Raw genomic sequence first — 53,887 nt, forward strand, 5'->3', positions numbered from 1 at the left:
CCGTCACGACGACGACCGGTTCGCCGCAGTTGGGACAGGCGGGCCGCGTACTCGATTCGTCGGCGCTCGTCTCGTCGGCATCGCTCATCGCGGTCTCCGGGCGGCGTCTTTGGACGACGGCGGGCTAGTGTGGTGGTTCATCGGTCGTTCGGGACGTTTATATCCCGACAGAATGTATGCAATCATGGCTTTGAACCTGTCCGGGGTTGGAGGCCGCGTCTCGGGTGCTGGTACCACCCGGGCATTTCCGTACCTGTCCCCTGTATTCTCGGAGTGTAGATTCCGTTCTAATTGTTGACTGTTGCTGACTTATATCTACTGTTACAGCTCGGGAACTGGGATGTCGGTGGTTTCATCGGTTAGCCACAGCAGCCGCCGCCGTCCACCTCGAACGAATCATGTCGAGAACCGCGTCCACGGGACGGGGAAACGTTCGCGTACAGTGACGATTTTGGCCGGACGACTCGCCGTCTCCGCTCACGAACACCTCGAGACGATCGATTACTACGAGGCCGAAACCGTCCCGATGAAGGGATGGTTTACAAAACGAGTCGTGGGCGTACGTCCGATCGAGACCCCCACAACAATGAGCGACGAACGAACGCGACCACCGGCGGCGGACGAATCGGTTCGTTCGATGGTGGTCGACCTCGAGCGAGAGGCCGGGCTGACGTTGTCACCGATCGAACGACTGTTTCTCTCGACGGACGGGACCGTCACCCACATGCTCGAGGCGCTGACGAGGCGCGACGTCTCGATCGACATCCTCGACCGCGAGGTGACCGGGAATCGACTGTATCGAACGGTCGCGCTCGAGTGCGACTCCGGGCGAACGCCGCTGGTCTGGGCTCGATCGACGATTCGCCTCTCACCGCTCGAAGAATCGATCGCCGACGAACTCGTCGACGGTGATATCGGAATCGGTCACGTTCTTCGCGAGGAGTGTGCGGAGACGAGACGGACCATCGCCGAGGTGAACGCGCGTTTCGACGGCGAGGGGTTCCCGTCGTTCGTCGAGAGCGACGCGGCGTGTCTTCTGGAACGCACGTATCGGATCCACGCGGCGAGCGCCCACATCATGACGATCACGGAATTCTTCCCGAAAGACGGGCTCAGCCGGTATCGTACTCGCTGAACGTGATTCGCCAGGAGTCGGGGTCGGATAACGATTTTTCGTCGACGATCCACCGGTCGCTACCGGGCTCCTCGTCCGCCGCCAGCACACAGACGCCGTGAACTGTCGGTGTCGCAACCGTCGAGAGCGGGAGCGTAAGATTGCTCTGAAACCCGTATTCGGAGAGTACCGACCGCGGGATCGCCGTCGACGGCGCGACGACGAGCGCCGCGTCGTCGTTCGCTTCGAGGATGGCCTCGAGAATGGGGACGAACGCCGCCGTTCTGGCGCGGTTCGAAACGAGCGGAACGACGTCGGTGAGACGCGTAACGGGCGCTCCGTTTTCGACCCTCGTTCCCGTGACGATCGCGGCGACCGGCGACCCGTCGTAGCGCCCGACGTACGTCGCGTACTCCCACTGCGGGTTGCCGAATCGCCAGTCGTAGAACGTCTCGTCGCGAACGACGTGAAACTCGTCGGGGACGTCCCGGCGATAGAGCGTCGCGAGCGTTTTTGCCGGGATTTCGTCGGTCCGAATCACGTCGACCTCGAGACGATCGGCGACCGACCGACGGCGGGACTTGGCCGCGAGATACCCGCGAGCGAGCAGCCGCGCACCGCCGTGTAGCAGCACCGAGACGGGACCGGTCGGCTGCCTCCCGATCATCGCGCCGGGCTGTTGGACGCGAAAGAGCGTCTCCTGTCGCCCGACGGGTCGCCACCCGTACTTTTCGAACGTCGCCTTGCTCAGTTCGTTCGGAAAGTCGAATGCGAGGTCGAAGCCGTTATCGTCGAATCGCTCGAGTCCGGCGCCGAGAATCTCGGTGAACAGTCCCTGCCGTCGGTGTGCCGGCCGAACCGCGGCATCACACGGCTGGACGACGCGCGTCGACCGCGACCCCGTGTGTAACTCGAGGACCCAGAAGCCGCCCGCACCGACGATCCGCCCGTCGAACTCGGCGACGTAAACCGGGACGTCGTCGGTGTACGGATTCGTTTCGTACTTCCACTCGAACCACGCTTCGGACAGTCCCGGATCGAGTATCGTCTGATACAGCGAGAGCAGTTCGTCGCGATCACCATCGCGGTACTGTCGGATCGTGTACTCGCGCTCGCCGCTGTCGTACTGCCGACAGGGCGGTTCCCCACGAGTCCGTTCGAACATACCCAGACCAGCGAGCGATCGACCATAGTAATAGGTCCGATATTTCGCGGTATGACGCCGCTGTTAGCGTCACGGCGTCGGTACGGGCGGCGATCGTTCAAAACGGATCCATAACAAAGCCAGTTCAGCCGGTACCGCCGGAGACTATGGCCGAGATGTGGAACCCGTTGCTCGAGACGATGCCGCGCGAGGAACTCGAACGTCGCCAGATACGAAAATTCAGAGCGCAAGCGGTGTACGTCTACGAAACCGTTCCCGTGTTCAGACAAAAGCTCGACCGCGCCGGAATCGTTCCCGAGGACATCGAGACGTTCGAAGATATCCGTGCGGTTCCGACGACCACGAAAGACGAACTCAGACGGGCACAGGAGACGGAGTCCGCAGCGACGCCGTACGGGGACCTCCTCGCCGTGGACCCGGCGGACGTACGGGAGTATCATCAGACCTCCGGTACCACCGGCACACCGCTCCGACAGGCGGATTCGGGACGGGACTGGGAGTGGTGGAGCGACTGCTGGGCGACGGTGCTGTGGGCGCACGGAATACGACCGGACGATCGAGTCTTCGTTCCGTTTTCGTACAACGTTTTCGTCGCCTTCTGGGCGGCCCACTACGCCTGCGAGCGGATCGGTGCGGAAGTCGTTCCCGGCGGCAACCTCTCCTCCGTCGAACGCGTCGAGCTGATGGCCGACCTCGAGGCCACCGCGTTCATGACCACGCCGACGTACGCGCTTCGACTCGGAGAGGTCGCCGAACGGGAAGGTATCGACCCCGCAGCGACCAGCGTCGATCGGATCATCTGTGCCGGCGAACCCGGCGCGAGCGTTCCGGGAACGAAAGCGAAGCTCGAAGCGCGCTGGGATGCGACGGTCCACGACCACGCCGGTGCGACCGAAACCGGCGCGTGGGGGTACAGCTGTGACGGCGACTCGCTCAGCCTCCACTTCAACGAGTCCCGGTTCCTCGTCGAGGTCGTAGACGACGACGGAACCCCGGTCGACCCGGGCGAAGAGGGAACGCTGATCGTGACGCCGCTCGACCGACGCGCCCAACCCTACCTCCGGTTCGAACAACGGGACCGTGTAAAACTCGAGGGGCCGAGCGCGTGCGACTGCGGGCGGACGTTTCGCATCGCCGACGGCGGCGTCCTCGGCAGGGACGACGATTTCACGATGGTCAACGGCGTCCTGCTCTCCCCGACGGCCGTCGAGGATATCGTCCGCCGGAGCGACGACGTCACCGACGAGTACAAAATCGTCATCGACGAACACGACGAGAAGGAATCGGACGTCGCCACGCTCGTCACCGAAACGGCCCCGCGGGCAGCGCGGGACCCCGAAGGGATCAAACGCGACCTCCGTCACCGACTCAAACAGGCCTGTGGCCTCTCGTTTCGCATCCGCCTGCGGGAGCGCGGCGTCCTCGAGCGCCCCGAACTCAAAGCCGATCGCGTCCACGATCAGCGGGTGAACGATGTCTGATAACGACCCTACCGCTCGACAGCGAGACGAGTCGGCCCAGGACCGAACGCGACCGGACGGCGACCGGACGGATCACGACCACTGCGCTACGGACCGCGATCTCGAGCACCTCGCGGAACTCGTCGACGACCTCGAGGAGACCTCGACGGCCCTGATCGAACACGGCGCAGCACGCGATATTCCGGCGATCGAGCACAACGCTCGTTGCATCCGCGATACCGTTCGGGTGTTGGCACAGAACGTTCCCCGGGACGGGCTCGAGTCCGAGTAACTGGCAGAGGGGTGAGGTCCCGTATGAGTGGAGAGCAGACGCTGGTAGCTGATTACAACGCAAACCGCGTTATTTGTTACCGTGAGAAGGGAGTAGCTGCTCCCGTTCGAATGAACGCATCCACCCCTGCAGAAATCACATCCGGCCAGTGGGCCGCCTAGCATTCGGACTCTACAGGAGTACCAGTCGAAGTCGTGTTAATAGGTCTGTAGCGACCCGCGCTCTCGATCCTTTCTGAGCGTAGCGATCGACGTGCGGACGATCGCACCACTGACCAAGACCGCGGTACCAAAGAGGAGGATTGCACTCACTGTCTCGAGCGTCTCGACCCCGTATACGCCACTCACCTGCTTACAGGCGGTGGCGACACCCCCGGCGAGCAGCATACCCGCAAAGTACCCCTTGATATCAGCCTCGTTTACCAGCTGCGTCGCACTCACACCGATACGAGCACCGAGCGCACTCCCGACGAGCAACGCGGCGACAACGGGGATCTCGACGGCATTCGACTGGGCGTAGACGAACGTCCCGAACGCACCCGAAACCATGATCTGGAGGATGCTGGTCCCAGCGGCGATTGCAGTGGGAACGCCGAACACGTAGACCATGATGGGGAGCAGAAGGAAACCGCCACCGACGCCGAGAAATCCAGAGAGAACGCCGATCCCCAGCCCGGCGAGAAGGATAACCCACACCGAAACGGTCGCACCGCCGGGTAGCGACACGAGTGGTGGAAACGCGATGGCCTGAACTCCGGTAGCGAGCTGTCCCGATCTCATATCGGAACCGCCAGTACGAGCGTCTCGGCGGACAAAGAGCCCGACCGCACCGAGAAGTCCGACGTACACCACGCCGATGACGACGTCAGCGCTGCCGAGATCCGTCAGCAGGAACACGATACTGGTGCCGACCTCGATACCGAACGTCATCCCGAGAATCATCAGCGCCGCCAGTACGTAGCTGACCTGGCCGTGATCGCGGTGTCGGAGCACACCGATGACACTGGTGCCGAAGACGAACGCGAGTCCGCTTCCGACGGCCACCGGTGCCGGATACCCGACCACCAACAGTGCTGGCGTCACGAGGAACGATCCCCCCATCCCGAAGAACCCGAAGAGGATGCCGATGAGTAGGCCGAATCCGACAAAGAAACCGATCATCACGATACCGAGACCAAGGAGTTCCATAATCAGGTGTTCACGAGTAGTTCACGGGCGGCCGGGCTAGTAACCCGCGTCAGTGCCCCGTATCCGACGTAGAGCACGAGCGCTTCCGCCAGGATGTAACCGACCGTGGCAGCGGCCTCCCCGGACTCACCGAAGACGGGAGCGATTAGCGGAACGCTCAGCGCTACCACCGTTGTACTCAACAGTACGACCAATACCGTCGCTAACTGCCGCCCGAACGCGGGGAGTTCGACGTTTCGATCATTCATAGCACGCCCCCGTCATCGGCTCGAGCGGTTCCGGACGGTGCGATGTTCTGGTTGCGGCTGAACAAATCCGTCGGATCGTACTCGTCCTTTAGCGCGACCAACCGCTCGTACGTCGGCCCGAACGTGGTCCGCATCATCTCGTCGCCTTCCTCGAAGAATCCCGGGAAGTTCAGGTACACCGAACCGTCCGAGAACTGGCGCATGTCCTCGAGACAGTCGCGCACCCACTCGACGTTCACATCGTCGGCCTCCGGACGCTCCCAGTTCGCTTCGACGCCCAGCAGGAAGGGAGCGTGCCGCCCCGCGAACGCACTGTCCTCGGTGTCGACTCGCGCGACCGCACCGCCCAGCTGCCAGACGTCGACCGTCGAGAGCGGTGACGGTGCCACACCGGACCAGTAGGCGATTCGATCGATGGCGGACTCCGACAGGCCGTCGAGGTACAGCGACTTCCAGTAGTAGCGCATCCCGTCGGGGTAGTCCTCGTCGAAGAGTTGCTGGAACTCGACGTACGGCATCGGTCCGCTGAAGTCGGCTACCGGCTCGTGGATCTCCCGCAAGGGTGCCAGCGCACGCTCACCAGCCGCGACCGACCCCGCGTAACAACCTGCGATCGCGATCTTGCGTTCGTCCACCGTGTCTGGCGCGAACAGTTCCTCGTCGGGCAGTACACCGGACAGGGTGAGCAAGCTGACTTCCGGGGGCGCATCCGCGACGTAGTCGCGGTAGGCTTCCAACACCTCGATCATCCGTTCACCCGAATAGAACACGAGACAAACCGCCACATCCGGACCGACCGGGTGGAGATCGAACTCGAAGCCGGTAACCACCCCGAAGTTGCCGCCGCCACCGCGAAGCCCCCAGAAGAGTTCCTCGTGTTCGTCGGCGCTGGCGGTCAGATAGTCGCCGTCTGCCGTGACCAGATCGATGGATGCGAGGTTGTCACAGGTCAGACCGTACTTGCAGCGGAGATGACCGATGCCGCCACCGAGGGTCAGACCCGCGAACCCCGTCTCCGAGACGGCCCCTCCCGGCGTTGCGAGACCGAAGGCCTGGGTCTCGCGATCGACGTCGGCCCACGTGGCACCGGCCCGTACCCACGCCGTCCGCTCATCGGGGCCGACCCACACGTCCCTCATCTCGGAGAGGTCGATGACGAGTCCATCGTCGCAGACGGCGGTCCCGGCGACGTTGTGCCCGCCGCCACGTACCGCCACCAACAGGTCGTGTTCGCGGGCGAAGTTCACCGCGCTGATCACGTCGCCGACGCCACGACACCGGGCAATCAGGGCTGGATGCCTGTCGATCATCCCGTTCCACACCGCGCGAGCCTCGTCGTAGTCAGCGCCCTCAGAACGGCTGTGTCGTTCCGATGGGGTCGAAAGAGTTCCGCTCTTTCGAACGTCGTCGGGGTGAATCACGTCGCCGTGGAATCCGGCTTCGAACCGTTCGATCCGGTCGGCGGGGATGGGATCTTGTGCCATACACTAGTGGACGACTGCACGGGTGTTGGCCTCACCCGTCGAGTAGCGTTCGGCCTCGAGAGTACCGTTTCACCCGATGAGACGAATTCCGGAGCGCGTACGGGATAGAGTTACTATCAGTGACGGCCTCCGTCTTAGTGAGTGACTCACATGAGTCCTGACCAAGACGACCGACTTGAGGGGGATGGTCATCCGCCACCGGGATCGCTGATTCTGGAGGCGATTCTGGAAAACGAACGGAACCGTCGCTACCTGGGCCAGCGTCTGGACGCCGCGGGCGACCGCGTCGATACGGACCTGCTCGGCGACATCGTCAGGCATGGCCCGATCCTCGAGGCCCTGTTGGAAGAACCGCTCGATCGCCGGGAGATCGAAGCGCGCCTCGACGTTTCACGGGCGACGAGTCACCGCTACACGCAGTGGCTCGCCGAGCAGGACTTCGTCGAGAAGATCGATGGTCGATTTCAACTGACCTGGCACGGCGCAGTCATCGCCGAGGAGGTCCTCCGGTTGGAGGCGAACGTGCGGACCGCACACAGAATAACGCCGCTTCTGGATGCGGTCTGTGAGGATCACCGAGACTTCATCCTCGAACCGTTCGTGGGCGCGACAGTTACCGTCGCCGAACCCGACAATCCGTACAAACCGGCCGAGCGGTTCGTCGCGCTCGTCGACGAATCCGACACGTTTCGTGGATTTAACACGACCCACATGGCTCCGCTGGTCCTCGGCGAGTTTCACCAGCAGGTGTTCGAGAAAACGGATACCGAGATCATCTACCTGCCACACATCGTCGAGAATTTCGTCGAGACGTGCCCTGAACGTGCCCGGGAAGCGATCGACAGCGGGCACTTGGCCCTCCGGACGCGTGACGACCTCCCGTACGGTCTCGCTCTCTTCGACGAACGCGTCGGAATCGGCGGCTACGAGGAGACCACCGGCTTCATGCAGGTGTTCGTCGATACGGATTCCCCGATCGCGTGTGAGTGGGGCGAGCGCGTCTACGCGTCAGTCAGAGCCGATTCCGATCCCCTCGATGCGATGGATTTGACTCAGTGATACGCTCGTCGCGCGAACTGACCATCGGGATCCACGCCGAACGAAGCGAGGTTCCCCGTCTCGTCTCGTTCAAATCCTTCGCGGTCCAGCGCTGACGCTCACGAGTTTGTTCGCGTCAGCAAGTGGGCGCTACAGGATTTGAACCCGTGGCAACTTGGTCCGAAGCCAAGCACTCTGTCCAGACTGAGCTAAGCGCCCGTACTACAATGGTTTCCGCCGTCGTGTATAAGTCACTCGATTTGGAACCATTTCGACAGCCGTCACCACACCTCGAGTCACCACGCCAACCCACTCTTCTCACGCGGTGAAAACCGCCGCCTGGGGTCTTTGTCGTGCGTGGTGAACGACCGGCTATCCAATGACGGTGAACGAGTCCCACGTACCCGACGATGGACCGTCCGCAGCCGCACCGCTCGAGTTACTCACCGACGACGAGAAAGTCTGGACCGCCGTCCCGGCCGATGCTACCGGTAACGAGCGAGTGAGTGAGTGGCTCTCGATCAACGCCGATTCGCTCCACACTCTCGAGGACTGGCGGTAGCGCCGCGTCGATCGCCACTCGGCTCGAACGCTCGCCCCGGTGGGTGGGCTCCACCCCGTAGCGACGCCCGCCGACGGCGGACCGCACCGTTTAACCAGCCCGACCGAGCAGTCCCGGTCATGACAGCGGGCGAGACGAGCCGTGGGTTGCTCGAGTTGATGCGGCCGGTGAACGTGATCGCGGCGAGCGTCTTGACGTTCATTGGCGCGTTCGTCGCCGGTGGCGTCGCCGGCTATCCGCTCGAGGTGGTAACTGCAGTCGCCGCGACCGGGTTGGCGGTCGGAGCCGGAAACGCGATCAACGATTACTTCGATCGGGAGATCGATCGGATCAACCAACCCGGCAGGGCGATCCCTCGCGGTGCCGTGAGTCCGCGCGGCGCGCTCGCGTTCAGCCTCGTGCTCTTTGCCGCGGCGGTCGTTCTCGCCGTGACGCTTCCCGCCCCAGCGATCGCCATCGCAGCGATAAACCTCGCCGCGCTGGTAGCATACACCGAGTTCTTCAAGGGATTGCCGGGGCTCGGAAACGCGCTGGTCGCCTACCTCGTCGGCAGCACGTTCCTCTTCGGGGCCGCGGCGGTCGGCGATATGGGTCCCGCCGTGATTCTGTTCGTCCTCTCGGCGATCGCGACGGTGACCCGAGAGATCATCAAAGACGTGGAGGATCTCGAGGGCGACCGCGAGGAGGGGCTGAACACGCTCCCGATCGCGATCGGCGCACGCCGCGCGCTGCAGGTCGCAGCCGCGTTGCTCGTCGCAGGCGTTCTCGCGAGCCCGATCCCGTATCTGCTCTACTTCGGTGTTCCCTACCTGCTCATTGTACTCCCGGCCGACGCGATCATGCTCTATGCGGCCTTCGAGAGCTTCGAAGACCCGACGGCCGGCCAATCACACCTCAAGTACGGGATGTTTCTCGCGGCGCTGGCGTTTATCGCCGGCCGCGCAGCGACCGCGGTTCCGGGGAGCATCTGAGGTGAATCGACGCCGCTTTCGAGCCGCCGTACCGGATACAACCATTCTAAATTAGCATCGGTTGTTGTACCGCAATCAAAAGGAATATAAGCTGGTTACCGTATTCTCATACTACACACCGGAGTAGCCAGCAGTCTCGGTAACAGACGCCACTACGGCTGCAGATGGATGTGAGTATCTGGTATGTATGACCTCGCAGACGTCCTACCGGACGCCGAAATCGATCCCGGGACGAACCTGCTCGTTGCAGGTCCACCGCTAACGGGGAAGCGAGAAATCGCCTTCGATATCCTCGCGAGCGGTGCCGAACACGGCGATGGATCGATCATCGTCACGACGAAGGACAGCGCCGACAAGGTGCTCGAGACGTTTACCGGCTCCGTCGATCCTGCCGTCGATCCCAGTGTTGGCGTCGTCGACTGCGTGACGAAACAACGCGGAATCGGAACCGTTAACGACGATCCGCGGGTCAAGTATGCTTCCTCGCCGGTCGACATGACCGGGATCGGTATCAAGCTCTCCGAGTTCCTCCAGGAGTTCTACGAGGACCGAGGGCTGACCCGGAACCGCGTCCTCCTGCATTCCGTCTCGACGCTACTCATGTACTCGAACCTTCAGACCGTGTTCCGATTTCTCCACGTCTTCACGGGCCGAATCCAGAGTGCAGACGCCATGGGAATCTACGTCATCGACTCGACGGCCCACGACGATCAGACGATGAACACGCTCAAACAACTGTTCGACGCCGTCATCGAACTCGAGGAGAACGACGGAGACGACGAGCCCCAGATTCGGACGGCCGGCCTCTCGAACTGATCGGACCACGGAACGTTTTACCGCTGAGCCCGTACGGTCGAGTAACATGCCAGTCGACTCCGCGGACGACATCAAGGCCGTTCTCGATTACGAGACGATCGCCGTCGTCGGCTGCTCGAGCACGCCCGGCAAGGCGGCCCACGACGTTCCGAACTACCTGCTCGAACAGGGCTACGACGTGATCCCGGTCAACCCGTTCGCGGACGAGATTTTCGGGAAACCGGTCCCCGACTCGCTTGCGGAGGTCGACGCCGAGATCGACGTCGTCTGCATCTTCCGCCCGAGCGACGAGGTCGGGGAGATCGTTGACGCAGCGCTCGAGCGCGACGACGTCGACGTCATCTGGACGCAGCTGGGGATTCGCGACGACGACGCGGCGGATCGCGCCGAAAACGCAGGCCGAACGGTCGTGCAAGATCGGTGCATGAGAGTCGAACACCGCCGACTCGTTGCCTGATCTCCTCCGTCTGTTATTCGCGCGGCGCTCACTACTCGAGCACAGCCGCCGGAACCCTGTGCTCAAGACGTCGTCGCTGTCGTCCGTCGTTCGAGCGCGTCGAGTGCGTCGGCAAGCGACGTGCTCATCACGCCGTCGGCGACGGTCGCGACGTGAACGAGCATGATGAGTACCTCCGCGAGCGGTTCGACGGGGAGTTCGTCGACGCGATTCTCGAGCGCCGCACGATCGCCGTCGGCGTCACAATCGGTCTCGGCGTCATCGAGACTGCTGGTAATTGGAAGCTCGTCTGTGACCGCTTCGACGACGCGGCGAGTTTCCAGTTCGTCGCTGGCCAGTTGCGCGCGAATCTCGCGCTGGCGGGCCGGCGGCACGGTCCGCTCGAGCGGGACCGAACAGACGGATTCGCAGTACCACGACAGTCCCCGGCGAACCGCCTCGAGAATCGCCTCGTCCGATCGGTCGAGCGATGCGGCGAACTCGCGAGCGCCGGCCTCGAGGTCGGCCCAACGGTCGGCGAGGAGCGCGTCGATCCGACGAGGCGCGTCCGACTCGAGGAACGACTCGGCGACGGCTGCCGCCGATTCGGTTTCGGTCGTCTCGCCGTCGTAGAGCGCGAGCGGCACGTTCACGACGCCGTTGTCGACGTCCTCCGGTAGATCTTCGACGTCGTCGACGACGGTGAGAACGAACATCCCGTTCGTCGTGATCGTCCGAAGACGCTCGAGTTGGGCCGCGGAGTAGCCGTCGATAGCGTCGATCAGCGAGACTGCGAGGTCGCCCCAGACGGCTCCGCGTTCGTCGACGCGAGCGATGGCGTCCTCGAGCGTCGCCGTCGTCGGCGCGAGCGCCTCCTCTCTCAACTGTCCCGTTCCGATTCGTCGTACCGTTCCGAGTACCGACTCGAGATCGACTCCCTCGGGGAGCGAGCCGGCGACCTCGACGACGTCGATGAAGACGAGATCGCCGAGCGTGATGTGCTCGTTCAGTCGCCGTTTTCGATCGTCATCCCATGCGTCCGCCTCGTCGATCGCGTCGTCGTGCAGACTGCTCGTGACGAAGAGAGCCGTCGGGACCGACGCTATCGCGGCATCGAGGTCGTCGTCGAACCGCGTGCCCTGAGCAGGCTGTTCTGCGCTGTCGGTCTCGAGGGCGACGAGCGCGTACGCGAACGCGCCGAGCAGTCCACCCTGATTCGTGTAGGCCTCGTGTTTGGCCCGCACGGCAGGTGAGAACTCGTGATCGGCGGGGAGGGCGAAAAGCGGCCGGGTCATATGCTCTCCTGTCAGAGACGAGTAATCAGTGTACTGGTCGCGGTTCGCGCCGCGAACTGAGGGCTCCGAATTAGCCCTCCCACTCCTCGAACGACCGGTAGATCCCCTTCGAGAGGTAGCGCTCGCTCGAGTCGGGAAACACCGTCACGACGGTATCGTGTGGCGCGTCCAGCGTCCCGTCCGAGATCTCCCGTGCAACGCGTTTCGTGGCGACGCTCGCGGCCCCGGCGCTCGAGGCGACGAGGTGACCCTCCTCGCGGGCGAGGCGACGGAGTTCGTCGTGAGCGTCCCGATCCGGGACGGCGTAGACGGCGTCGACGAGGTCGGGATCGAACAGTTCGTTGGTCTCGACGTTGTGGGTCCCGATCCCCTCGATTTTGTACTCGCCTTCCTCGCGCGCTTCGCCGAGGACTTCGCCGTACAGCGAGCCCTCGGGTTCGACGGCGGCGACGTACGTCTCGGGCCGTTGCTCGAGCGCGTATCTCGCGATGCCCATGAGCGTACCCGCGGTTCCACAGCCGGCGACGACCGCGCCGACCTCACCCTCGAGCGCCTCGTAGATTTCGGGGGCCGTGGTCTCGTAGTGGGCTTCCGTGTTCAACGGATTCGAGAACTGCTGGGGGACGACGGCATCGTCGAGTTCGTCGGCTAGTTCGTGTGCGCGCTCGATCGCGCCGCCCATACCCGCATCCGTCGGGGTGTTGATGATCTTGGCACCCAGCGCGGCCATCAGCTGCTGTTTTTCGACGCTAAAGCGCTCGGGAACGACGAAGATCGCCTCGATATCGAGCTGTCCGGCGGCGATCGCGAGTCCGATTCCCGTGTTTCCCGCGGTCGGTTCGATGATCGTCCCGCCCTCGGAGAGTTCGCCGCGCTCGAGCATCTTCTCGAGCATGTAGCGGCCGATGCGGTCTTTTACGCTTGCCCCGGGATTGAACGACTCGAGTTTCGCGTAACACCGGACGTCTTCGGGCCCGTCCTGGAGGCGAACGAGCGGCGTCCGACCGATCGTCTCGAGCACCGAATCCACCGACTGCTCGTGGGTCGTCATCGTTTTGGCAAAAGTTGCCCCTATTGTTAGGTCTTGTCTTCTACCGATCGCCGACCGTCGTCGATCGGAAGGGGCCGGGGAGAACGGGCGTTACTCGGCGGAGGCGTCGGCCGCCTGGTTTTCGTCCGCGGCGGCGTCGGCTGGTTCGCCGTCGGATTCGCCGTCTTCCGCCGCCTCGAGTTCGGCCTCGTCGATGGCCGCCTCCGCGAGGATCTGCTCGCCGTCGATGCCCTGTTCGTCGGCTATTGCGAGCAGGAGGGCGCGCTGTTCGCCCAGTTGGTGGTCGAGACGCTTGACCGTCTCGTGGGTGTCGTCCATCTCCTCTTCGAGGCCGATGATTCGCTGCTGGAGTTGCTGTACCTGCTTGTACATCGCTTCGGCGCGATCCGAGAGGCTCTGAATCTTCTTTGCGGTGCTGCCAAGTCCCATGAGTAATGGATGTGTCGGCTAGCTAATGGGCCTTTTCCTCTCTCGTTCCGCCGACGTCGACGCCGACTCCGGACCAGACGTCGGCGAGTTCGGTGCCGTCCTCGGGGGTGCCGGAGGCGAAGCGTAACGCGTCCCGAAGGCGACGCTTGCTGTTCGCGGTGAACCGTTCGTCGGTCCCGCGGAAGCGTTCGTGGCCGTTCGGGCATCGGGTACGCGTCTCGGGTGTGGGACCTTGCACAGGCCCCACCAAGAACGATGACCGCCTCGGGCGTAGGTCGCCACGATTGAATGCCTGACGACAGAACCGGTCCGGACGGCGTCGGAACCGCGTAATCGTGGCCCGACTCACCGCTCGCGTCGCGGGGTATCTCGGCTCGCTCCTGATCCTGACGAGCGCGTACGCCGCCGTCTACTACTGGGGGATGGCGGCGCTCGAGGGCGAACCGCGAACGTGGTACCAGGCGCTCGAGGTCGTTATCCACTCGATGACGACGACGGGCTACGGCCAGGACGCGCCGTGGGAAACCCTCGAGATGACGGCGCTGGTCGTGTTGATCCAACTGACCGGCATCACCTACATCTTCGTCGCCGTCCCGCTGTTCGTCGTGCCGTGGCTGCAGACGCTCGTCCGGCCGACGCCGCCGGAACACGTCAACGAACTCGAAGATCACGTTATCATCGCCGGCTACACGCCGCTCTGTGCGTCGCTCGTCGACGAACTCGAGTCCGGTGGCACCGAGTACGTCATCCTCGAACCGGACGGAGAACGGGCGCAGTCGCTTCACGAAGACGGCCTCGTCGTTCTCCATGGCGATCCGGCGACCGACGACAGCCTCGATGACGCACAGATCGGTGACGCGCTCGCGGTCGTCGTCGACGAGTCGGAGATCGACCACATCAGCACGGTCATCGAACTGGCTGATCGCGACGACAAGCCGCGAGTGCTCGCCCTCGTTGCGGATCCGTCGCGGGCCCGATACTTCCGCTACGCCGGGGCCGACGAGGTGATCTCACCCAAACACCGCCTCGGAAAGGCGCTCGGAGACAAGGTACGGCCGGTCGTCGGCGGCGACGTCGAGTCCGACGGCGAGATCGAACTCGACGGGGACCTTCACCTGGTCGAGTACCCGGTCGAAGCGGACAGTCGGCTGTACGACGAGTCACTCGCCACCTTCCGACGCGTCGAATCCGGCGGTGCGACGGTCCTCGGTGCCTGGGTGCGAGGGAATTTTCTCCGGACGCTCCCCACGAACGTCCACGCCGACGAGAACACGACGCTGCTCGCCGTCGGAACGTCGGACGACCTCGAGCGTGTCGCCGAGGTGACCGGCTCGGCCGGCTCCGACTACCGACCCATGCGCGAACCGGTCCTCGTCGTCGGCACCGGAACCGTCGGCTCGTCCGTGATCGGCAACCTTGAGCGCGCTGATATCGAGACGGTCGTCCTCGATCGGCAGGACGGCGATCTCGTCGACGTCACCGGCGACGTTACGACTGAAGAGGGCCTCGGTGCGGCGAACGTCACCGACGCCGGAACCCTCGTGCTCGCGCTCGACGACGACGAGAGCGCGCTCCTCGCGACCCTCGTCGCGCGAGAGCTCAATCCCGATCTCGAGATCCTCGCGGCCGCCGACATCGAGGAGAACGTTTCCCGACTTCAGGCCGCCGGCGCTGACTACGCCCTCGGACTCCCGAACGTCGCCGGACGACTGCTCGTGCTTCGGATCTTCGAGCACGAGGCCATGACGTTCGGCGATCGGATTCTGTTTCTACGGCTCGACGTACCCGAACCGTTCGACGACGGCCTCGACAGGGCGGCGATTCGAAACCGAACCGGCTGTTCGGTCGTGGCGCTCGAGCGGGGCGGGGACCTGCTCACGGATATCGACGGCCGAGCGCTCGAAGGGAGCGACCGTCTCGTCGTCGCCGGGACCGAATCGGAGCTGTCTCAGTTTCGGGCGGTGTACGGGCTCGAGTCGCGATAATTCGATCGAAGAACGACCTCGAGGCACGCGGCCTGCTCCGCCTGTAGAGCGTTGGGGGAGTTGCGAACCGAAGCGAAATCGGGTCGCAGGCAACGAACGGGTAAACACGTGTAGGGCCTGGCGCCGTACCGATCGGTATGAGCGACGGCGATACCGACTTCGATCCCGAAGATCCCGCGGAGAAAGAGATCGGACGCGAGATGGTCGATCAGAGCACGGGGCTCGGCTCCGTCACGGCGCACCTCTACCGAGGCGAGGTAGAACGCACCGTCGGATGGCGTGACCGGCTCGATACCACCACGAACTGGGCGGTGACGGTGATGTCCGCGATCGTCGCCTACGCCTTCTCGGGCGACGTCTCGCACGCGGTCATTCTCGCTGGCATCATCATGGGCACCGTCTTCCTGTTCATCGAGGCGCGTCGCTTTCGCGCCTACGACGTCTGGCGCTCGCGCGTCCGGGTGCTGCAGGAGAACCTCTTCGCCAACGCGCTCGACCCGTCGGAGGGCGTCGAACGCGACGCGTGGCGCGCGGAGCTGAGCGAGGATTACCGCAATCCGACGACGAACATCAGCTACCGCGGCGCGTTCAGTCACCGATTACGCCGGGTCTACCTCCCGCTAATATCCGGGATGCTCGTCGGGTGGCTCTTTCACCTCTGGGCGTTCACCCCGGACGAGGCGTTCCCCGCGAGCGCGTCGCTCCCCGGCATCAGCGGCTATCTCGTCACCGCGGTCGTCGCCATCTATTACGTCGTGTTACTCGTCCTGGCCATTCCGCTCTCGCGGAAGGAACGCGGCGAGGCCGGCGCGGCAGACCACGGCAACCTCGAGTGACACCGAACGACGGACGTCTCGAGACCGCTCTCACGTCGCTCCGGCCCGATAGCCCCGCCTGACACCCGTGACTGCTGGCGATTAGAGAGACGAAAGGTCCTTAAGTTCCACCGTCCTACGAACGAGTGGATAGGTCGGGCAGTTTGGCCCTGCTCGTTACCCGCGCTATGGTCATTAGCGGGGACCAAACACCGCGGGCGTCCGGTCAGACCGGCCGGGGCCCCGGGAGCCAACAGAGAAGCCTCGTCCGCCGGGGACAGCGGTCCACGATGGCCGTCCGCAGGGACGCCCCATCGTGGTTAGCCGGCGACAGCCCATCAGGCGCGGAAGCGAGCAGTGGACCGCCGGACACCTGTCGCTCGACGGGTCGCGGGGTGGAGAAGGCAACTGGGACTCCCCCGACCGGAACGCCGGGCAACCGCGATTTCCATCATTCATACCGGTTTGTACGCTACGTGAGCGACGGCGCTACGCACCGCCGCTCACGCGAAAGATGAACGACGATCGGGCGCGCTACCCCGTCGTTCGCATCGCCACTCGAAAACGGTCGAATCTCACTCCGCCGGCTCGACGACGCTCGAGGAGGTCCCGAGGTCGAGTCCGCCCTCGAGCGTTCGAACGGGGTAGGGGATGTCGATTCTTTCCGCGTCGAAGCGCTGCTTGACCGCGGTGACGTACTCGCCGCGGGTTCGCACGAAGTCGCCGCGGGAGGGGTTCTCGATCCAGATTCGAGATTGGAGACCGACGTCGGAGTCGCCGAGTTCCGTGAGTCGGACCGACGGGCCGGGGTCGTCCATGATGTCGGCGTGGCGTTCGGCCTCGTCGATGATGATCTCGGTCGCCTGTTCGATGTCGTCGTCGTAGCCGATTCCGAAGACGAACTTCAATCGGAGCTTATCGGCGTCGACGGGGTTTTTGAGAACGTTGTCGGTGAGCGCGGAGTTGGGCACGGTCAGCAGTTCGTTGTCGAACGTTCGCACTCGAGTCACGCGAAGACTGATGTCCTCGACGATGCCCGCGTAGGTGCCGTCGTCCCACTCGATCCAGTCGCCGATCTTGAACGGGCGATCGGTGTAGATGAAGACGCCGGCGACGAAGTTTCGAATCACGTTCTGCATCGCGAGCCCGACCGCGAGCGCCCCCGCCGCGGCGATGCCGGCCATCGAGACGAGGAAGTTGCCGTAATCGGCGGCCCCGAACGCGACCGCGACGGCCACGAACAGGAGCAGGAAGTTCGCGATCATCAGCAGTGGCTTCTGTGCGTGGCGGTCGAGTTTCCGCCGATCGAACGCGCGTTTGAGCAGCGGGAGAACGACGAGTTTTCCGATCAGGTAGACAACGGCGAACGCGAAAACGAACGAGATCACCTGTTCGACAGCCGCGGCTTGCGCGGCGGTGAGGTTGCCGAACTCTTCGAGGAGGTTCCCGATCACTCCGGTTTCGCTTGCGCCGTCACCGCTCGCCTGGAGGAGGATTTCGCTGGTTCCCATCGATTTACCGGTGGACGACCGCCGTGTGTCCGCGCGTGTCGATCACGTCGGCATTGACGCGGTCTGCGAGATCGGCCGCCTTTTCTTCGGTCGAACTGCCCGCGCGGGCGGCGCGGAGGAATTTTACCTTCACGAGCGTTCGCTCCGAGAGCTGATCGCCGAGTTCGTCGACGACCGATTCGACGCCGCTCTTGCCGACCCAGACGGTGACATCGAGATCGTGCGCCTCCTGCTTGAGTTCCTGTTTATCCATACTCTCGAGTAGCGATGCGAGGCGTTTCAATCTTCCCGATTCGGAATCTCACTACGTTCTGCAAGGAATCGTACGGATGCAACGTCGGGAACGCATCCGCTGTTCTCTCACCACCGCGGTCGCGCTCACCCCTCGTAAGGGTATCGCGCGTGGGCCCCGCAGTCACAGGAGATGACGACGTGGCCGTCCTGCAGCCTGACGCGGGCGTTCTGTCCCGGACGAAGATACGCGTCACAGCGATCGCAGGTGAATCGTCGAAACTCCCGCGGGAGCGTGAGCCGGTTTCGCTCCGCGACGCGGCGCGCCAGACGAACGTAGTAGCGCGCCCGATCGTCGTTCCGATCCGCTGCCGCCGCTCGAGCCAACTCGTGAAGGCGCTCGAGGCGTTCGGCGGCGATGTCCACACTTCGCCTTTCGGGCGGGCGGATATAAGTCAGTGAAGGTTTTCGATCGATGGACGGCGGAGCCGCTGTAAACCTCTCGGAAATATTTTACGTTGGGCGGTCACCGACCCCGGCGTCGGATCAGTTGGCATCGCACTGATCGTCCGATCTGGTCGAGTCTCGTGCTACCCCCTCTCGTAGATCTCGATATTTGGGGGATAAGAACCGGTTGTTAAAAGAGTTTCGACCCTCCCCTATAGTCGATCGTAGTGCGAAATATTGTTATATATCAACAGCAAAGTGGTATAACAGACTGAATGAATTGTGATACGACCGGTTCGGTTGACGGCGTCGATCGGCGTTCGGTCCTGGCTGCTGGTGCAGCGGGGCTCTCGCTCTCGCTGAGCGGCTGTATCGATACTGTTCGAAGCGTCGTCACCGACGACAGCGATGACCAACTGTCACTCTCCATCGTCACGGTCCCCGCGGACAGTAACCGGGAGAGCGTCCGAATCGCCCGCCACCTTGAGTCGAATCTCGAGGCGGTCGGCGTGGACGTGACCCTCTCGATGCGTTCGGCGACCGATTTCCTGGAGATGATCCTGATCGACCGCGATTTCGATCTGTACGTTGGTCGCCATCCCGCTGATTTCGACCCCGACTTCCTCTACGAGGCCCTCCACTCCACGTACGCCGACGAAGCCGGCTGGCAGAATCCGTTCGGATACTCCAACCCGTACTTCTTCGACCCCCTCCTCGAGGCCCAGCGTCGGGCGGATGGTGATGAACGGCTCGAGAAACTCGAACCAGTCCTGAACGGGCTCGCAGAGGAGAAGCCGTTCGACCCGATCTGTCGGCCGACGGAGTATCGGCTCGCCGGAGATCGCTTCGACGGCTGGGACGATGACCACCTCGCCACGCGGCGTGGCTATCTCGGTCTCGAACCGGACGACGACGTCGATCGGCTGAACGCGCTTGTAACCGACGCACGACCCTCGCGAAACGTCAACCCGCTCTCGGCGACGATTCGGGAACGGGGCACGATCGTTAATCTGCTGTACGACTCCCTCGGAACCATCGTCGCCAGCGAGGACGAGGACGGGTTCGAGGTCGAGAAGTGGCTCGCCGAGTCCTGGGAGTGGGACACGTCGTCGGACGACGAGAAGACGACCGCGACCATCAGACTCCGGGAGGACTGTACGTTCCACGGCGAGGACGAGGTGCCGGTCACCGCGGAGGACGTGAAGTTCACCTACCGGTTCCTCGAGGACACCGCGCTCACTCACTCCGATACTCCCTCCCCAGCGCCGCGCTATCGCGGTCACGCGAGCGCCATCGACAGAATCGAGACCGACGCCGACGACGAACAGTGGCTCCGGATCACCTTCAACGCCGGCGAGGCGGTCAGCAAACGGGCCTTGACGGCTCCGATCCTGCCGCGACACGTCTGGCTCGAGGAACTCGACGACCGAATCGATAATCGACAGGACTTCTCGGCTCCGCAGGGACGGTGGGGGCTCGTCGTTACCGACTCGGTGCCCCCCATCGGGAGCGGGCCCTACCAGTTCGGGAGCCAATCCGAACGGAGCCATCTGACCCTCGAGCGCTTCGACGACCACTTCACGCTCGACGAGGACGTCGACCTCCCCGGACCGACCGTCGACGAACTCCGATTCACCGTGGATCCGGGCAGTTCGTCCTCGATCGCACAGGTCGAAAGCGACAACGCCGACCTCACGTCGTCGATGCTCGGTGCCCACTCGCTCGGGGACATCTCCGACGACACCACTGCCGAACTGATCGATGATCCCTCGTGGACGTTCTATCACGTCGGGTTCAACACGCGCACCGCACCGTGTAACGATCCTCGCTTCCGGCGCGCGGTAACCCAGTTGATCGACAAGGAGTGGATCGTTCAGGAGATTTTCTTCGAGGACCACGCGACACCGCTTTCGACCCCGGTGGCTGACGAGTGGGTCCCCGACTCCCTCGAGTGGGACGGCGCAGATCCCGTCACACCGTTTGTCGGGACCGAAGGAACGCTCAACGTCGAAGCTGCACGGGCGGCGTTCGAAGCGGAGAACTTCCGATACGATGATAACGGTCGGCTCTTGAAGTAGTACTGATGCTGACTGAGGTACTGACTAACCTCGTAATCGTCGTCGCGGTCTTGCTGTTGCTCTCGATTGCGCTGTTCGTCGGCCGGGAGCGACTCGAAACAACGCGAACCGAGTGGCGCGCTCGGGTTCGGACCTCCGGTCCGACCATTCTCGTCTTGCTAGTCGTGCTGGTGTTCAACCGCATCATGCGGTGGGAGCAGCCGGAGCTCAGCCTCACGACCCACATGACCTCGACGATCCGCAGTATCGAGGGGGACTTCGTCCTCATCTTTCAGGAGATCGCGACGCCGGAGCTTACGGAATACTTCTCGTTCATCTACGTTTACGGCTACACGTTTTTGCTGATCTTCCCGGCCATCGCGTACTTCGCCCTCTCGGACACCAAGGCGTTCCGACGGCTGATGACGGCCTACGCGCTCAACTACGCGCTCGGCGTCGTCCTGTACATGCTCGTGATCGCGTACGGCCCGCGAAACGTGTTCGCCGGCGAACTGGCCACCGTCCTCTACGACCACAGTCCGGAGTACCAGTACGTCACTCGCGAAGTCAACCAGAACACCAACGTCTTCCCGTCGCTCCACACGTCGCTTTCGGCGACGGTCGGCGTCTTCGCGTTCATCACCCGCTCGAGCTATCCGAAGTGGTTCCCCGTCGCCCTCGTGCTCTCTACCAGCGTCATCATCTCGACGATGTATCTGGCGATTCACTGGGCGGTCGACGTCGTCGCTGGGCTCGCTCTCGCGGCCTTCTGCGTCTACGTCTCCTACCAGTTGGTCGGCCGCTGGTCGCTGTCGGACCTGTACGACCGGGTGACCGGAACCGACCGACGCTAACCCGCAACCGGGACGGGCTCGCGACTCGACGCCTCGCGGACCGGCAGCGTAATACTGTTATACCGCCGTCAGTGAACTGTGACAAACGATCGGAATGAGTGATGAACGGGGTACGGCTGGCGGAACCAGTGTCGGAGATAGCGCTGACAGCGACGCTACGGGCGGAATCAGCCGTCGGGCTGCGCTGGCCGGAGCCGTCGGGCTGACGGCCTCGACCAGCGGTTGCGTCCGCCAGCTTCGGAGCATCGTCAACCGGGACGATATCGAACAGCTCTCCCTGACGATCACGACCCTCCCCGCGGACGGTGACCGGGAGAGCATTCGGCTCGCTCGAGAGATCGCCGCGGTGCTCGAGGCCGTCGGCGTCGACACCTCGATCGAGATGCGGTCCAACGAGGAGTTTCTGCGGGCCGTCCTGATCAATCACGACTTCGACGTCTACGTCGGCCAGCATCCCGGCGGGACCGACCCGGACTTTCTGTACGAGGCGTTGCACTCGCTGTACGCCGACGAATCCGGCTGGCAGAATCCCTTCGGCTTTACGAACCTGCTGGTCGACGACTTACTCGAGACCCAGCGAGAGGCCGACGACGAGTCCCGTCGCGACGCCGTCGCGACGATGCTCGAGGCGGTGGCCATCGAACAGCCGTTCGTTCCCATCTGCAGCCCGATCGAGCACCGACTCGCCAGGACCGACCGATTCGACAACTGGTCGGAGGGCGATCTCACCACGCGACACGGCTACCTCGGACTCGAACCGCAAACGGAGGAGAGTAGCGACCTGCTTCGGGCCGTCAACTTAGATTCTCGCCCGTCACAGAACCTCAACCCGCTGAACGCCGAGTACCGCGACCGGGGGACGTTCGTCGATCTGCTGTACGACTCGCTCGCGACTATCGACGGCGACCGATCGCTCGAGCCGTGGCTCGCTGAGGAGTGGGAGTGGACGGATGAATCGACGCTCACCGTCGATCTCAGAGCCGACTGCGCGTTCCACGACGGTGAGCCCCTCACCGCCGACGACGTCGCCTTCACTTATCGCTTCATCGCCGACACCATGCGTGGCGACGGCCCGTCTCCAGCCCCGGCACCGCGCTATCGCGGCCGCGTCGACGCGATCGACGAGGTCACGGTACGCGACGAGTACCGCCTCGAATTTGCGCTCGAGACGGCCCGAACGGTCGGCGAACACGCGCTGACGGTTCCGGTCCTTCCCGAGCATATCTGGGCGGACCGCGCGGAGACGGCCGCCGTTCCGGGGGTTCGCGTCGCCCAGGGAACCACCGACGCGGTCGTGACGGACAACATCCCGCCGGTCGGCAGCGGTCCGTTTCAGTACGGCAGTCACACCGAGCGCGAACACGTCACCTTCGAGCGCTTCGACGACCACTTCACGCGTCGCGGAGGCGTCGACCTGTCCGAAGCGACGGTCGAAGAGCTTCGGGTTCAGATCGATCCGCGGAGCACGTCGGCGATTCAACTGATCGAGGACGGCAGCGCGGACGTCACGAGTTCGCGCCTCGAGAACTACGTCATCAACGACGTCGAGGAGACGGACGCCGTTCAGTTGCTCGAGTCGCCGTCGTGGACGTTCTATCACCTCGGGTTCAACGCGCGCAAGGCACCCTTCGGGAACCCGCGACTTCGGCAGGTCATCGCCCGGCTGATCGACAAGGCGTGGCTGGTCGAGGACGTGTTCCACGGCCGTGCGACGCCGATTGCGACGCCGGTGACGGGCGAGTGGGTTCCCGACTCCCTCAAGTGGGACGGCGAGGATCCGGAGATGCCCTTCCTCGGTTCGGACGGCGAGGTCGACGTGGACGCGGCACGGACGGCGTTCGAGGAGGCCGGCTTCCGATACGACGGCGACGGCAACCTCCGGGTGAGACAGTAATGCTGGGCAGAGTGCTGGTACAGTTGGCCGTGGTCGTGACGCTCATGGTCCTCCTCTCGACCGCGGTCTTCGTCGGCCGATACCGGCTCCGAGAGACGCGGGTCGAGTGGCGAGACAGGATTCGCGCTGCCGCCCCGATCACGGTCGTGCTCGCCATCGTCTTGCTGTTCAACAGCGTCGCCAGGCAGGTCGTGCCGGATCTCTCGTGGATGATCGACTGGAACCTGACGTGGGCGATCTACGACATCGAGGGCCAGTTCATCGTCTGGCTCCAATCGTACTCGACGCCGGCGGTGACGGCGTACTTCTCGTTTAGCTACATTTACAGCTACGTCTTCTTGCTCGTCTTCCCCGTCGTCGCCTACTTCGCGCTCTCGAACACGCGGCCACTCCGCGAGTTGCTGACGGCGTACACGCTGAACTACACGCTCGGATTGGCGTTGTACGTCTTCGTCATCGCCTACGGCCCGCGAAACATCATGCCCGAACTCGTCCAGGCGTTGTTGTACGATACGTACCCGGAGTACCAACACCTCACGCGACAGGTCAACCGCAATACCAACGTCTTCCCGTCGTTACACACCTCGCTCGCGGCCACCGTTTCGTTCCTGGCCTATCGGACGCGGGAGATCTATCCGAAGTGGAACCTCGTCGCGGCCGCCCTCGGCGTCTCCGTCGCGATTTCGACCATGTATCTCGGTATTCACTGGGCGATCGACGTCGTCGCCGGCATCGTCCTCGCGTACATCAGCGTCGAACTCGCCCACCTACTGGTCGGACGCTGGTCGCTCTCGACGTGGATCGACGGTCGCGTGCCGTCGCTCGAAACCATCCGAAACCGGTAATCGTCTCGGCCGCGGATCGAGCGTTTCGTCCCTCCTCCGTGATCGCTTCGCTGCCACCGGCATCTGCGCCCACGTTCCGCGTCTCCTCGGACTCGAGGCTCAGCGGTTCGATGACGGGATGCGTTCGGCCCCGAGGCGGCGGCCGGAAATCTTCGAGCGACACGCGGGGAGATGATCGGCGAGTAACGAAGCGAGCCGGCGCTATCGGGTCCGTCGACGAAACCGCGAAAACTGCGCGGACGGCGTGGGGTTCGTTAGTTGTCCTCGAGCGCGTCGGCGATGCGCTTGAGCGCGCGGGTCTGGTCGCGCATCTCGTCGCGGAGCTGCCGGACTTCTTGGACGAGTTCCTCGTTGCCGACCTCTTCGCCGCGGCCACCCGGGCCGCCGCCCATACCGCCGGGACCGCCGGGGCCGCCACCGCCGCCCATCATGCCGCCCATCATCTGCGCGAAGGGATTACCGCCGCCGCCCATGCCGCCGGGGCCGCCACCGCCGCCGCCGAACGGACTCTCCGGGGGCTCACCCTCGCCTTCTCCCTCTTCGGCTCGTTTCTCTCGGATCTCTTCGACTCGCTCGCGGAACGACTTCTCCTCGCCGCCCTCGTCTCCGTCGTCGGTGGATTCGTTTTCGTCGGCCATACCTCAGATTCTGTATCGGCGCGGAAAAGGATTGCCATGTGGTAGACACACGGGGTCGTACCGGGGCGTATTGGCGATCGGTCGCAACGAAGCGCGATCAGTATCCGCTGACTGCTGTCCGGTGGCGTGCTTCCACGAGACGAAACCGACGGGACGGATTTCCACATCACGGTGGAGAGAACGATCGAATCGAGGGCTGGAAACGCGGATGACGGAAGCCGGGAGTGTCGGGTCGGCCTCGTTCGTCCCGCGTTATCGCTTGATATTTCACGACCGGATCGATACTCACGCGTGTGAGATTACAACGGCCGCGTCGTCCACGGGGATTCCGACCCGCCGATTCCGCACAGCAGATCGTCGGCGGGTTTCTGCTCGCGGGGCCATTCGTCGTGACCGAGGAGGTCTGGGATCTGGCGGATAATATGAGCGTTGTGCAGGCGCTCGTGACGGTCAGCATCGTGTTCGCCATCGGATACGCGACGCTGTACAAAGCGGATACGAAACGTGATGCGACGGACGAGCAGGAAGTCGTCGGTATCCCGATCCGATTCATTTCGCTCATGTGCGTCTCGTTCGGTTCGGTGACGATTCTCGCGCTCCTGTTCGACGCCCCCGATACGTTTATCGAGTCCAGCAAAACGACCACCGCGATGGCGGTAACCACCTTCAAAGCCGTGAGCGTCGGCTCCGTTTTTAGCGTGGTCGGGGCGGCGACGGCCGACAGCGTCTTTTCGCGGTAGCAGCCGTGTGACGCGCGGTCTATCGCTAGGGGAGTCGAGTCGAATTATTCTACGAAGATAACGGAACATCCCCAGCACGACGCCGATTCGGCGGCGCTACTCGGATTCTCTCAGTTTTCGGACTAGCCGAACGAACCGAGCGAGGACTGGAGGTTGCGACTCGTCGATTCGCCCGCGACGAGATCGTAGCCCACGAGGTCGCGCATGTCGACGGCGTAGGTCGTCCCGCCTCGCTCGAGAACCAACAGTCGCCCCTTCACGCCGACGACGGTCCCCGCGGCGATCGTTTCGCGGACCGGTCGCGCCTCGCATTCGAGGCCGTAGTCCAGGTCGAACCGTTCGATGACGTCGAACTCCTCGAGAGTGGCCTTCCAGGCGGCCTCGTCGACGTCGCTCGCGAGGGCGGCGACTTTGGAGCCGGTTCGAACCCGATCGACCAGCCGCGTCGCGATTTCGGATTCGATCTCGCGGGCGATCCGGCCGTTCGAGACGGTGTGTACGTGGGCCGCCCGATCGGCACCCTGTTCCCTGAGGCGGGTCTCGAGTCGCCGACGCTTCGTCACGCCGACTTTGAACGTATCGGGGGCGAACGCGGCGACGTAGACGGCGTGTTCTTGATAGCAGTCCATCTCGTCTTTCAGACAGGTACCCGTACAGCGGGCACAGATCCACGTGCTGGTGTGATACTCGCAGTAGGGGGCCGACGGTCGGTCGCACGCGACGTGCTCGCCGTCGTCGATGGTGCCGGCGCAGTGACGCGAGCCGAGCGAATAGGAGAGGGAGTCGCCGGCCTCGAGCGGGCGGCGCTCGACCTCACAGCCGTCGCCGTCGCTGACCAGGAGCGCCGAGCCGTTCCCGCTCGATTCGTAGCCGACCAGTTGCACGGCCGACGGTTCGGGCCGGGCGTAAATAGACGTAGCGCTCCGTTGCGCCGGCGGACCGGTCGCCGTTCGCACGCCCGTCCTCGGAGAGTGGCGCGTTTCGTTCCGCTACGATCGGCAACGTACTGATACAGCAGCAGATATATGCATATTATAACTTATATATTTTAATATATGTAAAATATATAAATTATTGTAGTACTCGAAGGACTGATCTATCGCGGTCTATGACAGAGAGCCACTCGAACGGACGAGGCGAACCGGATGACGACCGACGGGCGTTTCTTCAGACCATCGGACTGGCCGCAACGTCGACCGGCCTGGTCGGAACCGCAGTCGGTGAAACGAGCGCGGACGAACCGAACTCGAATCGGGGCGACGGCCTCGTGTCGCTGACCCACGGCGTGGCTGCGGGCGACGTCACCGCTACCACGGCGGTCGTGTGGGCGCGCGCGGTCAACGACGCGACGATTCACGTCGCGTACAGCCGCGATCGGTCGTTTAGCGGCGTCAACTACGACCGGACGACGGTCGACGACGAGACGGATTACACCGGACAGCTCCGACTGTCGGGGCTCGAGCCCGGAACTCGCTACCACTATCACGTCTGGGCGACGGGGGCAGAGACGTCGTACCGACCGCTGTCCGAACGAAACGACGCCGACGGCGCTCGAGGCCGGAGCCGAAACGCCACGGCGGCAGACCGGAACGAGTCGACCCGGAACGACGGCGGGCCGCAGAACGGGTCGGAAGGCGGCGGCCGAGGCGACGGACCAACCGACGGGGCGGTCCCCGATGCGGTCGAAAGCGGGACGTTTCTCACGGCACCGGCACCGGACGACGAAGCGGGCGTCAGCTTCGCCTGGAGCGGCGACACGTGGGGCTACGGTGACGATCCCGTCGAACCGCCGTTCCCGGGCCTGCTGACGATCGCGGAGCGAGAACCGGACTTCTTCCTCTATCACGGGGACACGATCTACGCCGACGCGCAGACGCCGGCCGGGAAGATCACCGAGGACACGCCGATCGACGACGCCCTCGAGATCTACCGGGAGAAGTACAAGGAGATGCGCGACCCGCCGGCGGAGATCGCCGAGCGAACGAACCTGCGGGAACTCCTCGAGACGACGTCGGTCTACACCGTCTGGGACGACCACGAAGTCATCAACAACTTCGCGGGACCGATCGAGCCGCTGATGCCCGAGGGGCGGCGGGCCTTTCGCGAGTACTGGCCGCTCGACCGGGACGACGGGGCCGATCCCGGCGAATCCAACCGGTTCTACGACTCCTTCCGGTGGGGGAAACACGTCGAGTTGTTCGTCATCGACACCCGCCAGTACCGCGACCCGAACGTCGACCTCGACTCGAAAACGCTGCTCGGCGAGGCCCAACTCGAGTGGCTGAAGGGAGCGCTCGCCGACTCCGATGCGACGTGGAAGCTCCTCGCCTCGCCGGCCCCGCTGGGGTATCCGTCGGACTCGTGGGCGACGCCGACCGATCGAACCGGCTACGAGGCGGAACTCCTCGAGGTGATCGAACACGTGCAGACGGAGCCCGTCTCGAATCTGGTCGTCGTCGCGGGAGACGTCCACAAGTCGGTCGTAGGCGCGTTCGACCCCGACGACGACGGCGAGTTCGAGTTCTTCGAGGCTATCGCCGGACCCCTGGGTGCGCCGGCGGGCGAACCCGACGACCTCTATCCCGCGTTGAATCCGACGGAGTTCTTCGCGAAAGGCGAATACGCCAACTTCGGCACCGTGGAGGTCGACGAATCGGGCGAAACGCTGACGATCGGTATCTACGACGAGTACGGAACCGAAGCGTTCAGGAAGACGATCCACACGGACGATATCGACGCCGGCACCGAGCCGGTCACCCGCGTCGAGAGCACGTTCGACGAGGACGCCGACGGCTGGCTCGTCTCGCAAAACGGCGGGAGCAACCGCCCCGTCTACCGAGAGCGCGACGGCAATCCCGGCGGCCACATCAGCGACGAGGAGAATCAGGGCGGCGTCGCCTGGTACTATCAGGCACCGTTCAAATTCCTCGGCGACCGCGAGGCGTTCTACGGCGGGTCGCTCTCGTTCGACCTTCGCCAGGCCCGGACCGATCAGCAGTTCGACGCCGAACCGGTCGAGGGCGGCGACATCCTGCTCGCGAGCGGGGACAAGAGGCTCGTCTACGAGTTCCGCGGCCCCGACAGCAATCCGGGGGTGGAGTGGACGTCCTTCGAAGCGCCGCTGACGGCCGACGCGACGTGGATCGATCTCACGAGTCGGGAGCCGTTCGCGACCGAAGCGCGGTTCCGCGCCGTCCTCGCCGATTTGGAAGTGCTCCGAATCCGCGGCGAGTACCGGTCCGGCGACGATACGAGCTACCTCGACAACGTCGTCCTCTCGAGGTAGCCCGGCGCGAACAACGGTCCCGCTCTGTTTCGCTTCGGGAAGACCTATCCCGGACGGGACCGAACCGCGAGCCATGACGCTCGAGGGATCGCTCGAGGCGGCGGTCGACGGCGCGACGGACGCGGTATCGTTCGCGTTCACCGTCACCAATGAGGGGGCCGAGCCGGTCGAACTCCGGTTTACGGACGCGTGTAAGGCGGAGTTCGTGGTCTCGGACGACGGGAACGAACGCTGGCGGTTCACCGAGGGACGCCTGTTCGCGCAGGTGCTCGGTTCGGAGACGCTCGCGCCCGCCGAGTCGGCGACGTACGAGGCGGAGTGGTCCGCCCCCGAGCCGGGCGAGTACACCGCGCTCGCGGAGTTGCGAGCGAGAGACGAGAGCTGCGAGGCGCGAACGGCGCTCTCGGTGCCGTCGTGACGCCCGTCGGTTGACGGGTGAGGGATCGAGCGCGCCGCCGTCGGACCCGGCGACGAGCGCCGACAGCGAAGCGGATAAACCGTCCCCATCCTAACGGGCGCGTATGAAAGCGCTGGTTATCGTGGCGCACGGCTCGCACCTGAATCCGGACGCCTCGGACCCCACCTACGCCCACGCGGACACCGTCCGCGAGACGGGCGCGTTCGACGAGGTCCGCGAGGCGTTCTGGAAGGAAGAACCGCACTTTCGCGAGGTGATCCGCACGGTCGAGTCCGAGGAGGTGTTCGTCGTCCCCCTCTTCATCAGCGAGGGCTACTTCACCGAGCAGGTGATCCCACGCGAACTGCGCCTCGAGTCGTGGGATCCCGAGAGGTGGGACTCGGACGGGACCGACGCCTCCCAGGTCACGCTCGAGGCCGAAGACGTGGGGAAGACCATCCACTACTGCGGCCCGGTCGGCACGCACGACGCGATGACGGACGTCATCGTCCAGCGAGCCGAGACGGTCACCGAGGACCCCGATGTGGGCGACGGCTTCGGTCTCGCGGTCGTCGGCCACGGCACGGAGCGCAACGAGAACTCCGCGAAGGCCGTCGAGTACCACACCGACCGCATCCGCGAGCGGGGTCGCTTCGACGAGGTGAAGGCGCTGTTCATGGACGAGGAACCCGAGGTCGACGACGTCACCGACTACGTCGAGTGCGACGATATCGTCGTCGTCCCGCTCTTTATCGCCGACGGCTACCACACCCAGGAGGACATTCCGGAGGACATGGGATTGACCGAGGACTACCGACTCGGCTGGGGCGTGCCGAGCGAGGTCGACGGGCACCGCATCTGGTACGCCGGGGCCGTCGGCACGGAGGGGCTGATGGCCGACGTCATCCTCGAGCGGGCGGCGGACGCCGGGGCCGATATCGGCGGCGCACTCGAGTCCGTTCGCGAGGGGGTCACGCTGACGGGCGAGAGCGGGCGTGGCTCCGACGCGGGACCGAACGCCGAGGCGGGGGACTGACGGGTGACGCTGTCGACGGCCGATCTCGAGGCGCTGGTGGCCGCCGTCGAGTCCGACTCGGGGATCGAGTTCGACGGCCTCCGGATCGATCGCGAAGACGGCGCGTACGTCCTCGAGACGCCCGAGAGCGAACGGAGCGGCCTCGAAGCAGACGACCTCGAGCAGGCGCTCGAGCCGCTCGCTGCGTACGTCACGAACTGGCGCTACTGGCGCGAGCGGGTCGGCGGCGAGGGAACCGCTCGCCGGGCGTTCCTCCGATGGTGTGAACGAGCGCCGCTCGAGGGAGACGAGTCCGCCGAGCCATCGTCGACCGACGACCGGTCCGGCGGTGCGGCGTCGGCCGACGGCGGGACGCTCGCGGTTCCCGACCGATACGCGGCGCTCCACGACGGAATCGATCGCGAGTGGGGACAGCTGTGTCTCACCGCGCGTCTCGTCGACGATGCGGACGAACCGGCCGGCGAACGAGTCTACGACTGTTGGCACGTCGACGACGCCGACAGCGACCTCAGCGACCTCGAGATTCACGACGATCCCCGAGACGCCCGCGAGATCGCGACCTACGACGAGGACGGGCGATACCGCCCGCTGAAGACCGCACCCACGCTGGTCTCGGGGTGGGCCTTCGTCGGCCTCTCGGGTGCGGAACTCGTCGAGACGATCGACTTTTTCTACCCCGCGACGGTCGCCAACTGGCACCGCGAGCGTCGGGGCCGTCTGGACGTCGATCACTGGATCGAGACGGCCGAGCGCCAGACGGGCATCTACGACGTGGTCGACGAACTGCCCCGCGAGGCCGTCGAGTGGATGACCGAAGCCTGCTGCGTCGACTCCCAGTGTCTGCGCCGGCGCGAATGGGGGTACGACGAGGACGACCCGATCGACGTCGACGGCGGCGACGGCCCGTTCCCCTGTCGCGAGCCGTGTTCGCTCGTCGTCGCCGCCGCCCGCAAATGGGCCATCCTCGAATCCGAAGCGGAACGCACCTACGAACTCGAGTTGACGACGAGCGAACTGAACCAGCTGGCGGAACTGATCGATGCGGTCGCCGAGGGCCGCACCGACGACATTCGCGAGGCGGACGTCAACGACGGCGCGAACCGCTACCGTGCGCGATATCTCCGCGCCAAGCGCTTCGACGACGAGGGGACCCTCGAGACGCGGGAGCGACGCGAGGAGTGACGGCGGAGTGCGAAGTGGCGGTCGCTCGCTGTCTGATTCTTAACGGATTTACAACAGTCGAGAGCGGACGCGTCCGCTCACACGACCAGCAACGCAAGCGCCACGCAGAAGCCGATGGCGACGACCGCGAGGCCGACCATCGCGACCGTCCCGCCGATCGCCGCCGCGGCCATCGCGGCGGTCCCGACGGCAACGACGCCGAGCGCGACGACGGCGAGCGTCGCCGGCTCGAGACCGGTTCCGTCGACCGCTCGCTCGAGGACGGTCGGTTCGGGGCCGGACGGTGCCGGGTCGGCGAGCGAGTCGTCGATCTCGACCGGCCCCGGAGCCGGTGAGACGGTGACGGGAATCGAGAGCGACTCGGATCCGTAGCCGGTCAGCACCTCGAGCGTCCCCTCGACGGGCGCGTCGATCACGTCGGCGTCGACGCGGACGGGAACGATCGTTTCTCCCTCCGATTCGACGTAGTAGTTAGACGTGTCGAGCGCTGCGATCCGCTCGATGTCGCCGTGGAGGCGGCAGTGGACGTGTGCGGGCGCGCCGTGGCTTCGTAGTTGGATGGTAAAAGACCCCTGCGTCTCGAGGTGACCGACGGCTGCCCCGAGCGACTCGGCGGATGCGCGGTTGACGTGGACGGTGACCTCTGGAGACACGGGTTGATCTGGCCGTCAGGCCGGTGTTTCCTCGCGCATATCCGGTGGCAGCAGGTTCGGGATGCCGTCCTCGATAGGATACCGTTCGCCGCACTCGCTACAGACGAGGGTGCCCGCGACGATTTCGTCGCCATCGTCGTCGTACTCGGCATCCTCGAGTTCGAGGTCGTGTTTGTCCAGCGGGCAACAGAGGATTTCCAGTAACGACTCCTTCATACTACGTAGGCTTGCCGCCTCCAGCAAAAGGTTTCGGGAACGCCGCTCGTGTCGCGACGATCCGCGAGCGGTGCGTTACTCGTAAGGGTTCTCGACGACAACGGTCTCCCCGCGACCGGGGCCGACACCGACCGCGTAGATCGGCGTGTCGAGTTCGTCGCTGATGTACTCGAGGTAGGTCCGGGCGTTCTCGGGGATCGCTTCGTACCCCTCGCTCGCGACCTCGGCCCAGTCGACCTCGGGCCAGCCCTCGAAGCTGCGGAACGTCGCCTCACAGCGACCCCACTGCTCGGTGGTCGGGGGCATGGTGAAGATTTCGTCGCCGCCATCAGAACTCGTCGAGTTCTGATCGCTCGCTGAACTTTGCTCGGCGGTGTCGAACTCGTAGCTGTGACCGACCTCGACCTCGTCCAGTCCCGCGAGGACGTCGATGTGGTTGATCGCGAGTCCCGTAAAGCCGTTCGCGCGCGCCGCGTGGCGAAGCATCGGCATGTCGAGCCAGCCGACGCGGCGCGGGCGGCCGGTGACGGTGCCGTACTCGCCGCCCTCGTCGCGGATGTAGGTCGCGAGTTCCTCCTCGTCCGTCCCGCCGCCCACCTCGTCGTCGTAGTCGGGCGTCTGATCCTCGACGCCGCCGAGTTCGGTCGGAAGCGGACCGGTGCCGACCCGCGAGAGGTAAGCCTTGACGATGCCGATGACCTCGCCGCCGCCGACGACGGTCGGGCCGAGTCCGGTGCCGACGGTTGCGCCGCCGGCGGTCGGGTTCGAGGAGGTGACGTAGGGGTAGACCCCGTGGTCGATGTCGAGCGATGTCCCCTGTGCGCCCTCGAGCATGACGTTATCGCCGTCGTCGATGCGGTCTTGCAGGAACGTCCCGCAGTCGACGGTCATGTCCTCCTCGGCGAGTCGTTCGCCGTACTCGCGGTAGGTGTCGTAGAGGTAGTCGATGTCGAACGCCTCGCCGGTCTCCTTGTCGAAGACCTCTTCCGCGAGGGCTTTCTTCTGGGGCACGACGTACTCCAGGCGCTCGCGCAGGATCTCGGGATCGAGCAGGTCTCCCACGCGGACGCCGCGGCGGCCCGCCTTGTCCTCGTAGGTTGGGCCGATGCCGCGTTTGGTCGTCCCGGCCGCGAGTTCCTCTTTCTCCGCTTCTTCGATACCGTCGAGCGCCCGATGGTATGGAAGGATGACGTGTGCGCGCTCGGCGACGCGAACGTCCGGCTCAAGGTCGCGTTCGCGGAGCGTGTCGATCTCGTCGAACAGCGTCTCGGGGTTGACGACGCAACCGTTACCGAGAACGCCGACCTTCCCCCGGACGGCTCCGGACGGCACGAGCGATAGTTTGTACTTCTCCCCATCGTGGACGACGGTGTGTCCAGCGTTGTCGCCGCCCTGATAGCGCGCGACAACGTCAGCGGCGTCGCCGTACAGGTCGACGACCCCTCCCTTGCCTTCGTCGCCGAGTTGCGACCCGACGATTGTGACGGTCATAACAGCGGCGGGTTCTTGCCGGGCCGATAAACAGATTACGGTATGGACGGGTGCGACGCCTCGAGATGTGCACGGGTGTGGGTACCTTTGTGCCGTTCGAACGACATCGTCAACCGTCTCGGCCCGAAAGCGCCGACCGCACGGCGGTTCCGGGAACGGAAACGTTAACTACTGACAGGAACGAACATCTAGTTGACAGTGTTCTGTTCGATCTTCGAGAGTAACTTTTAAAAGGTCTAAAGACAAGTTAACAAATGCCATGATAGACCGACTTGAGAAGGAAGTCGATATGCTGGAACGACATCTGCAGGTCCTGAAGATGGTTATCGAGAACGAACCGATCGGGATCGTCAAGATGTCGAACGAAACGGGCTACCCGCACCACAAAGTGCGCTACTCGCTGCGCGTCCTCGAAGAAGAGAACCTCATCGAGCCCTCCAGTCAGGGAGCGATCAAGACCGAGCGAACCGCCGAGTTCGTCGACGAACTCGACGGCAAACTCGACGACATTATGGACAAGCTCGACGGGATGAAGATCGAAGACGTCGCCGAAATCGAAGGCTAATCGCTCCCGCAGTTCCGACTCGAGACTGAACGGTTGCCATCGGGCCATCTCGGGGGGATCTGGGAATCGAGACGTCGACCAGCGAGCCACGAACCGACCGCTCGCCGCCCGACTGTCCACGGGCGAAGACTGGACAGCAATCCCCGCTTTTTCGAGCGCCGGACGTCTGCATACTCGCGAGTGACGGCTGTCGAGAGAGCGAACGGCGCACGAATCACGATCACCGCACCGTCGACCGGCGGGCACAGCCGGCTCAGTTCGGCGCGATCACAGTTCGGGAACGTTCATGTGGAACCCTTCGGACCGCGACTCGACCAGACAGAGATGATAGCCCTGTTTCCGCGAGAGATTGACGTAGCTCAGTTTCGAGCCGCGGCTGAGAAGACCGCTACTCGTCGCCCGCTCTGCCACCTCGAGCGCGCCGGGGTCGAAGTAACTCGAGGTGACGACGGTCGCGGCCGCGAGCGACGGATAGTTCGCCTTGACAGCCGAGGCCGCCTCTTCCATCTCCTCGAGCATGGGTTCCGTCGCGGGCTCGCGCGAGTCGTTCAGGTTCGCGACGACCAGCGGGTTCCCCATCTTGTCGAACGCCACGACGTCGAACGTTACCTCGTCGGGAACGTCTTCGGTATCGTCGTCCGCGAGCGAGATCGTCGCGCCCAGTTCGGCGCGATCGATCCGCGGAATCGCGTCGTAGAGATCCCCCAGCGCGTCGGCGTTGCCGGTGTCTCGGATCTCGTAGAGCACCGTCGCGGTGAGCCAGTCGACGAACCGGTGTTCCATCGTTCCGGTCAGAAACGCCTCGTAGCGTTCGCCGTCGACTGCGACGTCGGCCGCGTCGAACCCGGTGTGGTGCTCGAGTCGCAGGTTCGAGGCGACCTCGTCGCGATCCGCCTGGCCGTCGTGGGCCGTCTCGAGCGTCGGCTGACTCTTCGAGGTGTAGCGGACGAAGAGATTCGTTTCGGCGAGGGCTCGCTGGGGCGACAGCTGCGTGCTCGCGTCCGACTCGCTCGCACCGCCGGTCGCCTCGCGGGCCCGTTCCAGGTCGGTCTGGAGCGTCTCGACTCTCGATCGGAGCCGTTCGACTGTCGAGGAGAGCTCCTCGTTTTCCGATCGAAGCTGATCGCGCTCGGCCTCGAGCTCCTCGGCTTTGGCTACGAGCGCGTCGCGTTGCTCCGCGAGCGTCTCCAGTCGCCGTGTGAGCGTCGCAACCCGCTGGTCGTGTTCGGCGCTCGAACCGGCGGCGCTCGCCGTCGCTGATTCGTCGCTCGAGTCGGTGCCGGCTCCGGCGTCGGCGCGATCAGTCCGCCCCGTCGGTTGTCGGGTCTGGGTACCCTCGGTGGAACGCTGGCGCTGTCGACCAGTCTGCGTCGAGCCCGTCGCCGATTCGGTGACCGACGTCGATGCGTTCCGGGATCCGCCGTCGGACTGTTCGGCGGCGTCCGATCCCGACGATCGACGATTTTGCGTCCGCTGGGTCGTCCCACCGTGGTTCTCGTTCGAGTCTCTCCCGCCCGATTCGGCCGTCTCGCTGTGGTCCGGATCGATCGACGGGATGGTGCGCGCTTCGCGCCACTGCTCTTCTTCTTCGAACCGCTCCTCCGGAATCTCCGATTTCTCGGGTCGTGGGGTCGGGTCTGGCCTCGAGCCGGCGGGGCCATTCGACGCCGATTCCTCGGCTGCGTCGTCCTCGGACTGGGACTCGATATCGTCCTCGGTCCAGGAGATATCGTTCTGATCCAGTTGCTCCGCTGCTTCCGCGACCGCAGCGGGGTCGGGACCCGAGCCTTCGGTGCGCTCGGTGTCGGCCCCAGCCGTCCGGATCTCATCGGAATCGACCGTGTCCGCGTCCGCAGTCGTGGCGTCGGTAGACTCGCCGCCGCTGGAGCCGGGACCAGCGTTCGCCTCCGCCGTTTCGGCCGACGGTGACGCGGGCTCGTGTCGGGTCCGTTCCGAGTCGGAACCGTCCCCACCGGTGCGGTCATCGTCCGATTCCAACTCGGCGGCGGTGTACTCGTGGGTCGTCCGTTCGGTATCTGCCTGCTCGTCTTCGACGGACGTCGAATCGAGTTCGGAGTCCGTCTCCACTCCCGCGTCGGTTATGCCGCTCGAGGTCGGCTCCGGTTCGGCGTCGTCGGTCGCCGTGATTCCCGACGGTTCCCCGGTCCCCTCGAGCGTCGACGAACCCGAGATGGCGTCGTCGATGGCGATGTCCTCGATCGCCGTGCCTGTGGTCGTCTCGTCGGCTGTCGTGGTATCCGGGTCCGTCCCCGAGAGGTCTATCGATCCGATCGCCGACTCCGTCGGATCCGTCTTCGGTTCGGAGCGGGCGACCGGGCGCTCGTCAGGTTCGCTTTTCGCCACCGCGTTCGCTGTCGGCTCGGCGTCGACTCCGGTTTCGATTCGCCCTTCGTCCCCGTCGCCGGCTTCGCTCTCGTCTGCCCCCGGGACGTCGGCCACGTCGATATCGACGGTTCGAACCTCGTAGATGCCGACCTCGTCGTCGGCTCGGTCGAACGCCTCGTCGTCGGTAAGCAGTCGTTCGGAGTTTCCGATATAGGCGGCCGCCATTCGGCGACCCCCGTAGTAGACGGCGTAGTAGTCGCCGCTGAGGACGTTTTCGCTCAGTTCGATGTAGCCGGTGAACGAGCCGTCCTGGAGCGTCTCGTCGACCTCCCGGAGCGCGGTCTCGTTCGTGTAGTATTTCGCTCTCGTTTCGCCGCCCCGTTCTTCCATCGCACAGAGGAGCGGGAGCGAGGGGTGTGGCGCCTCGTAAACGGTTCCCGACGCGCTCTCGAAATCCTCGATACCTCCGTCGACGACGCCGACGACGCGGCCGTTGAGCATGAACAGCCACGTTCCGGTCGCGACGACGGCTCCCGAAAAATCGGCAGCAGCGAGATCGGCCAGACCATCGTACCCACCACTGAACGAACGAGAATCCCACTGTTCAACGCGCTCTTGCGTGCGCGAGTCCATACGTCAACAAACGAGAACCGGACTAAATACGTTTCGCCTAGATCGCCCTTATATCTTCGATTCGGCGTCCTCAGCGAGTTCCTTCATCCGCTTGCCGATTCGGCCGGCGCTCGAGAACTCGTCCTCGCTCATTCCTTTTGCGAGGGCGTTTCCGAGGACGAAGACGGCGTGTTTGTGTTCGCTCTTCGATTTGTGGACGTGGGAGGGATCGACGTCGAGTTGGTGGTAGGGATCGAAGAGTGCCTCATCGACGTCCTCGCGCTGGGAGAAATACTCCATGATGACGACGAGTTCTTCGTGGAGCTCGAGGAGTTCGTCTTTATGCATGTCCGCGTGTACGGACGGTTTCGGCTTAAACGTTGTGTGCAACCCGGACGCAAACCGAATCTGGAGTGCTTAGAAGCGCTGTTTGCCGGGTTTGCTGTCTGCGCGCTGATACTGCTCGAGGGCGAGGAGACCGATCCAGAGCCCGAAGGCGAGGGCGGCGACGAACTCCGGAACCGCAAACCACGCCGTCGGATCGCTCGTTCCGGTCCGAGACAGCAGCCACCCCAGCCAGACGAGCGGGTGGACGATTCCGAGCCAGAGCGAGTACAGTCCGAGTCGCTGTTCGTCCGCGAGAACCAGTCCGCTTCCGTAGACCCACTGCGCGAACGGGGCAGCCCCGAAGTAGAGCACCGCAGCCACCCCGTGCAGATAGGTATCGAGGTAGAACTCGGTGTGGCCGAGGAAGAAGACGCCGATGCCGATCAGTCCGACGGTCGCCGCCCACAGCAGGACGACTCCGAGCCGCTCGAGGACGTTCCGGCTCTCGAGCCAGAGTCGCCAGCCGAAGGGGACGCCGAGCAGCCCGCCGAGGATCAGTCCGCCATTGAACAGCAGGAAGGTCCGGGCCTCGTAGCGTCCCATATCCGAGAGCGCCCGGCCGCGCCACGTGAACGTCTCCGGGGACGCGATGAGCGTTGCGAGAACGATCACTCCCAGCGCGACGACCGGCGCGGCGAGTCCACACCCCGTTGCGATCCGACGCCAGTTCCTGTCGATCATGGTCTTCGACTCGAGGGAGATCGCCCATCAAACTGTGCATTCGGCCGTTACCGTTCGTGAGGGCTGTGATTCGAACGATGTGGTCGTCGCTCGGGTTCGGAACCGGCAGTACAGCGCCGAAAATCACCGCGATCGGGGCCAAGCGGACCGGATAGCTCGATCTCCGTGAACGGGCTCAGTCCGCGGCACCAGTCGCCGTTTCGTCGCGCTGGTCAGCGGGGAACCACGCGAGTTCGTGGTCGGCGGTGATGCGAACGATGACGCGTTCGTCCGGATCGAACCGGTCGGCGTGGTTGTGCATACACTCGACGGTATCGCCGGAGTCGAGTTCGACGCGATAGAGGACGCTCGGACCGAGATACCGGCGGGAGACGACGCGGCCGTCGGCTTCGGATCCCGCAGCCGGGACGGCCGTCACGTCGTCGGGCCGGACGAGCAGGTCGATGGCGGTCCCGTCGGACTGGTGGGCGAGGCCGTCGACGTCGTCGCGGAGCACGCGTCCGAGAGCGGTGTCGACGCCGGCACCGCGGACCGCTCCCGAAAGGAAGCTGGCTCGGCCGAGAAAGTCAGCGATGAAGCGCGATTCGGGCCGTTGAAAGACCCGCTGTGGGCGATCGATCTGCTCGATGTCGCCCTCGTTCATCACCGCGATCCGATCGGAGATCGACAGCGCCTCCTCCTGGTCGTGGGTCACCGAAACCGCAGTGACGCCGGCTTCCGTAATGATTCGACGCACCTCCTCGCGCATCTCGACGCGGAGATCCACGTCCAGGTTCGAGAAGGGTTCATCGAGCAACAGTATCTCGGGTTCGGGAGCGAGCGCCCGCGCGAGGGCGATCCGCTGTTGCTGGCCGCCGGAGAGTTCGTCCGGATAGTCCGCCCCGCGGCCCTCGAGACGAACGAGTTCGAGCAGTTCGTCAACGCGGGCCTCGCGTTCGTCCGCGCCTCGTTTCCGAAGGGCGAAGCCGACGTTCTCGCGGGCGGTCAGGTGGGGAAAGAGGGCGAACTCCTGAAAGACGACGCCGACGCCGCGCTCTTCCGGTGGAACGAAGCGTCCGTTCCCCGCAACGTCGTCGCCCCGAAGTCGGATCTCCCCGGCGTTCGGTCGCTCGAGGCCGGCGATGAGCCGGAGCGTCGTCGTTTTGCCACAGCCCGATGGCCCGAGCACGGTGAGAATTTCGCCGTCGCGAACGGACAGGGAGAGGTCGGGGACGACCGCTTCGCTGCCGTAGCGTTTCGCGACGCCCTCGAGTTCGAGTATCTCGTCGCCCGCGGCGGGTTCCGGCGGTGATCGCGCAGTTGCCGTCGTAAACGGGTGTTCGTTCGCCATATATGACTCCGGCGTCTGCCGGCGTTCGGTCGGTTCAGGCCGGTGTAATCCACTCATAGCCGCCGTTCAGCATCACTGGCGTGTGAGCGCCGAAAGTCAGACCGAACGCGACGAGTTAGAGTTCGACGCCGCTCGGGATCAGACTGTGCTGTCGAAGCAGGTCTCCCTCGTCATCGTAGACGAGGAACGTCCGCTTGTCGTAGGTGACGAAGTCGTCACCGTCGAGCGAGATTTCGACCTCGTACCGCCCGTCGTCTTCGGGGGCCTCCTCGCCGTAGCCGCGAGCAGCCTGGATGAACGACAGGACGTCGTCAGCGTCCTCGTTGAGCTCGAGGATGAACTCCCCGGTCACTCGGTTGGTTACGCTCACGACGCCTGCGCTATCGGTGTCCAGTGGCTTCTGTAGCCGGAGCGCAACGTCGGTTTCCCCGGCCTCGAGGAGTTCTCCGTCGGGACCGGTAAGGCGCTCGCGGAGCATCGTCGCCGGGCCAGTAAAGTTGATCGCTACCGAGGGTTTGCTCGGTTCGCTATCGGTCTCGACCCAGTCGACATTGTTGACATCTAGTGTGAAGTGCTCGCGCCTCATTCCGTACCAGACGGTTCGCACTCCCACCGTATCAACGTAACGCACAACGGATCAGGGATTCGGACGATCCGCGCTCGCGTTCGTCGACGGGTTGCGGCCGGTTCGACGCTCGATCCGCGGTGTCCGCCGCGCCGGCCGGCGCGAGGTCGGCCCGACGGTCGTTGCGAACGCTTTTGCGCGTCCCGAGACGAGGATCGACAATGGCCGAGGAGCAGGAGCGAGGGCGAGTCCGCGACCCGGCCCGACGGGCCGCCGTTCGCGATACCTACGACCGCATTGCGACGCACTTCGCCGCTACCAGAGCGTACGCCTGGCCCGAAGTCGAGGCGTTCCTTGAGACGCACGCGCACGTGTGCACGGCAGATTCAAGCGAGTCTGCTGTCGGTCTCGACCTCGGCTGTGGCAACTGCCGGCACGCCGAACTGCTGACCGAACACTGCGCACCCGTCGTCGGACTCGATGTGAGCCGCGGCCTGCTCGAAACCGGTCGCGAGCGCGCGCGAGAACGCGAGTTCGACGTCGAACTCTGTCAGGGCGATGCGTCCGAACTGCCGCTGGCAACCGACAGCGTGGCCCTCGCGGTCTACGTCGCGACGCTCCATCACCTCCCGACGCAACGGGCTCGCCGGGCCAGCCTCGACGAACTCGCGCGCGTGATCGCCGCCGACGGTCGCGCGCTCGTCAGCGCGTGGTCGACCGCCCACGACAAGTTCGACGAAACGGAGGGGTTCGACACGACCATCGAGTGGACGCTCCCCGACGGCGAACCAGTCGATCGGTTCTACCACATCTACTCGCCCGAGGAGTTCGAAACCGATCTCGCCGAGAGCGACCTCGAGGTACTCGAATGGGAGCTCTCGAGCGGCAACTGCTATGCGACGGTGGCTGGATCGGAGACGGACCCCGACGAGGATGCGTGAGCGCGCCCGAGCAGGGACCTCGATCGATAGTGTCGGGAATGGCCGACTCGAGCGGGTTGGACGAAAACGGAAGCGCCTTAAACACGGAACCAGAATCGGGAGATGCGCGCGGATGGTCTAGTGGTAGGACCTGAGCCTTCCAAGCTCATGGCCCGGGTTCAAATCCCGGTCCGCGCACTTTTCGACGAACGGAGGCGAGGAGAACATGCGCGAGAGGGATTTGAATTCCGGAAGACGCTCGCGAGCGAAGCAAGTGAGACCGACTTCAGGTGGTTCAAATCCCGGTCCACGCACTTCTGTCGCGAGCAACCTCGAGAGTGACGGCACGCTACACTCGAGGTGCGAACTGACGAAAAGAGTCCGCGTAGCCGATAGGCCTTTGTGTTACGTTCACATTGGACAGCCTGCATCGTCATGAAACCGTGCCAAAACTGTCAGGCGGCCATCGACGAGTATCTCTTGGATAAACAACTCGAACCCCTGCGCGAACTCACGGTCGACGACTTCAACATCTGCGCCGACTGCGCGACCATCGTTTCCGATGCGTGCGTGGAGTGTGGCGGCGCGGTCTACGTTCCTCGGAGCGTCACCGCCACGCCCGATTACTGCCCGGCGTGTCGGTCCAGTCACATCGAACGCACCGGTCACGATCCCGGCTGGAATCTCGATACCACGTCCGTCTGAACGGCACGCGTCCGTTCGCAGCCACTCGTTCACTCGTTTTTTCCGGTTGCGTCATTCATAGCGCGATCGGCGACGAGGACGGAGCCGGGCTGGACAGCCCGCTGGAAAGCGATCGGGAGAGCGTCCTCGAGCACTGATCGTCGACCGGCGGATCGTGGGAGGGCTGTGCCGCGGGGCTAGCCGACGAACGCAGAGCAGAACGCGAGAAAGAACACCGTTCGGCGACGAAAGACGGCGTTTTGTGACTCGACGCGTCGAAATCGGCTCTACCGCGCTCGTCCACAACTCGTCAGCCGGCGCTTTTCTGGATCGCTCGCTCCAGTCTCGCAACGAGTTGCGTGTCGTCGACCCAGAACCCTTCGAACTCGCCGTCGTCGCGCTCTTTCGCCAGCAGCCCACTGGTCCAGAGTTCGTCACCGTCGCCGTCGAAGACGAGCATCCAGTACGAGCCGATCTCGTCGCCGGAATCGGCGTGGATCGTTACGCCCGGAATCGGTGGTCGGTCCCACTCATCGTCGATATAGACGGCGATATCGAGGGCCGACTCCGCGGCGAGACGGCTGTAGACCGGCACCATCGCCTCGAGTGCGCTCGATCGCTGGAAGCCGACCCGAAGCGTGCCGCTGGCGACCCGCCAGGCCCGAGTTTCGATCGCGCGGCTGACCGCGAGCAGTTGCCGTCGCTGGAGGGCGTGCCACACCGTCGAGTCGAACACCTCGATCACGCGCCGGTGTGGCACATCGCCGAGCGCCCCGTTCCAGGGTTCGTGAATCGGCGGCTCGAGAAAATCTCGGACGGCCTCGAGGCCGATAGCGGCGCTGAACTCGCCGTCCTGGCGGACGACGAGAAAGCTCTGACTGGCCGCCGTCGCGTCCGGAAGCGAGCGGTAGTCGACGGATTCGACGCTGATCGCCGCCTCGAGCCAGTCGACGAGTTCGGGCTTCGGTGCGGGCGCATAGACGGTGACCGTTCGTACCGGCCCCTCGATCCGGTCGAAGTAATCGGAGAGCGTCATCGGGTTCGCCCCTCGAGCGATGGCGGACGGGTGAACCCGTAGCGAGTGGGTGCGCACCCGGAGCGACCAGGCAGTCGACGGGGAGTCACGAGCCGGTTTCCACCGCACAGGCTCGCGTTGCAAACTCTCGAATCGGGTCCGGACAGGGCGACAGCGAGAGGATATCGGAACGCTCGTCGTAAGAGACGACCCCGACGTCGACCAGATTCGGAACGTGCGAGTGCAAGAGTCGCAGGTAACACTGGTTCCGGCGCTGTGGTTCGGCGATCCCACCGTTCGCGGCGTGGATCCAGCCGGTAACGACGTCGGCCACTTCCGACAGCGACGCCGTCTCGTGCTCGAGGAGAAAGTAACAGACGAATCGACAGTTCTGTTGTCGAAGCGCCAGAAACGCGGTATCTATCGTCTCTGGGTTCGTGGTCGGCCCGTTCGACGACGAGCGGTCGGGAGGCATCTTCGCGGACTCTACTCCGGAACACCGTGTTAAGGGTTTCCCCTTCACCTGCCGGGCGAGGTGGGTTCGAAGCCGAATTAGTCCTCGAGCGGCCGCCCCGTCGGTCGGTTGTCGAGGTCGACGATCGCGGCGAAGACGAGTCCGAGGACGGTTCCGAACACGAGGTGGCCGAGGAGGGTCTCGATAGCGGCCGTCGGGAAGTCTCCGACCGCTCCGCCCCCCACCGTCTGGACCCAGACGGGAAGGACGGCCAGGGGCAGGACCGCAAAGATCGCAATTCCGAAAACGAACCCGGCACCGACGAGGCGCAGCAGCATGCCGGTTCGGGAGAGCGCTTCGGTCTCGACGTCCGTCCGGAGGATGCCGAGAACGGATTTGCGGGTGACGATGAACCCGAAGATGAGCCCGAGGACGATCCCGTGGACGATGTGAATTCCCCAGCCGACGATGCCGGTGAGTTCGAGCCCGTAAATCGCGGGAATCGCAACGGCGACGGCGTCCGGATCGAACAGCCACATGAGAAGGCCGAACGCGGCGGCCCCGACCGCACCGCCGAGCGCCCCGCCGACGAGCCACCCACCGCTGCCACTGATCCCGAACGCGGATGTGTTATCGGACTCGGTGCTCATAGCCCGGCGTACCACGAAGGTACGCAAAAGGGTTCGTCCAGCAACTACAACCACCGCGGGTATCCCGGTTTCCCAGCGCCGGCCCGATCCATTAATAGGTGGGACACGAACGGTCACAGCAGTGGAGTACGACCTGCTCGGTTGGCCGCCCGACGGACCGAAACTCCGACTCGATTATCAGCGGTTCAGCTACGCCGGCAAGTTCGTCATGACGAACACCGGGAAAGCCGTCGCTCGAGACGACGCCGAAACCGAGCGAACCCGCGGCGAGTCGGACGCGCCGATCGTCGCGGCGGTGGCGTTCAACGAGGACCGCACCGACGCGGGAACGCTCTGGCTGCGATACGTCACCGTCGACCGCGAGCGCCGCGGCGACGGCATCGCCCCCTCGCTCCTCCGATTCGTCCGCGACCGCGCCCTCGAGCGAGGGTACGACCGTCTTCGAATCGCGGTCAACAACCCGTTCGCCTACGAGGCGCTCTACCGAAGCGGCTTCGAGTACACCGGCGAGACGACGGGAATCGCCGAACTGGTACTCGAGCATCCCGCTGCCGGCGAGGGCGAGTACGACGCAGCGAAACGCTATCAGGCGGGTCTCGAGGAGTTTCGCGACCGCGACCTCTCCGCGGAAGAGGAGGCGTTTCTCGAGGCCCGGCGCGGGAGCGACCCCCCGACCTCGAGTCGCACGAACACGTGACGTAGACGGTCACGTGCTCGGCGTACAGTCGGATCCGCCGCCCGGTGTACAGTCGGACTCGGCGCTCGGTGTACAGTCAGACCCGGCGCTCGGTGTACAGTAGGGCTGTAGGACTCGCGTGCCCGGTGCGGAGTGGGGTCCACGTTCTCGGCGCGCAGCGGTGTGGCGAGCGGAAGCGAGACGCACCGCGATTCGTGAGGGACGAGCGAGCGGAGCGCGGCGCGACGCGCCGCGATAACGCGAACGGCGAACGCCGTGAGCCCGCGAGCGAGTCGGCTGGGGAGGGTGTGGCAGTCATCGTTGCCGCGGTAGCGATCGGCCGTTTCCCGTCGTGTACTGACCGAATTCCGGGCTACCTCTCGGCTCTTCCCGCGCGCTGTTTCTCCCCTTCGTTTCCGTCGTACTCCGTGCTGACGATCACGACTCGAGCCGGTGTCCACCGCCCGAGAAGCCAATAATTCAAATCCCGGACCGCCTAAGGGAGGGATAATGGGAAACGCTGCACTTCGGGATATCGCCGTCATCGAGGAGATTCCCTTCGACGAGATCGAAGGCGTCGTCGCCGTCGACGCGCACAACTGGCTCTACCGGTACCTGACGACGACGGTCAAGTGGACCAACAGCAGTAAATACACGACCGCGGACGGCACCGAAGTGGCGAACCTGATCGGCATCGTCCAGGGGCTCCCCAAGTTCTTCGAACACGACATCGTGCCGGTGATGGTCTTCGACGGCGGCCCTTCCGAACTCAAAGACGACGAGATCGAGTCCCGCCGGGAGCAACGCCGGAGCTACGAGGATCAACTCGAGACCGCCCGCGAGAAGGGTGACGCGGTCGCCATCGCCCAACTCGAGTCCCGCACCCAGCGACTGACGCCGACGATCCAGGAGACCAGTCGGACCCTCCTCGAGTTACTCGACGTGCCGATCGTCGAAGCCCCCGCGGAGGGCGAGGCGCAGGCGGCCCACATGGCCCGACGCGGCGACGCCGACTACGTCGGCTCGGAGGATTACGACGCACTCCTCTTCGGCGCACCGCTCACGCTGCGCCAGTTGACGAGCAAGGGCAACCCCGAACTGATGGATCTCGAGGCCACCCTCGACCACCACGACCTCACCCTGGAGCAACTGATCGACGCGGCGATCCTCATCGGGACGGACTTCAACGAGGGCGTGACCGGAATCGGCCCCAAGACCGCACTGTCCGAGATCGCCGAACACGGCGACCTCTGGAGCGTCCTCGAAGCGCGCGGCGACGCCGTCGAGTACGGCGATCGAGTGCGGCAGTTGTTCCGCGACCCCAACGTGACCGACGACTATGAGTTCGACACGACGCTGGATCCGGACCTCGAGGCCGCGCGCGAGTACCTCACTGACGAGTGGGCGGTCGACGAAGACGAGGTCGCCCGCGGCTTCGAGCGGATCGAAGAGAGCGTCACCCAGACGGGACTGGATCGTTGGACCTGACGTCGAGGCGTCTTCCCCTCTCCTCGTCTCTGTCACACGGCACCTTCTCTCCCAGCCGTAGTGATCAGAGACCGCACCCAGAGCCGCAACTCCGAGTTTTCAGAAGAGGTGTTTCTCCTCGTCCAGTAGCTTCGCGGGACCGCCGACGTTCCAGACGGTCGTCGAGACGCCGCAGTCGGCGATCTCCTCTTCGACGCGTTCGGCGTACTCGTCGGTGGTGTTGACGTAGACGCTGGCACCGGTGTCGGTCGAGAAGTAGACCGGGATATCCTCTTCCTCGCGGAGACTGCGCACACGGTTGAAAATCTCGAGGGTAGCCGGCTGCCAGTAGACCCACCCCGAGGGGCCGGTCATCGTCGTCGCGGCGAGCGACAGCGAGTCGTGCTCGGCGAGTTCGAACGCGTTCTCGAAGTCGTTGTTCCGCAGGTAATCCCGCATCTCGGCGATCTGGCCGTGGATGTGGGCGTTTCGGGCCTGGAACATGTGGCTGTCGGCGGCCTCGTTGTGGGCGTCCTCGGTCTCCTTGTGGTAGGGGACGAGGCCGACGATGATCTTGAGGTTCTCGTGGAGGTCGGTCGGGAGCCGCCGGGAGACGCAGTCCTCGTCGTTCATGCCCGTGTGGAGTTGGGAGAACGCGCCGGTGACCGCTCGAGCGGCCGACGCCGAGCCGACGCGGGCGATCGTCGAAATCTCCTGTTTCGACGCGTCGAGTTCCGCGGCTTCGGCGAGGGCCATCGCCGCGGCCGCGAAGCCGGAGGACGAGGAGCCGAGGCCGACGTTCGAGGGGAAGCTGTTCTCGCTCTCGAGGCGAACGGGGTAGACGGTGTGGGCGGCGTCGGACTTCGAGCGCGCCTTCTCGACGACGGCTTCGACCCGTTCGTAGGCCCGGCCGTCGAGTTCCTCGCCGTCGACGACGAAGGTGTCTTCCTCGTAATCCATCGAGAACTCGACGGTCGTTCGAGTGTGGCTCGGGGCCGTACAGAGGCTGATGCTGTCGTGGTAGGGGAGCCGCTTGATGTCGTCTCGCATTCCGTGATACTTGACCAACCCCTGGATCGGGTGGGCCATGGCGGTGGCTTTCATACCCGGATAGGCGGATGACGGCCGCTTAAAGGTCACGGCATCCGAGTGATCGGTGGCCAGCGCCTGTCGATGGCTCCGAGAGTCCTACCCCGTCAGGGCAGTACGGGGGCCATGATCGCGACGCCGATACCGATGCCGCGACCGTACGCTATGCCGGTTTCCGTTATGCCATCGAGGATGTCCGCTGCGTATTCACGGGGTTTTCGATGACGGGCGGTCGGAGCTCCGGGCCCTTGAAAACGGCCAAGCACCCATCCGGTAACCGAATGATGTACAGCGCTGTGACAGCAGCCTCGGGCACCGTCTCGAGGCGTCGCCATCGGCGGTGACCGACAGGATCAAATGGGCGCTTTCGCTACGAACGCTCCATGGGAACCCCGCTCGAGAGTCGCGAGGAGCAGGCCGAGGAAGTCATCGAGCGCCTCGAGGAGGCGTATCCGGACTCGACGATTTCGCTGCGGTATTCGAATCGCCTCGAGTTGCTGATCGCGGTGATCCTCTCGGCGCAGTGTACGGACGAGCGCGTCAACAAAGAGACGAAACACCTGTTCGAGAAGTACGACGGGGCCGAAGACTACGCGAACGCGCCCCAGGAGGAACTCGCGGAGGACCTGAGTTCGATCACGTACTACAACAGCAAAGCGGAGTACATCCGCACCTCCTCCCAGACGATCCTTGAGGAACACGACGGCGAGGTGCCGGATACGATGGACGAGCTGACGGAGCTGTCGGGCGTCGGTCGGAAGACGGCGAACGTCGTCCTCCAGCACGCCCACGACGTCGTCGAGGGGATCGTCGTCGACACGCACGTCCAGCGCCTCTCCCGTCGACTCGGGCTGACCGAGGAGGAGCGTCCGGAGCCGATCGAGCAGGACCTGATGGGGGTCGTCCCCGAGGGCTACTGGCAGCAGTTTACCCACCTCTGTATCGACCACGGACGAGCGACCTGTACGGCTCGGAACCCCGACTGCGCCGACTGCGTGCTGGCCGATATCTGCCCCTCCGCGAAGGGTGACAGCGAGATCGATCTCGCCTCCGGCGAACCCTGGTAGTCGGCCGAGACCGCAGTCGAGATGCCCGGTTTCGACGAGAGCACGCCGCCGACACACGCAAGCCCAACGTCTTTTCAGGAATCGACAGTATCCCCAATCGGGATCAGTATGTCCGAACACACCGACGACACCGGCAAAGACGAGCACGGGCGGGACGTCGAACTGACGCACGAAGATACCGACGCCGAACGAGCGCCCGAAGAGGAGGAACTCACCGACGAGGAGAAGGAAGCGCGGGAACGCCGGGACGAAGAACAGCGCCGGCAGGACATCGAGCAGAAGTCCGACGAGCGAGAGAACGACGCCCGCGAGCACACGAATCCGGATAACCACCGCGACGAGGAGCCGTTCAACAGCTAGCGGAGCCGTTCGACAGCCAGCGTTCGTCGAATCGACTGCGACGCGACGATCCGCCGCCATCCGCCGGTGCCGGTACGTTTTCTTCCGACGGACTCGAGGTCGGCCCGATCACCGAGAGCGACTGCTCAGTTCGACTCGAGGGCGTCGTCCGGAACCGAGAGCGTCGAGAGCGTCCCGTCGGCGGTGATGCTGACTCGCGAGCCGACGCCGATCGCGTCCACGGAACAGTCGTCGACGACGAGCGTGACGGCACCCTCGTCGCGTTCGACCGCGAGGGTGACGTTGTCATCCGGGAGCACCCACCGACGGGTCTGCGTGACGAACGGGGCGATCGGGGCGACGGCGACCGCGTCCACGGCCGAAGCGAGGTGTGGAGCGTCGACGGCGCTGGCGTATCCGTGACTGCCGGCCGGCGTTGCGACGACGACGCCGTCGGCGCGGAACCTCGCGAGAGCGTCGCCGCAACTCTCCACGCTGTACTCGGAGATCCGCGCCGGTTCGTCGGTCACGAGCGTTACGTCGAACAGCGCCCGTTCGCGGGTTTTGTCGGTATCATCGCTGGTGTCGTCGCCGGCGTCGTCACCCTCGACCACGACCCCCAGTAGCGACCGCTCGGAGACGGTGGCGGTTCCCTCGAGGACGGCTCCGAGCGCCGCCGGAAGCTGCGCTCGCGCGACGGCGTCGATCCCGGAAATGTCGCCGACCGGCAGGACGGGACCGTCGAATCCCACTCGAGCGACCGCCGACAGATCGCGCTCTCCCCCGGTCACCAGCAGCGATGGCGCTGCGGCGAGAACGTCCTCGAGGTTGCCACGGAGGGCCGTGGCGTCGTGGGCGTCCAGAACCGCGTCGAGGGAGTCTTCCGCCCGGATCGATCGGCTACCCGAGTCGTCGCTGACGTTCCCCACCAGTTCCGTTCCGATTCCCGTCGCTGTCTCCGAGTTGACGATCCCGACGACCGGCCGCTCGTCTTCGGACCACGCGGCGTCCATGTCGAGCCGTTGGCGCGGGTCGGAAAAAAGCGTGGGGTTATGCGTCGTCGGGCCAGTCGCCCGTGACGCGCATTCCCTCCGCCAGTCCCTGTTCCTCGAGGCCCGTGGCGATTCCTTCAGGATCCCGGTGCTCGACGGTCGCGTCCTCCCGGGTGAGGGTGACGACGAGGTCGGTCAGCAGGATCGCTTGCTCCCGGAGCGTCCGCGGCTCGAGTTTCTCGAGCGTGTCGGCGAAGGTGTGCCCCCAGCCGCGACCGACGTCGTCCGAGGTCGATTTGACGTGATAGCCCGGCACGCCCCGTCGGACGAACGGCCAGTGATCGCTGTGGGGCCCGAGTTTCGGGATCGTCTCGATCGGATGGTCGTAGCGCTCCGCGACGTCGTTCGCGGCGGCCTCGAGTTCGTCGAAGCCGTGGGTCGTCAGCGAGAGCGTTCGGTCGCTGACGACGCCGTCGTTGTTGACGATCGCGACGATCGTCTCGCGGTCGGTCGACTCGGCGTGGTGGGAGGAGCCGACCAGTCCGACCTCCTCGGCACCGTAGGCGACGAACTCGACGCGCGTCTCGAGGGCCGCCTCGCGATCGGCGAGGGCGGTCGCGATTTCGACGAGCATCGCCGTCCCCGCGCCGTTGTCGGACGCGCCCTCGGCGATGTCGTGGGCGTCGACGTGGCTGGTCACGAGCACGCGCTCGTCGGTGTCGGGGCCGAGTTCGGCGTGGACGTTCTGGCTCCGGGCCGCGTGGATCGCCGCCTCGACGGCGAGTTCGATCTCGTCCCCGTCGAAGCGCCGCGCCAGCCGCGCACCGACCTCGCTCGAAACGCCGACGGCCGGAATCTCGCCGATCGGCTGCTCGTCGGTGCCGACGCTCCCGGTCGGCGGCAGGCAGCCCTCGACGTGATTGCGGTAAACGAAACCGACGGCCCCGTTCTCGACGGCGCGGTAGTACTTCTCTCGACGGTGGATGTAGCGTCCGTGGTACGCCGGAATGTCGCTGCGGACCATGACGATGGCTCCCTCGAGGTCGCGCTCCTCGAACTCCGCGGGCAGGCCGTAGCCGAGGTCGACCAGCGGTGCCGCGACTCGCTCGGACGGGCTTCGGGGGAGCGCGATGCACTCCTGCGTCCTATCGCCGGCCGCGATCGAACTCTCGCCGCGCGTCCACCCCTGAACGTCGAACGAATCGAGACGAGCGTTTCTCGCACCGGCAGACTCGAGCGCGTCACGCGTCAGTTCGGCGGCCTCGCGCTCGCCGTCGCTGCCCGCCATTCGATTTCCGATATCGACCAGTTCTTCGAGGTGGTCCCAACCGACGTCGCTCCGAAACACATCGCCGATCCAGTTCGTCATGTCAGCCGTGTTGGCGTCCGGTGGGGTAACTGTACCGCTCGAGATCTCACGGACGCGGTACGGCGGCGAGGTGGGAGTAGCCAATTCGTTCGTCGCTGACAGGACGAACAGGGAATCTTTTTTACGCCCCTCCCTCTCGAGACGTGTATGCGGGAGACGCTTGCCGACTGGCGACCGGCCATTGACGAGACGATTGCCGATCTGGTCCCACGCGAAATCGACGCCGACTACCTCGAGTCGTTCTTCGGCGACCCGACCTACGAGTACGATCCCACCGGCATCCAGCGCGCCCTCTCGACGCCGCTGTGGGATCTGCTCGACCGAGGCGGAAAGCGGTGGCGGGCGATCCTGTTTCTCGTCTTCATCGAGGGATTCGACGAAGACCCGGCGGAGTTCCTCCAATATGCCTGTATTCCTGAAATCCTCCACAACGGGACGATCATCGTCGACGACGTCGAGGACGAAGCGACGATTCGCCGCGGCGAGCCGGCGCTCCACCACGTTTACGGTCAGGACATCGCGCTCAACGCCGGCAACGCGATGTACTTCTTGCCGTTGAAAATACTGACGACGAACCCGGCCGACCTCCCGGCCGACCGCCGACTCGCCGCCTACGAGATGCTGATGCAGGAACTCAACCGAACCCACCTAGGCCAGGGGATGGACATCTGCTGGCACAACGAACGCGGGGTCCGGATCACGCCCGAGCAGTACCTCGAGATGTGTGCGTGCAAAACCGGCTGTCTCGGCCGGATCGTCGCGCGCCTCGCGGCGATCGTCACCGACCAGTCAGCCGAGGTCGAACGGGCCGTCGCGACCTACGCGGAACTGACCTCGGTCGCGTTTCAGATCGGCGACGACATCCTGGACGTCGAGAACTCGCTGGGTCGAGCCGGCGAGTTCGGCAAGGAGTTCGGCAACGACATCCGCGAGGGGAAAACGACGCTGTTGGTCATCCACGCGATTCAGGAGAGCGAGCCGGAACGCGCTCGCCGCCTTCGGGAGATCTTGAGCGCCGAGACGACCACCGACGAGGAGATCAGCGAGGCGCTGTCGATCATCGAGGACGCCGGCAGCCTGGCGTACGCGCGCGATCACGCCCTCGAACTCGCCGCACAGGCCCGCGAATCGATCGATCGACTCGAGTTCGACGACGAGACGACGCGGAAACTCCGGGAGTTTACCGAGTTCGTCATCGACCGCAAGGAGTGAGGACCGTCTGCTGACCGCCACTCGTCGCCGGTTCCCGACTCAAAGCTGATACGGCGGGGACAGCCATCGCACGGCACATTCACGAGAGTCGACAGGATTCCCTAGCTTCTACTAGCCGGCTGTGGTAGGTACGCCTCAGAGATGGCCGATCACTCGAGCGCGAACGATCGAGAGCGACCGACCGCCAGCCCGTGGCCCGTCCTGATCGCTCTCGGGCTCGTGTTCTCGGAAGTCGGCATCGTCGTCGGCCTCTTTCCGGTCGCCGTCGCCGGCCTCGTGCTGTTCGCCGCGAGCGTCGCCGGCATCCTCGCCGAGTCGAGCCACGTCGCGAGTCCGTGGCCGCTTACGGTAGGCGCTGGTCTCGTGTTCGTCGCCGCCGGATCGGCGCTGTACGCCCTCGGCACCGGAGCGCTGGTCGTCCCCGCAATCGACGGGCTCACGGGACTCGCGAGCCGCGGCCTCGCGGTCGCCGTCGCCGGCGTCGTCACCGTCGTCGGCGCGGGTATCGTCCGGTACCGGAAGCGCTAGCGACCGCGCTCGAGCGACGCTGACGCGGCGGATCGAATCGCCGAATCGAACCCACACCGAACCCACACCACACATGAGCCGAAGCGCATTCGACGCCGAAATCACGCTGGATCTCACGGTCAACCTCATCCCCCTCGCGATCATCGTCTTCTTCACCGCGCTCTTTGCGGTGTTCAACCCGTGGGGCTTCTCGCCGTTGCAGTCGACGATCCAGTTCGCGATCTTGCTTTCGATGAGTTTCCTCCTCGGACTCGCCACCTATCTCGCGGCCCGCGCGATCGAAGGTGACGACCGGACACAACACGACTCGGCGGAGACGGAATCGGAATCGGAGTCGCCGTGACCGCCGGCCGTCAGTTGATGATGAGCACGAACCCGGCCAGTGCCATCAGGAGTGCGATCCCGACGAGGAGCAACAGGAATAGTTCCTTCTCGGACAGCCCTCGACGGCCGCTCGAGTCGCTGGAATCGCCGGCGTCGGAACCGGTCGTACGTGAATCGGAGTGCACGGGTGCTCTGGTTCGGGGCTACATCGCGGGGACTCAAAAAACGGTGTGGCGACGAGCGCGAGTAGCGAGCGCAACGACTGCATTGTACAGCCGTTCGACCGATGATAACGGTCCCCGGTGAGTACGGGTTACGGATGGTCGGCACGCAAAAGACGGGGGTGGGGGTGCAACGACGGGGTGACAGCGTCCGGCGCTGACGACCTCGCCGTACGTCATCGTAACACCCGCCGTGAATACCGGTGACGCCAAACAAATTTGGTAGTCGTATGCTATCGCCCGGTCGGACCGGAGACGGCCACTCGAGTCGGCTTCCCGATGACGCGTCGATTCGAAAACGCAACCGCCTCGTGTCCGCGCCGAGAACGGTCGGGCGTGACTGACGAGATCGAACTCGGCGGTCGGCGCGTTGTCGCCGGCCTCGTCTGTGCGCTGGTCGCCGTGACCGCTGCCTTCGGTGCCGTGCTCGGATACGCGCTTCCCGCGCGGACCGACCTCGAGGAGATCGTCGTTCTCGAGATGGCGGTTCCCGTGACGCCGGTCACGTTCGCCCTCTACGGCGGCGTCTCGGTCGGCTTCTTTCTGGTGACGTTCCTGCTCGTCGTCC

At 64.7% G+C, this 53,887-nt stretch carries 59 protein-coding genes, 2 tRNA genes and 1 other RNA gene (2 of these 62 running past the window's edge); 32 read left to right on the forward strand and 30 right to left on the reverse strand.

What is annotated here, in order from left to right; genetic code table 11:
- A protein-coding gene (locus tag DWB23_RS22950) for a hypothetical protein (protein ID WP_162989774.1) crosses the window boundary here: on the reverse strand, positions 1-88 show its 5' portion. 83 nt of this gene lie to the left of the window's left edge; 88 of the gene's 171 nt are visible here — the first part of the coding sequence; it begins with the start codon at positions 86-88; its stop codon lies off the left edge, out of view.
- Positions 89-586: 498 nt separating this feature from the next.
- Between DWB23_RS22950 and DWB23_RS08275 the strand changes: the two genes are divergently transcribed.
- Complete coding sequence (locus DWB23_RS08275; RefSeq protein ID WP_121743051.1) at positions 587-1,135, forward strand: chorismate--pyruvate lyase family protein; 549 nt, start codon at positions 587-589, stop codon at positions 1,133-1,135.
- Here the strand turns inward: DWB23_RS08275 and DWB23_RS08280 are convergent.
- Positions 1,113-2,279: a GNAT family N-acetyltransferase gene (locus tag DWB23_RS08280; protein ID WP_121742352.1), complete on the reverse strand. Its 1,167-nt coding sequence runs from the start codon at positions 2,277-2,279 to the stop codon at positions 1,113-1,115. The two genes, DWB23_RS08275 and DWB23_RS08280, sit on opposite strands and share 23 nt — an antisense overlap.
- 146 nt (positions 2,280-2,425) lie before the next feature.
- On the opposite strand from DWB23_RS08280, the gene DWB23_RS08285 reads away from it, so the two are divergent.
- Positions 2,426-3,760 (forward strand): phenylacetate--CoA ligase family protein, encoded by a 1,335-nt coding sequence (locus DWB23_RS08285; RefSeq protein ID WP_121742353.1) that lies wholly within the window; start codon positions 2,426-2,428, stop codon positions 3,758-3,760.
- On the forward strand, positions 3,753-4,031 hold the full coding sequence (locus tag DWB23_RS08290; RefSeq protein ID WP_121742354.1) for a hypothetical protein: 279 nt from the start codon (positions 3,753-3,755) through the stop codon (positions 4,029-4,031). Before DWB23_RS08285 ends, DWB23_RS08290 begins: the two co-directional genes overlap by 8 nt.
- A gap of 197 nt (positions 4,032-4,228) precedes the next feature.
- Here the strand turns inward: DWB23_RS08290 and DWB23_RS08295 are convergent, their stop codons facing one another.
- The 3 genes from DWB23_RS08295 to DWB23_RS08305 form a co-directional block, all read right to left on the reverse strand.
- Positions 4,229-5,218, reverse strand: coding sequence for a sulfite exporter TauE/SafE family protein (locus DWB23_RS08295; protein ID WP_121742355.1), 990 nt, complete (start codon positions 5,216-5,218; stop codon positions 4,229-4,231).
- A gap of 2 nt (positions 5,219-5,220) precedes the next feature.
- Positions 5,221-5,364 carry a DUF7512 family protein gene (locus DWB23_RS24100; RefSeq protein ID WP_455429438.1) on the reverse strand — a complete coding sequence of 48 codons (144 nt, stop codon included), beginning with the start codon at positions 5,362-5,364 and terminating at the stop codon, positions 5,221-5,223.
- Positions 5,365-5,462: 98 nt separating this feature from the next.
- Positions 5,463-6,950 carry an FAD-binding oxidoreductase gene (locus DWB23_RS08305; RefSeq protein WP_121742357.1) on the reverse strand — a complete coding sequence of 496 codons (1,488 nt, stop codon included), beginning with the start codon at positions 6,948-6,950 and terminating at the stop codon, positions 5,463-5,465.
- A 150-nt stretch (positions 6,951-7,100) separates the two neighbouring features.
- Here DWB23_RS08305 and DWB23_RS08310 point away from each other — a divergent pair, with 150 nt between their 5' ends.
- Positions 7,101-8,009 (forward strand): helix-turn-helix transcriptional regulator, encoded by a 909-nt coding sequence (locus DWB23_RS08310; protein ID WP_121742358.1) that lies wholly within the window; start codon positions 7,101-7,103, stop codon positions 8,007-8,009.
- 123 nt (positions 8,010-8,132) lie between these two features.
- Here DWB23_RS08310 and DWB23_RS08315 read toward each other — a convergent pair.
- Positions 8,133-8,207, reverse strand: a tRNA-Arg gene (locus tag DWB23_RS08315).
- 160 nt (positions 8,208-8,367) lie between these two features.
- Here DWB23_RS08315 and DWB23_RS08320 point away from each other — a divergent pair.
- The 4 genes from DWB23_RS08320 (at position 8,368) to DWB23_RS08335 (ending at position 10,794) form a co-directional block, all read left to right on the forward strand.
- Positions 8,368-8,550: a DUF7511 domain-containing protein gene (locus DWB23_RS08320; protein ID WP_121742359.1), complete on the forward strand. Its 183-nt coding sequence runs from the start codon at positions 8,368-8,370 to the stop codon at positions 8,548-8,550.
- A 119-nt stretch (positions 8,551-8,669) separates the two neighbouring features.
- A complete protein-coding gene (locus DWB23_RS08325) occupies positions 8,670-9,521 on the forward strand; it encodes a geranylgeranylglycerol-phosphate geranylgeranyltransferase (protein WP_121742360.1) in 852 nt (283 codons plus the stop codon).
- Between the two features lie 183 nt (positions 9,522-9,704).
- Positions 9,705-10,337, forward strand: a complete 633-nt coding sequence (locus tag DWB23_RS08330; RefSeq protein ID WP_121742361.1) for an RAD55 family ATPase — start codon at positions 9,705-9,707, stop codon at positions 10,335-10,337.
- Between the two features lie 46 nt (positions 10,338-10,383).
- Positions 10,384-10,794 (forward strand): CoA-binding protein, encoded by a 411-nt coding sequence (locus DWB23_RS08335; RefSeq protein ID WP_121742362.1) that lies wholly within the window; start codon positions 10,384-10,386, stop codon positions 10,792-10,794.
- A gap of 62 nt (positions 10,795-10,856) precedes the next feature.
- Here DWB23_RS08335 and DWB23_RS08340 read toward each other — a convergent pair whose 3' ends face one another.
- The 4 genes from DWB23_RS08340 to DWB23_RS08355 all read right to left on the reverse strand — a co-directional run bounded on the left by DWB23_RS08340 (position 10,857) and on the right by DWB23_RS08355 (position 13,786).
- Positions 10,857-12,068, reverse strand: coding sequence for a class 1 isoprenoid biosynthesis enzyme (locus DWB23_RS08340; protein ID WP_121742363.1), 1,212 nt, complete (start codon positions 12,066-12,068; stop codon positions 10,857-10,859).
- 70 nt (positions 12,069-12,138) lie between these two features.
- Entirely contained in the window at positions 12,139-13,119 is a 981-nt protein-coding gene (locus DWB23_RS08345; protein ID WP_121742364.1) for a PLP-dependent cysteine synthase family protein, read from the reverse strand.
- 90 nt (positions 13,120-13,209) lie between these two features.
- A complete protein-coding gene (locus DWB23_RS08350) occupies positions 13,210-13,548 on the reverse strand; it encodes a DUF5798 family protein (RefSeq protein WP_121742365.1) in 339 nt (112 codons plus the stop codon).
- Between the two features lie 22 nt (positions 13,549-13,570).
- Entirely contained in the window at positions 13,571-13,786 is a 216-nt protein-coding gene (locus DWB23_RS08355) for a hypothetical protein (protein ID WP_121742366.1), read from the reverse strand.
- Positions 13,787-13,883: 97 nt separating this feature from the next.
- Between DWB23_RS08355 and DWB23_RS08360 the strand changes: the two genes are divergently transcribed.
- The 3 genes from DWB23_RS08360 to ffs all read left to right on the forward strand — a co-directional run bounded on the left by DWB23_RS08360 (position 13,884) and on the right by ffs (position 16,806).
- Complete coding sequence (locus tag DWB23_RS08360) at positions 13,884-15,533, forward strand: potassium channel family protein (RefSeq protein WP_121742367.1); 1,650 nt, start codon at positions 13,884-13,886, stop codon at positions 15,531-15,533.
- A 137-nt stretch (positions 15,534-15,670) separates the two neighbouring features.
- On the forward strand, positions 15,671-16,369 hold the full coding sequence (locus DWB23_RS08365) for a DUF2270 domain-containing protein (RefSeq protein ID WP_121742368.1): 699 nt from the start codon (positions 15,671-15,673) through the stop codon (positions 16,367-16,369).
- A 122-nt stretch (positions 16,370-16,491) separates the two neighbouring features.
- An RNA gene (gene ffs, locus DWB23_RS08370) (signal recognition particle sRNA) lies at positions 16,492-16,806 on the forward strand.
- Positions 16,807-16,923: 117 nt separating this feature from the next.
- Here the strand turns inward: ffs and DWB23_RS08375 are convergent.
- The 3 genes from DWB23_RS08375 to DWB23_RS08385 form a co-directional block, all read right to left on the reverse strand.
- Positions 16,924-17,859, reverse strand: coding sequence for a mechanosensitive ion channel family protein (locus DWB23_RS08375; RefSeq protein WP_121742369.1), 936 nt, complete (start codon positions 17,857-17,859; stop codon positions 16,924-16,926).
- Between the two features lie 4 nt (positions 17,860-17,863).
- Positions 17,864-18,112, reverse strand: a complete 249-nt coding sequence (locus tag DWB23_RS08380) for a YhbY family RNA-binding protein (RefSeq protein ID WP_121742370.1) — start codon at positions 18,110-18,112, stop codon at positions 17,864-17,866.
- 125 nt (positions 18,113-18,237) lie between these two features.
- Positions 18,238-18,516 (reverse strand): ribonuclease P protein component 4, encoded by a 279-nt coding sequence (locus DWB23_RS08385; protein WP_121742371.1) that lies wholly within the window; start codon positions 18,514-18,516, stop codon positions 18,238-18,240.
- Positions 18,517-18,812: 296 nt separating this feature from the next.
- Here DWB23_RS08385 and DWB23_RS08390 point away from each other — a divergent pair, with 296 nt between their 5' ends.
- The 4 genes from DWB23_RS08390 to DWB23_RS08405 all read left to right on the forward strand — a co-directional run bounded on the left by DWB23_RS08390 (position 18,813) and on the right by DWB23_RS08405 (position 24,187).
- On the forward strand, positions 18,813-20,615 hold the full coding sequence (locus DWB23_RS08390) for an ABC transporter substrate-binding protein (protein WP_121742372.1): 1,803 nt from the start codon (positions 18,813-18,815) through the stop codon (positions 20,613-20,615).
- A gap of 5 nt (positions 20,616-20,620) precedes the next feature.
- On the forward strand, positions 20,621-21,448 hold the full coding sequence (locus DWB23_RS08395; protein WP_121742373.1) for a phosphatase PAP2 family protein: 828 nt from the start codon (positions 20,621-20,623) through the stop codon (positions 21,446-21,448).
- 94 nt (positions 21,449-21,542) lie between these two features.
- Positions 21,543-23,342, forward strand: coding sequence for an ABC transporter substrate-binding protein (locus DWB23_RS08400; protein ID WP_121742374.1), 1,800 nt, complete (start codon positions 21,543-21,545; stop codon positions 23,340-23,342).
- Positions 23,342-24,187 carry a phosphatase PAP2 family protein gene (locus DWB23_RS08405; RefSeq protein ID WP_121742375.1) on the forward strand — a complete coding sequence of 282 codons (846 nt, stop codon included), beginning with the start codon at positions 23,342-23,344 and terminating at the stop codon, positions 24,185-24,187. Before DWB23_RS08400 ends, DWB23_RS08405 begins: the two co-directional genes overlap by 1 nt.
- 254 nt (positions 24,188-24,441) lie before the next feature.
- On the opposite strand, the gene DWB23_RS08410 is transcribed toward DWB23_RS08405, so the two are convergent.
- Complete coding sequence (locus tag DWB23_RS08410) at positions 24,442-24,825, reverse strand: hypothetical protein (protein WP_121742376.1); 384 nt, start codon at positions 24,823-24,825, stop codon at positions 24,442-24,444.
- A 293-nt stretch (positions 24,826-25,118) separates the two neighbouring features.
- Here DWB23_RS08410 and DWB23_RS08415 point away from each other — a divergent pair, with 293 nt between their 5' ends.
- Positions 25,119-25,565, forward strand: a complete 447-nt coding sequence (locus DWB23_RS08415) for a DUF2391 domain-containing protein (protein WP_121742377.1) — start codon at positions 25,119-25,121, stop codon at positions 25,563-25,565.
- Positions 25,566-25,687: 122 nt separating this feature from the next.
- Here DWB23_RS08415 and DWB23_RS08420 read toward each other — a convergent pair whose 3' ends face one another.
- Positions 25,688-26,449, reverse strand: coding sequence for a DUF2797 domain-containing protein (locus DWB23_RS08420; protein WP_121743052.1), 762 nt, complete (start codon positions 26,447-26,449; stop codon positions 25,688-25,690).
- Positions 26,450-26,673: 224 nt separating this feature from the next.
- Between DWB23_RS08420 and DWB23_RS08425 the strand changes: the two genes are divergently transcribed.
- The 4 genes from DWB23_RS08425 to DWB23_RS08440 all read left to right on the forward strand — a co-directional run bounded on the left by DWB23_RS08425 (position 26,674) and on the right by DWB23_RS08440 (position 31,466).
- Entirely contained in the window at positions 26,674-28,851 is a 2,178-nt protein-coding gene (locus tag DWB23_RS08425) for an alkaline phosphatase D family protein (protein WP_121742378.1), read from the forward strand.
- Positions 28,852-28,924: 73 nt separating this feature from the next.
- Entirely contained in the window at positions 28,925-29,269 is a 345-nt protein-coding gene (locus tag DWB23_RS08430) for a BsuPI-related putative proteinase inhibitor (RefSeq protein WP_121742379.1), read from the forward strand.
- Positions 29,270-29,372: 103 nt separating this feature from the next.
- Positions 29,373-30,284, forward strand: a complete 912-nt coding sequence (locus tag DWB23_RS08435) for a CbiX/SirB N-terminal domain-containing protein (protein ID WP_121742380.1) — start codon at positions 29,373-29,375, stop codon at positions 30,282-30,284.
- A 3-nt stretch (positions 30,285-30,287) separates the two neighbouring features.
- On the forward strand, positions 30,288-31,466 hold the full coding sequence (locus DWB23_RS08440; protein ID WP_238717372.1) for a DR2241 family protein: 1,179 nt from the start codon (positions 30,288-30,290) through the stop codon (positions 31,464-31,466).
- Between the two features lie 77 nt (positions 31,467-31,543).
- Here the strand turns inward: DWB23_RS08440 and DWB23_RS08445 are convergent, their stop codons facing one another.
- The 3 genes from DWB23_RS08445 to DWB23_RS08455 all read right to left on the reverse strand — a co-directional run bounded on the left by DWB23_RS08445 (position 31,544) and on the right by DWB23_RS08455 (position 33,826).
- On the reverse strand, positions 31,544-32,119 hold the full coding sequence (locus DWB23_RS08445; protein ID WP_121742381.1) for a DUF7524 family protein: 576 nt from the start codon (positions 32,117-32,119) through the stop codon (positions 31,544-31,546).
- Positions 32,120-32,134: 15 nt separating this feature from the next.
- Complete coding sequence (locus DWB23_RS08450) at positions 32,135-32,335, reverse strand: methytransferase partner Trm112 (protein WP_121742382.1); 201 nt, start codon at positions 32,333-32,335, stop codon at positions 32,135-32,137.
- Between the two features lie 75 nt (positions 32,336-32,410).
- Positions 32,411-33,826 carry an adenylosuccinate synthase gene (locus DWB23_RS08455; protein ID WP_121742383.1) on the reverse strand — a complete coding sequence of 472 codons (1,416 nt, stop codon included), beginning with the start codon at positions 33,824-33,826 and terminating at the stop codon, positions 32,411-32,413.
- Positions 33,827-34,085: 259 nt separating this feature from the next.
- On the opposite strand from DWB23_RS08455, the gene DWB23_RS08460 reads away from it, so the two are divergent.
- The gene (locus tag DWB23_RS08460) at positions 34,086-34,391 is read left to right on the forward strand and encodes a hypothetical protein (protein WP_008163294.1); all 306 of its coding nucleotides are present in this window, start codon (positions 34,086-34,088) and stop codon (positions 34,389-34,391) included.
- Positions 34,392-34,658: 267 nt separating this feature from the next.
- Here the strand turns inward: DWB23_RS08460 and DWB23_RS08465 are convergent, their stop codons facing one another.
- The 5 genes from DWB23_RS08465 to DWB23_RS08485 all read right to left on the reverse strand — a co-directional run bounded on the left by DWB23_RS08465 (position 34,659) and on the right by DWB23_RS08485 (position 40,333).
- Positions 34,659-37,370, reverse strand: a complete 2,712-nt coding sequence (locus DWB23_RS08465; protein ID WP_121742384.1) for a DUF7527 domain-containing protein — start codon at positions 37,368-37,370, stop codon at positions 34,659-34,661.
- A gap of 48 nt (positions 37,371-37,418) precedes the next feature.
- Positions 37,419-37,697: a UPF0058 family protein gene (locus tag DWB23_RS08470; RefSeq protein WP_121742385.1), complete on the reverse strand. Its 279-nt coding sequence runs from the start codon at positions 37,695-37,697 to the stop codon at positions 37,419-37,421.
- Positions 37,698-37,766: 69 nt separating this feature from the next.
- Positions 37,767-38,417 (reverse strand): DUF998 domain-containing protein, encoded by a 651-nt coding sequence (locus DWB23_RS08475; RefSeq protein WP_121742386.1) that lies wholly within the window; start codon positions 38,415-38,417, stop codon positions 37,767-37,769.
- A 175-nt stretch (positions 38,418-38,592) separates the two neighbouring features.
- The gene (locus DWB23_RS08480) at positions 38,593-39,747 is read right to left on the reverse strand and encodes an ABC transporter ATP-binding protein (RefSeq protein ID WP_121742387.1); all 1,155 of its coding nucleotides are present in this window, start codon (positions 39,745-39,747) and stop codon (positions 38,593-38,595) included.
- Between the two features lie 115 nt (positions 39,748-39,862).
- Positions 39,863-40,333, reverse strand: a complete 471-nt coding sequence (locus DWB23_RS08485) for a DUF5793 family protein (protein ID WP_121743054.1) — start codon at positions 40,331-40,333, stop codon at positions 39,863-39,865.
- 200 nt (positions 40,334-40,533) lie between these two features.
- Between DWB23_RS08485 and DWB23_RS08490 the strand changes: the two genes are divergently transcribed.
- From DWB23_RS08490 to DWB23_RS08500, 3 genes are all read left to right on the forward strand, one after another.
- On the forward strand, positions 40,534-41,253 hold the full coding sequence (locus DWB23_RS08490; protein ID WP_121742388.1) for a class I SAM-dependent methyltransferase: 720 nt from the start codon (positions 40,534-40,536) through the stop codon (positions 41,251-41,253).
- Between the two features lie 106 nt (positions 41,254-41,359).
- A tRNA-Gly gene (locus tag DWB23_RS08495) sits at positions 41,360-41,430 on the forward strand.
- Positions 41,431-41,667: 237 nt separating this feature from the next.
- Positions 41,668-41,937: a DUF7571 family protein gene (locus DWB23_RS08500; RefSeq protein ID WP_121742389.1), complete on the forward strand. Its 270-nt coding sequence runs from the start codon at positions 41,668-41,670 to the stop codon at positions 41,935-41,937.
- Positions 41,938-42,226: 289 nt separating this feature from the next.
- Here DWB23_RS08500 and DWB23_RS08505 read toward each other — a convergent pair whose 3' ends face one another.
- The 3 genes from DWB23_RS08505 to DWB23_RS08515 form a co-directional block, all read right to left on the reverse strand.
- The gene (locus tag DWB23_RS08505) at positions 42,227-42,952 is read right to left on the reverse strand and encodes a DICT sensory domain-containing protein (RefSeq protein ID WP_121742390.1); all 726 of its coding nucleotides are present in this window, start codon (positions 42,950-42,952) and stop codon (positions 42,227-42,229) included.
- 85 nt (positions 42,953-43,037) lie between these two features.
- Positions 43,038-43,406 (reverse strand): DUF7344 domain-containing protein, encoded by a 369-nt coding sequence (locus DWB23_RS08510; protein WP_121742391.1) that lies wholly within the window; start codon positions 43,404-43,406, stop codon positions 43,038-43,040.
- 77 nt (positions 43,407-43,483) lie between these two features.
- A complete protein-coding gene (locus tag DWB23_RS08515; RefSeq protein ID WP_121742392.1) occupies positions 43,484-44,035 on the reverse strand; it encodes a hypothetical protein in 552 nt (183 codons plus the stop codon).
- Positions 44,036-44,156: 121 nt separating this feature from the next.
- Between DWB23_RS08515 and DWB23_RS08520 the strand changes: the two genes are divergently transcribed.
- Together DWB23_RS08520 and fen are read left to right on the forward strand one after the other, a co-directional pair.
- Positions 44,157-44,732 carry a GNAT family N-acetyltransferase gene (locus tag DWB23_RS08520; protein ID WP_121742393.1) on the forward strand — a complete coding sequence of 192 codons (576 nt, stop codon included), beginning with the start codon at positions 44,157-44,159 and terminating at the stop codon, positions 44,730-44,732.
- Between the two features lie 489 nt (positions 44,733-45,221).
- Complete coding sequence (gene fen, locus DWB23_RS08525; RefSeq protein WP_121742394.1) at positions 45,222-46,199, forward strand: flap endonuclease-1; 978 nt, start codon at positions 45,222-45,224, stop codon at positions 46,197-46,199.
- 99 nt (positions 46,200-46,298) lie between these two features.
- Here the strand turns inward: fen and mvaD are convergent, their stop codons facing one another.
- Positions 46,299-47,282 (reverse strand): phosphomevalonate decarboxylase MvaD, encoded by a 984-nt coding sequence (gene mvaD, locus DWB23_RS08530; protein ID WP_121742395.1) that lies wholly within the window; start codon positions 47,280-47,282, stop codon positions 46,299-46,301.
- Between the two features lie 368 nt (positions 47,283-47,650).
- Between mvaD and nth the strand changes: the two genes are divergently transcribed.
- Together nth and DWB23_RS08540 are read left to right on the forward strand one after the other, a co-directional pair.
- Positions 47,651-48,334, forward strand: a complete 684-nt coding sequence (gene nth, locus DWB23_RS08535) for an endonuclease III (protein ID WP_121742396.1) — start codon at positions 47,651-47,653, stop codon at positions 48,332-48,334.
- A gap of 108 nt (positions 48,335-48,442) precedes the next feature.
- Positions 48,443-48,694 (forward strand): hypothetical protein, encoded by a 252-nt coding sequence (locus DWB23_RS08540; protein ID WP_121742397.1) that lies wholly within the window; start codon positions 48,443-48,445, stop codon positions 48,692-48,694.
- 125 nt (positions 48,695-48,819) lie between these two features.
- Here the strand turns inward: DWB23_RS08540 and DWB23_RS08545 are convergent, their stop codons facing one another.
- Entirely contained in the window at positions 48,820-49,686 is an 867-nt protein-coding gene (locus tag DWB23_RS08545; protein WP_121742398.1) for an NAD(+)/NADH kinase, read from the reverse strand.
- A 37-nt stretch (positions 49,687-49,723) separates the two neighbouring features.
- Positions 49,724-51,034 (reverse strand): M28 family peptidase, encoded by a 1,311-nt coding sequence (locus tag DWB23_RS08550; protein WP_121742399.1) that lies wholly within the window; start codon positions 51,032-51,034, stop codon positions 49,724-49,726.
- 147 nt (positions 51,035-51,181) lie between these two features.
- Here DWB23_RS08550 and DWB23_RS08555 point away from each other — a divergent pair, with 147 nt between their 5' ends.
- From DWB23_RS08555 to DWB23_RS08565, 3 genes are all read left to right on the forward strand, one after another.
- Entirely contained in the window at positions 51,182-52,246 is a 1,065-nt protein-coding gene (locus tag DWB23_RS08555; RefSeq protein ID WP_121742400.1) for a polyprenyl synthetase family protein, read from the forward strand.
- Positions 52,247-52,387: 141 nt separating this feature from the next.
- Complete coding sequence (locus DWB23_RS08560; protein ID WP_121742401.1) at positions 52,388-52,774, forward strand: DUF7541 family protein; 387 nt, start codon at positions 52,388-52,390, stop codon at positions 52,772-52,774.
- A gap of 73 nt (positions 52,775-52,847) precedes the next feature.
- A complete protein-coding gene (locus DWB23_RS08565) occupies positions 52,848-53,117 on the forward strand; it encodes a DUF6684 family protein (RefSeq protein ID WP_121742402.1) in 270 nt (89 codons plus the stop codon).
- Positions 53,118-53,127: 10 nt separating this feature from the next.
- Here DWB23_RS08565 and DWB23_RS22955 read toward each other — a convergent pair whose 3' ends face one another.
- A complete protein-coding gene (locus tag DWB23_RS22955) occupies positions 53,128-53,283 on the reverse strand; it encodes a hypothetical protein (protein ID WP_162989775.1) in 156 nt (51 codons plus the stop codon).
- A gap of 372 nt (positions 53,284-53,655) precedes the next feature.
- Between DWB23_RS22955 and DWB23_RS08570 the strand changes: the two genes are divergently transcribed.
- Positions 53,656-53,887: the 5' portion of a DUF7520 family protein gene (locus DWB23_RS08570; RefSeq protein WP_238709380.1), read on the forward strand. Its footprint extends 35 nt past the window's final position; only the first 232 of its 267 coding nucleotides appear in the window; the start codon lies at positions 53,656-53,658; its stop codon lies beyond the right edge, outside the window.

The organism is Natronorubrum halophilum (assembly GCF_003670115.1).
Taxonomy (GTDB): Archaea; Halobacteriota; Halobacteria; order Halobacteriales; family Natrialbaceae; genus Natronorubrum; species Natronorubrum halophilum.

Excerpts from the sequence above, each read along its gene's own strand:
- DWB23_RS08275 (WP_121743051.1), top strand. The coding sequence starts at position 587 with ATGAGCGACGAACGAACGCGACCACCGGCGGCGGACGAATCGGTTCGT.
- DWB23_RS08280 (WP_121742352.1), bottom strand. The coding sequence starts at position 2,279 with ATGTTCGAACGGACTCGTGGGGAACCGCCCTGTCGGCAGTACGACAGC.
- DWB23_RS08285 (WP_121742353.1), top strand. The coding sequence starts at position 2,426 with ATGGCCGAGATGTGGAACCCGTTGCTCGAGACGATGCCGCGCGAGGAA.
- DWB23_RS08290 (WP_121742354.1), top strand. The coding sequence starts at position 3,753 with ATGTCTGATAACGACCCTACCGCTCGACAGCGAGACGAGTCGGCCCAG.
- DWB23_RS08295 (WP_121742355.1), bottom strand. The coding sequence starts at position 5,218 with ATGGAACTCCTTGGTCTCGGTATCGTGATGATCGGTTTCTTTGTCGGA.
- DWB23_RS08305 (WP_121742357.1), bottom strand. The coding sequence starts at position 6,950 with ATGGCACAAGATCCCATCCCCGCCGACCGGATCGAACGGTTCGAAGCC.
- DWB23_RS08310 (WP_121742358.1), top strand. The coding sequence starts at position 7,101 with ATGAGTCCTGACCAAGACGACCGACTTGAGGGGGATGGTCATCCGCCA.
- DWB23_RS08320 (WP_121742359.1), top strand. The coding sequence starts at position 8,368 with ATGACGGTGAACGAGTCCCACGTACCCGACGATGGACCGTCCGCAGCC.
- DWB23_RS08325 (WP_121742360.1), top strand. The coding sequence starts at position 8,670 with ATGACAGCGGGCGAGACGAGCCGTGGGTTGCTCGAGTTGATGCGGCCG.
- DWB23_RS08330 (WP_121742361.1), top strand. The coding sequence starts at position 9,705 with ATGTATGACCTCGCAGACGTCCTACCGGACGCCGAAATCGATCCCGGG.
- DWB23_RS08335 (WP_121742362.1), top strand. The coding sequence starts at position 10,384 with ATGCCAGTCGACTCCGCGGACGACATCAAGGCCGTTCTCGATTACGAG.
- DWB23_RS08340 (WP_121742363.1), bottom strand. The coding sequence starts at position 12,068 with ATGACCCGGCCGCTTTTCGCCCTCCCCGCCGATCACGAGTTCTCACCT.
- DWB23_RS08345 (WP_121742364.1), bottom strand. The coding sequence starts at position 13,119 with ATGACGACCCACGAGCAGTCGGTGGATTCGGTGCTCGAGACGATCGGT.
- DWB23_RS08350 (WP_121742365.1), bottom strand. The coding sequence starts at position 13,548 with ATGGGACTTGGCAGCACCGCAAAGAAGATTCAGAGCCTCTCGGATCGC.
- DWB23_RS08365 (WP_121742368.1), top strand. The coding sequence starts at position 15,671 with ATGAGCGACGGCGATACCGACTTCGATCCCGAAGATCCCGCGGAGAAA.
- DWB23_RS08375 (WP_121742369.1), bottom strand. The coding sequence starts at position 17,859 with ATGGGAACCAGCGAAATCCTCCTCCAGGCGAGCGGTGACGGCGCAAGC.
- DWB23_RS08380 (WP_121742370.1), bottom strand. The coding sequence starts at position 18,112 with ATGGATAAACAGGAACTCAAGCAGGAGGCGCACGATCTCGATGTCACC.
- DWB23_RS08390 (WP_121742372.1), top strand. The coding sequence starts at position 18,813 with ATGAATTGTGATACGACCGGTTCGGTTGACGGCGTCGATCGGCGTTCG.
- DWB23_RS08395 (WP_121742373.1), top strand. The coding sequence starts at position 20,621 with ATGCTGACTGAGGTACTGACTAACCTCGTAATCGTCGTCGCGGTCTTG.
- DWB23_RS08400 (WP_121742374.1), top strand. The coding sequence starts at position 21,543 with ATGAGTGATGAACGGGGTACGGCTGGCGGAACCAGTGTCGGAGATAGC.
- DWB23_RS08405 (WP_121742375.1), top strand. The coding sequence starts at position 23,342 with ATGCTGGGCAGAGTGCTGGTACAGTTGGCCGTGGTCGTGACGCTCATG.
- DWB23_RS08410 (WP_121742376.1), bottom strand. The coding sequence starts at position 24,825 with ATGGCCGACGAAAACGAATCCACCGACGACGGAGACGAGGGCGGCGAG.
- DWB23_RS08425 (WP_121742378.1), top strand. The coding sequence starts at position 26,674 with ATGACAGAGAGCCACTCGAACGGACGAGGCGAACCGGATGACGACCGA.
- DWB23_RS08430 (WP_121742379.1), top strand. The coding sequence starts at position 28,925 with ATGACGCTCGAGGGATCGCTCGAGGCGGCGGTCGACGGCGCGACGGAC.
- DWB23_RS08435 (WP_121742380.1), top strand. The coding sequence starts at position 29,373 with ATGAAAGCGCTGGTTATCGTGGCGCACGGCTCGCACCTGAATCCGGAC.
- DWB23_RS08450 (WP_121742382.1), bottom strand. The coding sequence starts at position 32,335 with ATGAAGGAGTCGTTACTGGAAATCCTCTGTTGCCCGCTGGACAAACAC.
- DWB23_RS08455 (WP_121742383.1), bottom strand. The coding sequence starts at position 33,826 with ATGACCGTCACAATCGTCGGGTCGCAACTCGGCGACGAAGGCAAGGGA.
- DWB23_RS08460 (WP_008163294.1), top strand. The coding sequence starts at position 34,086 with ATGATAGACCGACTTGAGAAGGAAGTCGATATGCTGGAACGACATCTG.
- DWB23_RS08465 (WP_121742384.1), bottom strand. The coding sequence starts at position 37,370 with ATGGACTCGCGCACGCAAGAGCGCGTTGAACAGTGGGATTCTCGTTCG.
- DWB23_RS08470 (WP_121742385.1), bottom strand. The coding sequence starts at position 37,697 with ATGCATAAAGACGAACTCCTCGAGCTCCACGAAGAACTCGTCGTCATC.
- DWB23_RS08475 (WP_121742386.1), bottom strand. The coding sequence starts at position 38,417 with ATGATCGACAGGAACTGGCGTCGGATCGCAACGGGGTGTGGACTCGCC.
- DWB23_RS08480 (WP_121742387.1), bottom strand. The coding sequence starts at position 39,747 with ATGGCGAACGAACACCCGTTTACGACGGCAACTGCGCGATCACCGCCG.
- DWB23_RS08485 (WP_121743054.1), bottom strand. The coding sequence starts at position 40,333 with ATGAGGCGCGAGCACTTCACACTAGATGTCAACAATGTCGACTGGGTC.
- DWB23_RS08490 (WP_121742388.1), top strand. The coding sequence starts at position 40,534 with ATGGCCGAGGAGCAGGAGCGAGGGCGAGTCCGCGACCCGGCCCGACGG.
- DWB23_RS08500 (WP_121742389.1), top strand. The coding sequence starts at position 41,668 with ATGAAACCGTGCCAAAACTGTCAGGCGGCCATCGACGAGTATCTCTTG.
- DWB23_RS08505 (WP_121742390.1), bottom strand. The coding sequence starts at position 42,952 with ATGACGCTCTCCGATTACTTCGACCGGATCGAGGGGCCGGTACGAACG.
- DWB23_RS08510 (WP_121742391.1), bottom strand. The coding sequence starts at position 43,406 with ATGCCTCCCGACCGCTCGTCGTCGAACGGGCCGACCACGAACCCAGAG.
- DWB23_RS08515 (WP_121742392.1), bottom strand. The coding sequence starts at position 44,035 with ATGAGCACCGAGTCCGATAACACATCCGCGTTCGGGATCAGTGGCAGC.
- fen (WP_121742394.1), top strand. The coding sequence starts at position 45,222 with ATGGGAAACGCTGCACTTCGGGATATCGCCGTCATCGAGGAGATTCCC.
- mvaD (WP_121742395.1), bottom strand. The coding sequence starts at position 47,282 with ATGAAAGCCACCGCCATGGCCCACCCGATCCAGGGGTTGGTCAAGTAT.
- nth (WP_121742396.1), top strand. The coding sequence starts at position 47,651 with ATGGGAACCCCGCTCGAGAGTCGCGAGGAGCAGGCCGAGGAAGTCATC.
- DWB23_RS08540 (WP_121742397.1), top strand. The coding sequence starts at position 48,443 with ATGTCCGAACACACCGACGACACCGGCAAAGACGAGCACGGGCGGGAC.
- DWB23_RS08545 (WP_121742398.1), bottom strand. The coding sequence starts at position 49,686 with ATGGACGCCGCGTGGTCCGAAGACGAGCGGCCGGTCGTCGGGATCGTC.
- DWB23_RS08550 (WP_121742399.1), bottom strand. The coding sequence starts at position 51,034 with ATGACGAACTGGATCGGCGATGTGTTTCGGAGCGACGTCGGTTGGGAC.
- DWB23_RS08555 (WP_121742400.1), top strand. The coding sequence starts at position 51,182 with ATGCGGGAGACGCTTGCCGACTGGCGACCGGCCATTGACGAGACGATT.
- DWB23_RS08560 (WP_121742401.1), top strand. The coding sequence starts at position 52,388 with ATGGCCGATCACTCGAGCGCGAACGATCGAGAGCGACCGACCGCCAGC.
- DWB23_RS08565 (WP_121742402.1), top strand. The coding sequence starts at position 52,848 with ATGAGCCGAAGCGCATTCGACGCCGAAATCACGCTGGATCTCACGGTC.